Origin of the sequence: Phaeodactylibacter luteus (genome assembly GCF_007993045.1) — a bacterium.
Classification (GTDB): Bacteria; Bacteroidota; Bacteroidia; order Chitinophagales; family Saprospiraceae; genus Phaeodactylibacter; species Phaeodactylibacter luteus.
This window is the reverse complement of record NZ_VOOR01000005.1, coordinates 115344-173014: the sequence shown is the minus strand read 5'-3', so window position 1 is coordinate 173014 and position 57671 is coordinate 115344. Positions and strand designations below refer to the sequence as shown.

Annotated in this window: 36 protein-coding genes (2 of these 36 cut by a window edge); 18 read left to right on the top strand and 18 right to left on the bottom strand. The window is 55.0% G+C overall.

Going from position 1 to position 57671, the window contains the following annotated elements:
- A protein-coding gene (locus tag FRY97_RS03875; RefSeq protein WP_170254490.1) for an agmatine deiminase family protein crosses the window boundary here: on the top strand, positions 1–1190 show its final stretch. The gene continues 1216 nt to the left of window position 1, outside the view; only the last 1190 of its 2406 coding nucleotides appear in the window; its start codon lies beyond the left edge, outside the window; it ends in the stop codon at positions 1188–1190.
- 222 nt (positions 1191–1412) lie between these two features.
- On the opposite strand, the gene FRY97_RS03870 is transcribed toward FRY97_RS03875, so the two are convergent.
- Both FRY97_RS03870 and FRY97_RS03865 read right to left on the bottom strand, forming a co-directional pair.
- The gene (locus FRY97_RS03870) at positions 1413–2261 is read right to left on the bottom strand and encodes an Omp28 family outer membrane lipoprotein (RefSeq protein ID WP_147166114.1); all 849 of its coding nucleotides are present in this window, start codon (positions 2259–2261) and stop codon (positions 1413–1415) included.
- A gap of 18 nt (positions 2262–2279) precedes the next feature.
- On the bottom strand, positions 2280–3974 hold the full coding sequence (locus FRY97_RS03865; protein WP_147166113.1) for a DUF6029 family protein: 1695 nt from the start codon (positions 3972–3974) through the stop codon (positions 2280–2282).
- 278 nt (positions 3975–4252) lie between these two features.
- On the opposite strand from FRY97_RS03865, the gene FRY97_RS03860 reads away from it, so the two are divergent.
- Positions 4253–4756 (top strand): TlpA family protein disulfide reductase, encoded by a 504-nt coding sequence (locus FRY97_RS03860; RefSeq protein WP_147166112.1) that lies wholly within the window; start codon positions 4253–4255, stop codon positions 4754–4756.
- A gap of 458 nt (positions 4757–5214) precedes the next feature.
- On the opposite strand, the gene trmB is transcribed toward FRY97_RS03860, so the two are convergent.
- From trmB to FRY97_RS03840, 4 genes are all read right to left on the bottom strand, one after another.
- Complete coding sequence (trmB, locus tag FRY97_RS03855; protein ID WP_147166111.1) at positions 5215–5919, bottom strand: tRNA (guanosine(46)-N7)-methyltransferase TrmB; 705 nt, start codon at positions 5917–5919, stop codon at positions 5215–5217.
- 87 nt (positions 5920–6006) lie between these two features.
- The gene (locus tag FRY97_RS03850; protein ID WP_147166110.1) at positions 6007–6813 is read right to left on the bottom strand and encodes an alpha/beta hydrolase; all 807 of its coding nucleotides are present in this window, start codon (positions 6811–6813) and stop codon (positions 6007–6009) included.
- A gap of 436 nt (positions 6814–7249) precedes the next feature.
- Positions 7250–8791: a hydroxymethylglutaryl-CoA synthase family protein gene (locus tag FRY97_RS03845; protein ID WP_147166109.1), complete on the bottom strand. Its 1542-nt coding sequence runs from the start codon at positions 8789–8791 to the stop codon at positions 7250–7252.
- 268 nt (positions 8792–9059) lie between these two features.
- A complete protein-coding gene (locus tag FRY97_RS03840) occupies positions 9060–9302 on the bottom strand; it encodes a 4a-hydroxytetrahydrobiopterin dehydratase (RefSeq protein WP_147166108.1) in 243 nt (80 codons plus the stop codon).
- A 211-nt stretch (positions 9303–9513) separates the two neighbouring features.
- On the opposite strand from FRY97_RS03840, the gene FRY97_RS03835 reads away from it, so the two are divergent.
- The 8 genes from FRY97_RS03835 to FRY97_RS03800 all read left to right on the top strand — a co-directional run bounded on the left by FRY97_RS03835 (position 9514) and on the right by FRY97_RS03800 (position 17181).
- Positions 9514–10698 (top strand): NAD(P)/FAD-dependent oxidoreductase, encoded by a 1185-nt coding sequence (locus FRY97_RS03835; protein ID WP_147166107.1) that lies wholly within the window; start codon positions 9514–9516, stop codon positions 10696–10698.
- A gap of 9 nt (positions 10699–10707) precedes the next feature.
- Positions 10708–10929 carry a 4Fe-4S binding protein gene (locus FRY97_RS03830; RefSeq protein WP_147166106.1) on the top strand — a complete coding sequence of 74 codons (222 nt, stop codon included), beginning with the start codon at positions 10708–10710 and terminating at the stop codon, positions 10927–10929.
- Between the two features lie 27 nt (positions 10930–10956).
- Complete coding sequence (locus FRY97_RS03825) at positions 10957–11871, top strand: methyltransferase domain-containing protein (protein WP_147166105.1); 915 nt, start codon at positions 10957–10959, stop codon at positions 11869–11871.
- Between the two features lie 9 nt (positions 11872–11880).
- Positions 11881–12720 (top strand): methyltransferase domain-containing protein, encoded by an 840-nt coding sequence (locus FRY97_RS03820; RefSeq protein ID WP_147166104.1) that lies wholly within the window; start codon positions 11881–11883, stop codon positions 12718–12720.
- Positions 12717–13619 (top strand): homogentisate phytyltransferase, encoded by a 903-nt coding sequence (locus FRY97_RS03815; protein ID WP_147166103.1) that lies wholly within the window; start codon positions 12717–12719, stop codon positions 13617–13619. The genes FRY97_RS03820 and FRY97_RS03815 overlap by 4 nt, the downstream gene beginning before the upstream one ends.
- Positions 13620–13787: 168 nt before the next feature.
- Entirely contained in the window at positions 13788–14405 is a 618-nt protein-coding gene (locus tag FRY97_RS03810; RefSeq protein ID WP_147166102.1) for a coiled-coil domain-containing protein, read from the top strand.
- A 703-nt stretch (positions 14406–15108) separates the two neighbouring features.
- The gene (locus FRY97_RS03805) at positions 15109–16452 is read left to right on the top strand and encodes a sensor histidine kinase (protein WP_147166101.1); all 1344 of its coding nucleotides are present in this window, start codon (positions 15109–15111) and stop codon (positions 16450–16452) included.
- A gap of 30 nt (positions 16453–16482) precedes the next feature.
- Complete coding sequence (locus FRY97_RS03800; protein ID WP_147166100.1) at positions 16483–17181, top strand: response regulator transcription factor; 699 nt, start codon at positions 16483–16485, stop codon at positions 17179–17181.
- A gap of 320 nt (positions 17182–17501) precedes the next feature.
- Here the strand turns inward: FRY97_RS03800 and FRY97_RS03795 are convergent, their stop codons facing one another.
- Positions 17502–18971 (bottom strand): hypothetical protein, encoded by a 1470-nt coding sequence (locus FRY97_RS03795; protein WP_147166099.1) that lies wholly within the window; start codon positions 18969–18971, stop codon positions 17502–17504.
- A gap of 7 nt (positions 18972–18978) precedes the next feature.
- Positions 18979–19527: an RNA polymerase sigma factor gene (locus tag FRY97_RS03790; protein WP_147166098.1), complete on the bottom strand. Its 549-nt coding sequence runs from the start codon at positions 19525–19527 to the stop codon at positions 18979–18981.
- A 392-nt stretch (positions 19528–19919) separates the two neighbouring features.
- On the opposite strand from FRY97_RS03790, the gene FRY97_RS03785 reads away from it, so the two are divergent.
- On the top strand, positions 19920–22523 hold the full coding sequence (locus FRY97_RS03785) for a DNA gyrase/topoisomerase IV subunit A (protein ID WP_147166097.1): 2604 nt from the start codon (positions 19920–19922) through the stop codon (positions 22521–22523).
- Positions 22524–22738: 215 nt separating this feature from the next.
- Here the strand turns inward: FRY97_RS03785 and FRY97_RS03780 are convergent, their stop codons facing one another.
- A complete protein-coding gene (locus FRY97_RS03780) occupies positions 22739–22924 on the bottom strand; it encodes a hypothetical protein (protein ID WP_147166096.1) in 186 nt (61 codons plus the stop codon).
- Between the two features lie 286 nt (positions 22925–23210).
- Between FRY97_RS03780 and FRY97_RS23105 the strand changes: the two genes are divergently transcribed.
- From FRY97_RS23105 to htpG, 3 genes are all read left to right on the top strand, one after another.
- Positions 23211–26456 (top strand): glycosyltransferase family 117 protein, encoded by a 3246-nt coding sequence (locus FRY97_RS23105; protein ID WP_246141537.1) that lies wholly within the window; start codon positions 23211–23213, stop codon positions 26454–26456.
- A complete protein-coding gene (gene rpiB / locus FRY97_RS03770) occupies positions 26446–26889 on the top strand; it encodes a ribose 5-phosphate isomerase B (RefSeq protein ID WP_147166095.1) in 444 nt (147 codons plus the stop codon). The genes FRY97_RS23105 and rpiB overlap by 11 nt, the downstream gene beginning before the upstream one ends.
- Before the next feature lie 1215 nt (positions 26890–28104).
- Positions 28105–29970 carry a molecular chaperone HtpG gene (gene htpG / locus FRY97_RS03765; RefSeq protein WP_147166094.1) on the top strand — a complete coding sequence of 622 codons (1866 nt, stop codon included), beginning with the start codon at positions 28105–28107 and terminating at the stop codon, positions 29968–29970.
- A gap of 783 nt (positions 29971–30753) precedes the next feature.
- Here the strand turns inward: htpG and FRY97_RS03755 are convergent.
- The 3 genes from FRY97_RS03755 to FRY97_RS03745 form a co-directional block, all read right to left on the bottom strand.
- A complete protein-coding gene (locus FRY97_RS03755) occupies positions 30754–33693 on the bottom strand; it encodes a CHAT domain-containing tetratricopeptide repeat protein (RefSeq protein ID WP_147166092.1) in 2940 nt (979 codons plus the stop codon).
- A 266-nt stretch (positions 33694–33959) separates the two neighbouring features.
- Positions 33960–34868 (bottom strand): nucleotidyltransferase family protein, encoded by a 909-nt coding sequence (locus tag FRY97_RS03750; RefSeq protein ID WP_147166091.1) that lies wholly within the window; start codon positions 34866–34868, stop codon positions 33960–33962.
- A gap of 219 nt (positions 34869–35087) precedes the next feature.
- Positions 35088–35759 (bottom strand): hypothetical protein, encoded by a 672-nt coding sequence (locus FRY97_RS03745; protein ID WP_147166090.1) that lies wholly within the window; start codon positions 35757–35759, stop codon positions 35088–35090.
- Positions 35760–36661: 902 nt separating this feature from the next.
- Between FRY97_RS03745 and FRY97_RS03740 the strand changes: the two genes are divergently transcribed.
- The gene (locus FRY97_RS03740; protein WP_147166089.1) at positions 36662–37309 is read left to right on the top strand and encodes an alpha/beta hydrolase; all 648 of its coding nucleotides are present in this window, start codon (positions 36662–36664) and stop codon (positions 37307–37309) included.
- A gap of 52 nt (positions 37310–37361) precedes the next feature.
- Here FRY97_RS03740 and FRY97_RS03735 read toward each other — a convergent pair whose 3' ends face one another.
- Complete coding sequence (locus FRY97_RS03735; protein WP_147166088.1) at positions 37362–39113, bottom strand: BamA/TamA family outer membrane protein; 1752 nt, start codon at positions 39111–39113, stop codon at positions 37362–37364.
- Positions 39114–39339: 226 nt separating this feature from the next.
- Here FRY97_RS03735 and FRY97_RS03730 point away from each other — a divergent pair, with 226 nt between their 5' ends.
- Positions 39340–40971: a S41 family peptidase gene (locus FRY97_RS03730; protein ID WP_147166087.1), complete on the top strand. Its 1632-nt coding sequence runs from the start codon at positions 39340–39342 to the stop codon at positions 40969–40971.
- A 78-nt stretch (positions 40972–41049) separates the two neighbouring features.
- Here FRY97_RS03730 and clpB read toward each other — a convergent pair whose 3' ends face one another.
- Positions 41050–43656, bottom strand: a complete 2607-nt coding sequence (gene clpB / locus FRY97_RS03725; RefSeq protein ID WP_147166086.1) for an ATP-dependent chaperone ClpB — start codon at positions 43654–43656, stop codon at positions 41050–41052.
- A 191-nt stretch (positions 43657–43847) separates the two neighbouring features.
- On the opposite strand from clpB, the gene FRY97_RS23100 reads away from it, so the two are divergent.
- Positions 43848–49028 carry a PKD domain-containing protein gene (locus FRY97_RS23100; RefSeq protein WP_147166085.1) on the top strand — a complete coding sequence of 1727 codons (5181 nt, stop codon included), beginning with the start codon at positions 43848–43850 and terminating at the stop codon, positions 49026–49028.
- 25 nt (positions 49029–49053) lie between these two features.
- Here the strand turns inward: FRY97_RS23100 and FRY97_RS03715 are convergent, their stop codons facing one another.
- Positions 49054–49554: a DUF1761 domain-containing protein gene (locus tag FRY97_RS03715; RefSeq protein WP_147166084.1), complete on the bottom strand. Its 501-nt coding sequence runs from the start codon at positions 49552–49554 to the stop codon at positions 49054–49056.
- A 390-nt stretch (positions 49555–49944) separates the two neighbouring features.
- Positions 49945–50496, bottom strand: coding sequence for a fasciclin domain-containing protein (locus tag FRY97_RS03710; protein ID WP_147166083.1), 552 nt, complete (start codon positions 50494–50496; stop codon positions 49945–49947).
- 197 nt (positions 50497–50693) lie between these two features.
- On the opposite strand from FRY97_RS03710, the gene FRY97_RS03705 reads away from it, so the two are divergent.
- Entirely contained in the window at positions 50694–51050 is a 357-nt protein-coding gene (locus FRY97_RS03705) for a nuclear transport factor 2 family protein (protein WP_147166082.1), read from the top strand.
- A gap of 88 nt (positions 51051–51138) precedes the next feature.
- Here FRY97_RS03705 and FRY97_RS03700 read toward each other — a convergent pair whose 3' ends face one another.
- Together FRY97_RS03700 and FRY97_RS03695 are read right to left on the bottom strand one after the other, a co-directional pair.
- A complete protein-coding gene (locus tag FRY97_RS03700; protein ID WP_246141539.1) occupies positions 51139–56112 on the bottom strand; it encodes a DNA repair ATPase in 4974 nt (1657 codons plus the stop codon).
- A 25-nt stretch (positions 56113–56137) separates the two neighbouring features.
- On the bottom strand, positions 56138–57671 hold the 3' portion of the coding sequence (locus FRY97_RS03695; RefSeq protein WP_147166081.1) for a flotillin family protein. 587 nt of this gene lie beyond the right edge of the window; the window shows 1534 of its 2121 coding nt (coding positions 588–2121); the start codon falls outside the window, past its right edge; the stop codon is at positions 56138–56140.

The following is a 57671-nucleotide window of genomic DNA, read 5'->3' as shown; positions in this document are numbered from 1 at the left end:
ACACTTTGCAAAGTGTTTGGGCGGGGGCCATCCCTCCTTTCCCAGAAAATACGGTATTGGAGTATTACCTTTCCGCTGAGGCGCAAAATGGGAAAACGCAAGTACGCCCCATGCCTGCCCCGGAAGGCTATTTCCGTTTCAGGGTAAATGCGCTACAGCCGGCTTTCAGCCCGGGCTCGGCTATCCTTTGCCCAGGGCAGAGCATAACATTCGACAACCTTACGGCTGGATCATACGACAGTTTGCGCTGGGAGTTCCCTGGCGGGCAGCCGGCGCAGTCTACAGCAGAAAGCCCAACTATTTTTTACAACAGCAGCGGCACTTTTCCAGTCAGGCTGATTGCATACAAAGGGGCTGTGGCCGATACCCTCGACCGGAGCGCAGCGGTGGAAGTCAGAGACCTACAGCTGCCTTACACGGAGGGGTTCAGCAGTGGCCTGCCCGCTACATGGGAAGTGGACAACCCGAATGCTGATGCAGCAGTATGGGAGGTGGCCCCTCTTCAAGGTTGCGACCCTGGTGCGATGCGCCTCAATAACTTCTTGGTAGACACTCGGGGCACTTCCGATTTCCTGCGCGCCAGCTTCGACCTTGCGGGCATGAACAGCCCTGCCCTAAAATTTGATTTGGCTTACGCCCAAAAAACCTCGGCTTTTGAAGATGGGCTACGGGTCAATGTGGTGGATTGCGAGGGCAACCGGGTCACCGTATTTGAGCAATTTGGTGCAGCGCTGGCTACTGCCGAGCCTCAGATCAGCCCGTTCGCACCGGCAGACTGTAGCGAATGGCGCACCGAACAGGTCGATTTGAGCAGTTTTGCCGGGCAAGGGCTGGCCGTAGAGTTTGAAAATGTAGGCGGCTATGGCAACAATCTCTACCTCGACCTGATACAGATTGTAGACCAATCCCCCAGCCGCACGGCTGAGCACGGGCAGCAGTTCAGTGCCCGGCTGTTCCCCAATCCGGCTCGCGGGCAGGCGCAGGTGCGCTTGGAGAACGGGCCTGTGCCTGCCCGGCTAGAGTGGGTGCTCCTCAATAAGCTGGGGCAGCAAGCCAAACGGGGGGAATGGCTGATGGATGGGCCATTTGCACAATTTGCCCTTCCATTGCAAGGGCTGCCGGCTGGCATGTACACTTTGCAACTGCGCGCTGGAGCCGAGGCTACGGCGCTGAAGCTGAGTGTGCGCTAGTGCCTTAAGCCATAAATCTCTGATACTTAAGTTGAAGTTATTTTCCGGCTAATCAAGGCGAAGGTTCGCGACTTTAGCCCGAGCTAAAGGAGCGGTTCTTTAACGAAGAGTAGGCGGAAAAGAACGAAACTTGGGGTGGCAAGGGTTTATGGCTTGAGGCACTAGGCTAAAAGTGCAACCATCTCCAATTAGAGCAGAGCTAGCCCTACAATATCAAGCTATTCATAGTGGCTCCTCCGCTGCTTGCAGGACGGCCTTCGTTTCTCCACCGAGATGTACAAAGGCTACAACATGGCAATTGGCAGCATCCCACTTTTCTAGCAGCTCAACCGAATAAGACTTCTGCACAAATGCCCCCGCAGACAAATCCTCTTGCAGCAGATTGCCAGCTGGGGTAGTCATCATGGTGCGCAGTACATGCTTATGCACATAGTTAGGGTCTGGCTCGGAGCTCTCCGGCGTCAGCTGCAAATCGACCACATCATTTTCGGTCAACATCACAGTGAGAAAGACCGACTCCTCCGCATTGAGGTCATCTGCCATTTCAAGGGTGATGCAAACGTCGAGCGTACGAGTTGCAGCATCATAAGTGTTATTGATATCAATCAGTGCCCGGGGCGCTTCCTGTAGCTCCTGCTCAATAGCCCCTGCCCAGCCATTGCGGGGCAATTGCAGGTTGAACCCGCCGGGGAACTTCTTGCGGTTCACCACTGCAGTAGGGTAGCCCAAAGGCTCGCCCAAAAAGCTGAGGATGGCCTCCCCTTCTACGGTGCGCAGGGTATCAACGCTCTCGGGATAAGGGGGCGCGAAAGAGCCTGCATGAATGGAGACCGCGACCAACTGCTCGCCGTACTGGCCTTTGAGGTCTTCCAATGCCGCACTGCCCGCCGGGCAGTTGACACAGCGCACACCCGTAAACTCTTCTACCAGCACCTGCCGGCTCTGCCCGGTGATGGCTTGCGGTGCTTCACAGACATTCTCAGACTCCATGACCGGGTTGATGACCGGGCTGATTTCTTCACACCCCCAAAACAAAAGGGCGGACACAGAAAGGGTAAGTAACAATCTCATATTGGGCGCTTATCAGGTTTAAAAACTGGAATTAAGTGTAAAACGCACCCCGCTGAATGCGGGTTCGAGGCGGCAAATGCCACCCGTGCACACCACCCCTTCTACCTGCTTGATATAGCTAAGGGAAAAGCGGTTGGAGCCGTGGGTGTAATAAACATCGAAGCGTGGGTAGTGCAGAGCAGCCTTCTCTCCGCTATCGTCTACCGGGGAGTTTTTGCCCGGCCCCACGTTGTACATATCTGATATGGTAAACGTCCAGTGAGGCGCCATGCTGAACTCCACAAGGCCAAAGAGCCAGTTGCCATAATCATGGCGCTGCCCTTTGCTGTCTTTTCCGGTAAGCATAGCCTGCCCTTCAAAACGGATAGACTTCCGGCGGGAGAACTTGTACAGCACATCGAAGAAGGGCGTAAGGGTCTCTACGATAGGTGCATCCGGTTTAAACTCGAAGACTTCCTGGTTGTAGCGCTGTACCTGAAGCCCGGCCAGGAACTGCCAAGTGCGCTTGTATTTGTAGGTGAGCTCGGTGTAAAGCTCGCGGTAGAGGAGGTTGTTGTCTAGATCTGTGATATTAGAGAAGTTGACATTCACGCCTACTTTGCGCTTGTAGTTGTAGCGCACATCTGCCTGTACTGCCATTTCCCCTAAAAACTGAGTAGCCGCGTTGTAGCGTGCTGTGAGGCGGTAAGTATTGACCCGGGCCATGGGCGGCAGGAAGTTGACCAGCCCACGGTTGAGCTGTTCCTGTGGGCGTACCCGGAAATCGAAATTCTCTGTGCGCTTGCCTTCCAGTGTTACCCCAAGCCCACTCTGTGCGTAGCTCAGGCTGGAGTACACTACGGTGCCACTGCCTTTATACAGCTTTTCGCCTACCACCACAGAAGAGTCGGACAGCTCAAACTCCCCAAAAGGGTCCGTTAGGTTGTCGGGCGTTTTGTAAGCCCCTTCAAGGTACCAGGTCCATGGCCCGGCAGAAAGGGTATTGTAGGCAGAAAAAGCATACGTATTGTAAGTCGGCACAAAAGCATCCTCCTTCGTGTAAGTGTTGATCGTAGCCACCACTGCATTCATCGACTGATCATCAAGGGTGCGGTTGACGACCCCAACGCCGGGGGCCATGGCCCAATTGCGCCCTTCCTGCCCTAAGCTGAGGTAGCCGTCTATCGCCCCTCCTTTTATGACCGGCTCATAAATATCAAACTGCTGCTTCTGCCGGCCAGTAAAAGCCTTGACCTGCCAGTTTTCGCCTATATCGTAAGCCAGGCGGGCACCGAAAAGCGCATTGTCTATTAACAGCGGGCGCTGCTCAAAAGCCCGGAAAATAATGCCGCTGCCCACTTGGTCATAAAGGTAGCCGACAGAAATATCCAGCTTATCAATTTTTTTGTGGACAAACCACCGCCCAATCCCTTCGTCTGTAAAAGAGCCCGTGGGGTTGAGCAGGTTGGAATTGTTGAACAGGTCGAAACGGAGCCCGAAATCAAAACCCCAATTGCTGTAAGAGAGGTTGAGCCAGGCATCTGCCCCGTACAGCTGCCGGTCGTACTGCGGGGTATTGGCCGCCCCGATCAGGCTGTCCCGCATGAAAAAGTTGCCATTGGCTTCCAGATTGCCGGATAAAATGCCGCCATCCTGGCTGAAAAGGGTAGAGAGCGGCGATAGCGACAGTAGGAGCGCTAACACCCGGAGCGAGCTATTTTGCAATAGGTTCATCTTATTTAAAGTTCCGTTAAGGTCTGACAAAAAGGCACCATGCCTTTTCAAAAACCTGTTAATTGGTAGCCTGGCTTTGACGTCCAAAATGGGGGTTTAGCGCCAGGTGCCACAATAATCCTGCGAATTCGCTGGAAAATAAAATTTTATGCAAATATAGTCAGGCAAAAAACAAAGCTGGGCATAGATTGCCCTGGCCTACAACTGCCTGCTTTGCTTACCTTTGCAAAACCGCCGGGGCCTCCCGGCCTCACCACGTCAAATTCATCTTAATACCTATGAAAAAATCGATCCTATTCTCCCTCGCCCTAGCGCTTTCGTTCGCCGTACAGCTCGGCGCCCAATCCACCAAAACACTGCCTTCTGTCGAAGTCAAAACCCTCGACGGGCAATCGATTGACATCAAAACCTACGCCGACAACGGTAAAATCACCATCCTCAGCTTTTGGGCTACCTGGTGCTCTCCCTGCAAAAAAGAACTTGACGCCATCGCTGACCTCTACCCAGATTGGCAGAAGGACTACGATGTTGAACTTGTTGCCGTGACCATAGACACCCAACGGGCCCTGGCCAAGGTGAAGCCCATGGTAGAATCCAAAGGCTGGACCTACGCCATCCTCTCAGACCCCAATCAGCAGCTGCGCAATGCACTGAACTTCCAGACCATCCCTCAGACCTTCGTCCTCGACCAGAGCGGCAATATTGTGTACAACCACAACGGCTATGTGCCCGGAGATGAGTACGAACTGGAAGATACCATCAAGAAACTGGCAGGGAAGTAGGCCGTGCTCAACCCTTCAGCCGCGCAGCCCAAATCATCGTTTTTGGGGCTTGCCCCCTGCCCAATGAGATGGGCCTGCCCCCTCCGTAAGGATAGGGGCCTCCCCCTGCCTAGCGGCAGGGGGCGCTATGCTACGGGGCTCGCTGTCCGCTCGGCCCTATCGGGCTTGACACCCCTGCGCAGCGCTAGTGGCTTAAGACATAAATCTCTGATACTTAAGTTGAAGTTGTTTTCCGGCTAATCAAGGCGAAGGTTCGCGACTTTAGCCCGAGCTAAAGGAGCGGTTCTTTAACGAAGAGTAGGCGGAAAAGAACGAAACTTGGGGTGGCAAGGATTTATGGCTTGAGGCACTAGGCCAATGCCTTTACAAGGCCGACAAAGCCTGAGGCTTTTATGCCCAGCTCAGCAGGGTAAGCACAGCACACATATCCCTGTGCGCCTCCGCTTGCGCCCTGTGCACTATTGCGCGCCCTGCCTCAGCTTAAACCGTACGTACTTGATCGTCTTGCCCTCCCGGAGGTGCATGCGCTCGTAGTAGGTTTTCAGCTCCAGCTCCTCCATCGGCAGCTCTTTGGAGTAGATGTCGTCGTCTTGGTATACAATCTCTGCGCCTTCGTACTCGCCCAGCACTTCCAACGTGAACTCATAAAGATTGGGCTCGTCCGTTTTCAGGTGGATAAGCCCATCTGGGCGCAGGAGTTTTTTATAAGTATCCAAAAACCGGGGGGCTGTCAGCCTGCGGTTGGCTTTGCTCTCGCGCAGGAAAGGATCGGGGAAGGTGATCCAAATCTCGCTGACCTCCCCAGGCTCAAAAAATAAGCTCAGCTGCTCAATGCGTGTACGAAGGAAGGCTACATTCTCCAGGTTCTCCTCCAATGCGGCCCCAGCACCTTTCCAGATCCGGGCCCCTTTGACATCTACCCCGATGAAATTGCGGTTGGGGCTCATGCGCCCCATGCCCAAGGTATACTCTCCCCTCCCACAAGCCAGCTCCAGCACGATAGGGTTGTCGTTATGAAAATGCTTTTCGCTCCAGCGCCCCTTCATTTCAACAGGCTCCCCATTGATGCCCGTCAGCTGAGGGGCCATAGGGTTGAAGTTTTCGTATACATTGGGGTAGGACAGTAGTTCTGCAAATTTCTGCAGCTTATTTCTTTTGCTCATAAGGTGGTGCGCACTCCTGCAATTTTGGGCCAGGCGGTTGAACGCCCGTGAAGTTTAACGCAAAGGTAAATGTCCAAAGGCATTAAATCAAAAAAGCGCGTCCAGCACCAGCTGATATTCTGCAAACTGTGGCAAATTGCGGTGCCCTCCGCCCTCGATGAGAAAAAAATCCGAGGGCGCTCTCAGCAAGGGCTGTAACCGCCGGGCCAGATACAGGGGTGTCAGTTTGTCCCGAGAGCCCGCAATGATGTAGACCGGGCAGCGGGCAGTGGGCAGCCATTCAGCATTGGGGAAACGATGCCGGAACACCCCCTTGGGCAAGGGCAGGAAGACTTGTGACTCGAACACATGCGGCATTTCATCAAATGGCGTCTCAAGGATGAGCGAGCGGCAGCGGTCCTGTGCAGCCAGCCAGGAAGCAGGCCCCGTGCCCAAAGACCTGCCATAGATGGTGATGCTATCCGCAGGGTACCTCCCCTTTAGCCAGCTCAGCCATTCAGCGGCATCCTGGTAGAGCGCCCATTCCGAGGGCCGGCCGCCACTTTTTCCATATCCCCGGTAATCAGGCATGAGCACATCGTACCCCCGGCTGGTGAAAACGGTATGCTCTGCCCCCCACCGGCTAAGGCTGCCCCGGTTGCCATGAAAGTAAAGCACTGCCCCGCGGGCAGGCTGCCTGGCCATAAAGTGCAGCCCGTGCAGCCCTGTGCCATCAGCAGCAGGCAACTGTACTTCCCGGAATGCCCCGGAAAAAGAAAATTGGTAATCCAATGGCAGCTCCTCCCGCTGAAAGATGATGGCCTCCTGCCCGGCCCAGATGGCCCCTAAGAGCAGCAGGTAGCCCCCCAGAAAGGCCAGGCCGATGATTGAAATGCTTTTCAAAAAAATATCCATATCCTGCCTTGAAAAGGCCAGCCGGGCCAAAAGCCCGGCAGCCCCCCTAAAGATAAGGCTTTTAGCATTGGGGGTAACCCAAAATGTCGCTAGTGTTTAGCCTTGTCGGCTTTGGGATAGAGCCGGCCTAGCGCTGCGCAGGGGTGTCAAGCCCGATAGGGCCGAGCGGACAGCGAGCCCCGGAGCATAGCGGCACCTGCCGCCAGGCAGGGGCAGGCCCCAAAAAAAGCGACAATCTGGTTTGCGCCCTTAGTGCTAGCCTGGAGCAGCTCTATTTTGGAGATCAAGCGTTTATGCCCGCCTGCTGTAACAGCATAGCCGGCAGGCTTCTGGCGAAGCCGCTGCACTTGAACTCAGTGGGCTAAATGAAAAAATAGGGGGGAAGCCAGGCTCATCAAGCGTTGATCGGCAAAAGGGACCGGCTCCAAACATACACTTAGCGTACAGCCGTAGCCGGCTCGGCTACGCGCTTCTGCCAGGCGTACTCCCGCAGCCCTTCCCGCACACCTTTCTCCCGGATAACATTTTTGAGGAAAAAGCTGCCCTGCGGGGGCGCTACACTCTCCTGCTGTTGCCCACGGTGCAGGCGTTCGTACTGCTCAGATGAGATGAGCGTGCGGCCTTGCAAACGCTCCGACAGTTTAAACCGACGGGCAACTTCTTCCCATCCGGTCTCTACTGTTGCAGTAAATACTTTGGACTTGGAGCCGCTGCCATAGGCAAAAAAGCCAAACGCTTCCCCTGAGAGTTTATTCCCCTCTTGCAGGTCTGCCTCCAGGGTGCTCATTAAGGCTAGAAAGACGGAGGAAGTATAGAGGTTGCCAACCAAGGAGGATGCGCGTTCTCCTTTCTCGATCTTTTCGGCTACGAAGTTGCGGTAACGCGCTGTCTTGGTCACACTGCGCAAGTAGCCCGAACGGGCTTTTTGGTAAGCTTCGCCCGACTCGAAATCAGCAGCCTGTGGCATATCTGCGCCCACCTCGGCCACTGTCCGCTCCCAATCGCCCCGCTTTTGGCTTTCGCTGACAAAGACCTCGGAGAACATGCGCCGCGCCTGATAGGCATACGGCAAGTGAAAGACCAGCCGGTGCCAGTCGTCAATCACAGGCTCTTGAGCAGCCTGCCCCGATTTCGCACAATAATCGGCCAGCGCTTCTGTGATACGCTGCTGATAACAGTCATTGGAGTAAGGGCCGTCAAAAACGGGAGTGTCCCGGTGTACCTGTACCGCTTCATCCCAATGAGACAGCAGCCCGCCCTCAGCACTATGCTCCAGCTTGCTGAGCACCCGATCGGCATCCGACTCCGGCAGCCCAGCGAGGCGCAACACCTCCGCAACGATCTCTGTTTTGGAGTACGCCCGTACGGGCTTGAAAAAATCGTGTGCCGGCCGGGTAGCGACGCCCCAAGTCTCGTGAAAACTCAACAGGCGGGGGTTGTGCCGGACCAGCATAGCCACTGCACCGGCCCCTTGAGTATATTCCCCTCCAGAGCCCAGCTCATACCGGGCAACATCTGAGCCCACAACTATCCCGATGCGGGAAGGGTCTGCACTTGCCCAATCCAACGTATTCTGAAGGGCATCTACCGAACCAATGCAAGCGAAAGTCAGATCTACCGCATCACAATGCAGTAGGCAATCCGGCCCATGCTCCTCCGCAAAATACTGCGTCAGCATATCGAGCACATAAGTAGCCATAGGCTTAGCCCCGTCGAGAGCGCTTTCTGTCCCCATATAAATGCGGCCAATCTGTGAAGGCAACAGGCCGTTACGGCGGATGAGGGCTAGCACAGCGTTGGCAGCCATCGTCGCGACATCTTCGTGAGCATCTGCCACAGACATAGCTTCCAGGCCAAGCCCTTTGTTCAATTTAGGGTACTCTAAGCCGCGGGCATCTGCTAAGCTTGAAATGGGCAGGTAAAGCTGCGGGATGTAAGCCGCCATATCATCAATACCTATTTTTACGGGCGTCTGCATAATTCCCTGGTTTTGTTAATGCCCAGTGCGCGCAGCATGGGCAGAGCATGAGTAAATGAGCAACAGCAGTTCGCATACTGCTTTGCAAAAGGCTTTATAGGTCAGGGTATTGGGCAATAAGCGGGCGTATCCGGCAAGTCCGGGCCCGTACAGCTACTGAGTCTTGGTATTAACGATTTGGGAAGCCCGGTTCAAAGCCTGGGCACTTTTGTTTTTATAACGAAAGACAACAAAGAAAGGCCATTTAGGTTTAAACCCCTTGGGCCTGCTAACGGTAGCGGGCGTAGATGGCATCAATGGCCTTTGCCAGCTCCCGGTCTTTATCGGTCACTACATCGCCTGCATCGTGGGTGCTCAAGGCAAAATCTACCGTATTATAGACGTTGTGCCAATCAGGATGGTGCTGTAGGCGCTCTGCCGCGAAAGCCACTTCTGTCATAAAGCTGAATGCCTGAGTAAAACGCTCAAACTTGAAGGTTGCTCTTAAGCGGTTGTCGGATTCCGTCCACATCTTTTTCTTCTTTTTTATCATAAAAAGGCTGGAAAGGCCATGTATCTGCCTGAAGAGCAATATTTAGGGCAAAATGTTCAACAGTTGCCGTACCTTCTGGTTAAATTGTGGCGGGCGCCCTGCCTAAAAGCACGGTGTTTTTCCTCATTACCCCCATACAGCACCTGCGTGCCCCGAGCATGGCGCTGACGGGACAACCCACAATCCTCCCATGCCTCACCAATTCTCCTACGACCTTGTTGTTATCGGCTCTGGCCCCGCAGGGGCTACCACGGCCCGTATTGCAGCACAGCTTGGCTGTACGGTCCTCCTTGTAGACAAAAGGCAAGAGCTCGGTGCCCCGATACAGTGTTCTGGGGCGGTCAGCAGGCATGCGCTCGAAGAAGTGGGCCTGCCAATTGCCGATGAGTACATACAAGAGCCCATCTATGGGTTTGCCATATACAATCAGGATGGGCAGCGCACCACTATTGATTATCGGCGGCTCAAGCCTGGGGAGTACGGGCCTGGGGCTGGGCAGAAGCCTTTGGGCTACGTGGTAGACCGCCGCCGTTTTGACCGCTACCTGATGACGCTGGCTGAACGGGCTGGGGCAGAGGTATGGCTAAAAACAGAGGGGCTCGGCTATGAGAAAGACGGCGAGGGGGGCTGCCTGGTGCGGCTGAGGCGATACAATCAGGATATTCAGGTCAAGGCAAAAGCTTTGGTGGGCGCCGATGGGCTGCAATCACAGGTGGGCCGTTGGGCTGGGCTGCGTACCCACATCAAGCTCAATGAGCTGGCCAGCTGCTTACAATTCGTAGTGGACGGGGTGCCTTCGGAAGGGCTCCTTGAGATCATCACCGGCCATCAGTGGGCACCTGGCGGTTATGCCTGGGTCTTCCCCAAAGGTCATGGGTACGCAGAGATAGGGCTTGGCGTAGCCCGTACCATGACGGAAAGCCATCAGAATGCTCAATGGTTCCTCGGCCAATTTATGAAAAGCTCTTTTTTCCAGGAGCGGTTTGCAGATGCCCGCATCCTTGAAGTGCAAGGCGGAGGCGTGCCGCTCGCTGCGCCTTTGCGCAAACAATATGCCGACTACCTCATCTTGGTAGGCGATGCCGCCCGGCACGTCAACCCCATAACTGGCGGGGGGATACACACAGCCCTGAGCGGTGGCAAAATTCCGGCTACCTTCCTTTGCCAGCTCATCCAAAGCGGGCAGCCGGCTCATGAGCAGGCCCTAAAAGGCTATCAGGATGCCTGGCTAGAGCAGCTGGGGCATAAGATGTGGAAGCTGTACGAAGAAAAATCAAGCATCTTCAGAGAGGCCGATATCCCCTTACGCGATGAGCGCTTGTACCGCACCATGTCCGATTATTTCAGCCCCAATTCAGAATACAAGAAAATTTAACCTCAGACCATGCCCAAACCAGCACCTGTTATATTCGATATTGGTTGGAACGCCTGCATCAACTGTGGCGCCTGCGTAGCCGTATGCCCTCAAGAAGCAGGCTTCATTAGCCCTTTTGATACCATTGCTACTGACCGCCCCTGCGATATCGCCTGCATGATCTGCGAAGACATCTGCCCGGTCACGACCATTACTCACCGGCCCGCTGAGCCTGCTGCACAGCCTGCCTGATCCCTTTACCTCTTTAAACCTGACCCTATGCAATTGGTGCAGCACAAAAAAGAAGCTTACTGGTTTTACCGGTTCCTATCCATTTTTTATGATAAGCTGGTCAACCCTCTTTTCTGGACCGTCCCTATGCGGCGGCAATCTCTTGCTATTGGCAAGCTCGACGAGCCAGGCATAACCGTAATTGATGTGGGCTCCGGCACAGGTTTTACCACAGAAGGGATTGTGGAGCATGTACCTCCGCAGCGGGTGACCTGCCTTGACCAGAGCCCGCATCAGATGGCACATGCCAAAGCGAAGCCGGCCCTACAGGGCTGCACCTTCCTGCTGGGCGATGCAGAGCACCTGCCTTTCCCTGATCACAGCTTCGACCGCTACGTCTCGGCTGGCAGTATCGAATACTGGCCAGACCCGGCCCAGGGCATACGAGAAGCCTTCCGGGTAGTAAAGCCTGGGGGATGGGCCCTTATGATTGGACCTTTAGAACCGGTACACCCGGCGGGGCGGATACTCGCACGGCTTTGGATGCTTTTCCCCCCGGAAGCTGACTACTGGAAGTGGTTCCGCGAAGCGGGCTTCACAGACTTGGAAGCCTGCTACGTCAAGCCCAACTGGGCAAAAGGCAAGGGCAGGTATGGCATCGCCCTGGCAGGCCGAAAACCAGAAGGGGCCACAGCCGCTGCCCCTAAGCCACAGCCAAAAGCCGAAAACACGGAAAAGCCAGGGCTGCTCCGCAGCTTCTTGCTTGGCGCGCGTGTCATTTTGGGCTCTTTGGCCGGCTTTTTCTTCATCCCCGCCGCACTCATCGGGCAGCTCCGCCTTTCTATAAGCGGGCAGGGGCACTTGCCCCCGGAGGAAAGGGAGCACCTCAATACCTATCAGAAGCGGGCATTGCTCTTCATTGCAGGGGCTGTAGCCTTAGCTGTCTTTCTCCTTATCCGATAAATCGCCCTTATGCCTACGCTCAACGAAAAAATACAGCACTTCTACGACCGCTCCACCCCCTTGTGGCTCGATACTTGGGGGGAGCACATGCACCACGGCTACTACCCACCGGGCAAGCCACCGGGCCATCATCAGGAGGCACAAGTGGCCTTGGTCGATGCCCTGCTGCAGTGGGGGGAGGCTAGGCCGGCCTCTTCTATACTAGATGCAGGCTGTGGTGTAGGGGGGAGCGCAAGGCTGCTGGCTCATAAGCTGGGCGCTGAACGGGTATTGGCCTGTACGCTCAGCCCTGTTCAAGCAGAAAAGGGCAAAGCTTACAATGCTGCGGCAGGCTTGGAAAACGTGGTGGAGATCAGGGCGCAGGATATGATGACACTACAGCCTGAAGACGGGCCTTTCGACCTGATCTGGTCGCTTGAAAGCGCAGAGCACATTGGAGATAAAGCCGCTTTGTTCCAGCTCTTCCACAGCCTGCTCCGCCCGGGCGGGCAGCTCATCATGGCTACCTGGTGCCACCGGGAGAGGCCGCCAGAGCTAGACAGGAAGGACGAGCACATCCTTTCCCGCATAAGCAAGCTGTACCACCTGCCGCCCCTGCCTGCACTGAGCGAGCTGACGAAAGGGGCTGAGCGGGCAGGCTTTTCACAGGTTGGATCTGCCGACTGGAGCGATCAGGTGGCCCCATTCTGGAAAGCAGTCATCCGTTCTGCCCTCACGGGGCGCAGCTTCGCCGGGCTGCTAAAGGCTGGGCTGCCGACCATACAAGGCGCCCTGGCCATGCGCTATATGACACAAGGCTACCGGCGCTCGCTGATCCGGTTTGGGCTTATAAAAGGCATACGGCCATGAATAACGCCCTGGCACAGTTCATCCGGTTTTCCCGCCCGCATACCATCATCGGCACCACACTTAGCGTGACGGCTTTGTTTGTGCTCTCGTGCGGATATAATGAGCAGCCCCTTCATGCCTATGCCGGTATTTGGGCCTTCGCGCTGCTGACCTGCTTATGCGCCAATATCTATATTGTGGGGCTCAATCAGCTCACCGATATCGAGATTGACAAAATCAATAAGCCCTACCTGCCCTTGGCCTCAGGCGCTTTTTCCATGAAAACAGGCCGTCATCTGGTGGCCACAAGCCTCTTGCTTGCGGTTGCCCTTCCGCTTTTCGGAGGCCGCTACCTCGCTTGGACGGTCTGGCTGAGCCTGGCCTTGGGCACTGCTTACTCCCTTCCGCCTTTCCGCCTAAAGCGCTTCCCTTTTTGGGCCGCCTTTTGTATCATCGCGGTAAGAGGGCTGATCGTCAACTTGCTTTTATTCCTACATTTCAACAATTTGATGGGCGGCACTCCCGTTCTCCCTCCACTCGTAAAGTGGCTGACCGCAGCTATTTTTGTTTTTGGCCTGATTATTGCTTGGTTCAAAGATATGCCGGATACAAGCGGCGATGAGGCGCATGCCATCAGGACGCTTTCCATAGCCCTGGGGGTACGGACAGTTTTCTTGACCGGTACGGCTATCCTGGCCGCCCTGTTCGGGCTACTGGCCGCGCTGCCAATGCTCGGCCTTATAGCGGCCAAAGGGGTGCTCTTCAGCCTTGGGCACCTCCTGTTTACTGCTTTTCTGCTGTATGCAGCCTACAGGGCCAACCTCGAAGATGGGAAGAGCATAGCCCGTTTCTATCAGCAGATATGGCTACTGTTCTTTGGCGAGTATCTATTGTTTGCGCTGGCTGCCGTACCCGCTTGATAGGCCATAGGAGCTGCAGGTGCTAAAGAAAACTTAAATTCAGCTCATGGCTATGGATTTGCCGGGCGGAGCGGCTCTTTTCATCGCAATTCTTCCAAATGATTTAAAAAATCCATAATTTGTTCATACCTCCGGGCATGAAGCCCGGGCCCACAAACAAAACATCGTATGAGATTACTGACTTTAGTAGCACTGCTGGGCATACTAGCGGCGCCCATGGCTTCTCAAGCGCAGGAACTGTCAAAAGAAGACGCTAAAATCTGGAAAAACAAAGCTAAAGAATACAAGCGCAACCCTGCGGCCCTAAAAGCGCTTGCCGATGATGTAGACCGCTATCGAGAGGAGGCAGCAACGTATTCTGCGCAGGTAAATGAAATGGAGGCTGAGCGCGCCAATCAGCGGCAACAAATCGCACAGCTAGAACGCGACAATATCCGGTTGCAGGATGAGCTCGGGGAGCTGCGCCGCGCCCTTGCGGATATGAACAACCAACCGCAGCAGCCTGCCATGGGCGACGATATGTCCGGGCTGGTTTTCCGCGTACAAATTGGAGCCTACCAAGCCCTCAATGTGCCTGCCAACCTCGATGGCGATAACGACAATATGGACCTTGAAGTCGTAGACGGGCTACAGAAAATCATCATCGGCCACTTCCCTGATGTAGAAAGTGCCGAAGCGCTACGGTCCTATATGCAAAAAATTGGCGTGAAGGATGCTTGGGTTGTCGCCTATCAGGATGGCGCCCGCGTGCCTATGAACCAAGTGGTGCCGGGCTACGGCCAATAGCCTCTTTGGGTATAGGGCTGAGCACTTGCTTGGAGCTTTCTTCTTGTTTCCAATCAATGCTTGACGAACATGGCTTCCTCTCTACATGCTCATTTGGCCCGCTACACTCAAATGTAGCGGCTGCGCCTGAGCCCTGCCGGCCAGGCGGGTATCAAACACTTGATTTTCAAGACGAAAATACGCTAAACAAGCGTTGAGCGGGTACTGAATCCTTTGGTGTTCAGTACCCGCTTTGCGGTGTCCGCAGCTAGCCCCTTGAAGGCCTATGCCTTTATGGGCAGAAAACTGCTCTTGGGCTGTACTTGGCCAGCTAAGAAGGCCAGGCTGACCACCGGGCATCTGATTTGACTTGCGTCAAACTCCGCCCGCTCATGGAAGGCCAAAAATACAAACTGCCTGAACAGAGCACCCGCCCGGCACCAATCAATGGTGTGCAAGCCAATAGGCCATTAGCTTCATGATGGCAACGGCGGACTAGCGCTGCGGAGGGGTGGCAAGCCCGATAGGGCCGAGCGGACAGCGAGCCCCGCAGCATAGCGGCACCTGCCCACAGGCAGGGGCAGGCCCAAAAGAGCGACAACTTGTGCTGCGCCCTGTTAATGAGCTGTTAAGCATTTCATTAAGTGCAGGAAAGCCGGTACTTTTCAGTTCTATAGCTTTACTTGTGCTGTAGGCAGCCCAATTCCCACATGGCCCGATAACTATGAAAAACGCAGTCATTTTCCGGGTGCTTGTCCTTGGCGCCATCGCAATTGCGGGCATTATTGGCATGCAGGCCTATTGGGTCGTCAATACCTGGAACATCAATGAGGAAGAGTTCAGCCAGAAGGCTAGCCTGGCGCTGTACCGGGTTGCCTGCGATCTAGTCGATATGACAGGCGGGGAGCTGCCCGCGCGCAATGTGGTCAACCAAAGGGCTACCAACTACTACGTTGTCAATATCGAAAGCGAAATTGACGACGAGCACTTGGAGTACTTCCTGCAAAAGGAATTCGAAAAACTGGCCCTCTATGCCGATTTCGAGTATGCCGTATTCGACTGTGCCACCAATGAGATGGTCTATGGCAACTACTGTAGCTTCAAGCCAGAACAGCCAGACCTGGCTGCGCTCGGCGACCTGCCCCGGGACGATAAATTCACTTATTACTTCAGCGTGAAGTTCCCCAACCGCTCCGGTTATCTCTTGGGCAAGATGCAGCTTTCCATCTTCTTTTCGGCCATCCTCTTGGTCGTCCTTCTGTTTTTCGCGTACTCCATGCACATCATTTTACGGCAAAAACGGCTTTCGGAACTGCAAAAGGACTTCATCAACAACATGACCCACGAGTTCAAGACGCCTATCTCCACCATTAAAATCTCTGCTGATGTGTTCCAAGGTGCCCCAGAAGTACAACAAAACCCGAGGCTGCTGCGCTACGCCAACATTATCAGAGAACAGAACCAACGGCTGAACAGCCAAGTGGAGAAAGTATTGCAGCTGGCTAAAGCCGAACAAGGCAACTTTGACCTCAAGCTTGAGCCTTTGCCGCTACGCGAAACGCTTTCTCAAATCGCAGACAGCACGGCTGTGAGGGTAGAAAAACGTGGCGGGCAACTGCACCGCCGCATTGACGTGGACGAGGCGGTTATTGAAACCGACCGCCTGCACTTTACCAACATCTTGCACAACCTGCTGGATAACGCCATTAAATATGGGCAGGACTCCCCCGACATCACCCTTTATGCCAAGGCCAGCCACGGAAAGGTACATATACAAATTCAGGACAAAGGTGTTGGCATAAGCAAGGATCAGCTTTCCAGGGTGTTCAGCAAATTTTACCGGGTGCCCACGGGCAACCTCCACAAAGTAAAAGGCTTTGGGCTGGGGCTGTTCTATGTCAAGCGGATCTGCGATGCACAAGGCTGGCAGATACAGCTGCACTCGCAGCCCGGGCAAGGGACTACCGCCGAGCTCATTATCCCCATCGCCAAGCAGGGGATCACCGGGTGGTGGCAGCAGCTTTGGGGCACTCGGGCAGGCCGCCTTGCCAAACCTGCCGATTCCTGACTTTTTTTGACCGCCCAACTCTACACGACCATGAAAGCCAAAATTCTTTATGTGGAGGACGATGAGAGCCTCAGTTTCGTAACCCGCGACAACCTGGAGCTGCAGGGGTACAATATCGTTCATTGTGCTACAGGGCGGGAAGCGCTAGAACTGTCCAACAACGGGCTGCAGCCGGACCTTTATATCCTGGACGTAATGCTCCCCGATGTGGATGGCTTTGAGATCGCCCGGCGGATCAGGCGCAGAGACCAGCAAACGCCTATCCTGTTCCTGACCGCAAAATCCTTAAAAGAAGACCGGCTCAAAGGGCTGAGGCTGGGCGCAGACGATTACATCACCAAGCCTTTTAGCATTGAAGAGCTGATCTTGAAAGTGGAAATCTTCCTGCGCCGGAGCGCCATCTCTATACCCGAAAATACCGAACTGTACCGTATAGGCTTGTTTGAACTGGACTACAAAAACCTTTCGCTGGAAACTCCGGAGGGGGGCAGGCAGCTCACCCAAAAAGAAGCAGACCTGCTTCTGCTCTTCGCCAAAAAAACCGATCAGGTCATCAGGCGGTCTGACATCTTACGTGAGCTGTGGGGGGAAGACGACTACTTCATGGGCAGGAGCTTGGATGTCTTCATTTCCCGCTTGCGCAAATACCTTAAGCCTGATAAGGACCTTAAGCTGGAGAACATACATGGGGTGGGGTTTCGGCTGCGGACCGGTACCGAAGACAGCTAACCGTTGAAGGTGCGCAAACCAGGTTGCCGTTTTCCTTTGGGGGCCTGCCCCTGCCATCGGGCAGGTGCCGCTATGCTACGGGGCTCGCTATCCGCTCGGCCCCTCGCCCTACAGGCGTCGGGTCTGGCCTTCGGCCACCCCTTCGCAGCGCTAGGCCAATGCCCGGCTAAAGCTCGAAAACATAAACGCCTGTGCCATCTTCCCCCCCTTGAATGAGGCCCGTTGGTGCTCAGCCCAAAATGGCTGGCACTTCCAAGCATGCCCAGCTTCCGCTTCGGAAATCAGGCAGGAAAAGCAGTTCAAGGCCTGTGCCTTTGAGGTCATTTTAGGCGCACCCTCGTACCGAAGAAGAGAGAAAGGCTGTTAATCTGATCGCTATTGGGGCCAATGCCCTCCTGCCCATTGAGGTAATAGAAGGCGTGCTGATAAAACGGCTGGGCAAAGAGGCTCCACCGCTCGCCGATCAAGCGCTCTGCACCAAGGCCGATATTAGCTGTCAAGTAAGCATTATCACTAAAGCTGCCCCCTTCAAACCAGCCCAGCCCGTTCCTGCGGATGCGGTCAATTTGTGCCTCTTGCCCAGAGTTGCCGTCCGTAAATTGAGGGGTCATAGGCCGGAAACTATACTGCGGAGCATCTGCCGTATAGTAATTGGACTGGAACGCCACGTGCAATGCGCTCCCGCCCATTGCATAAAAGCGCCAGTGGCCCCGTTCGATAACATCATAACGGGCCCTGATGGGCAGGGTAATCATGTTGAGCTCCGTAGTCTGCAGCTCGTCCCCTCTCAGCCCTGAGAGCAGACTGCCCTGCACATAGACCACACCTACCGGATAAGAGCGAGCAGCATAGATAGCTCCACTGCCAATTTCGAACCGCCCAAAATCCAAATCTAGGGAGAGGCCTCCGCCATAGCCAAGAGCCGCCCGGTTGAGGTTTTCGGTTAAGCGCTTCTCCTCGCTAGCAGGCACTAAGATGGTATTGTACTCTGCACTGCTGAACATCCCGACTGCCAATACGGGTTTGCCGGAAGGCTGCTGCTCTTCCTGCTCAGGCAGCCCAAAACAGTTGTACGCCAACACCCCTGCCTGCCGGCTTTCTATCGGCCCGAATGGAGGCAGAGGAGCGGGCCCCATTTCTGGTTCCGCAATACCAACATCATCCAATGTATGGGCGGCAGCCCCGCTATTCAGATTGGGCGTAAGGGTTTGGACAGTTGGCAACGGCACTTTAAACAGCGCTTTCCGGCCATCGGCAACAGGCAGCGCTGAAGAAGGCACCAAAGCCGGACCGCTCAAACGTTCAGCGGCGCCCGGAGCCCCGGTATCCGTATGGTCAACTGCTGCGCTTTCCAATTGGGCCTTCGCCAAAGCAGTGGCAGCATGCGCAGCTGTGGCCTCTACATTTTCAGAGATAGGCAGCTGTGCCAGAGCAGGCCGCTGAGAGGCCGTAGGGAGATAAGGCCACAAAGAAGTGAAAAGCAGCAAAAACAGCAACAGCTCAATGCTCTTATACCGCAAAACATACTGTGGCCAGGTAAACCACTGATTGAGCAGCCCGTCCATGCGCTGCCATTGCTCAGCCGGGCGCCCCGCCTCGAAAGTGTTCAGCTTAGAAAAGACGGCCTCGTCAAAGTCCCGATCGTTTATGCCTGCCGGACCGGCTTCCACTTCGCCCAAGCTGCCTTCAAACGCCTCGAAGCGGCTCCAGGCATCAGTAGGGCGTTCCGGCCTGATGCGGCCAAGCCGGTCTTTGATGATGTCGTCAAATGTGTTTTCGTTCTTATCCATAACGGCTTTACAGTCGTTCACTCAAAATGGCCTTAAGCTTTATTCTGGCCTTGACCAGGTTCGAGCGCGAGGTGCTTTCGGTAATATCCAGCAAATCAGCTATCTCTTTATGAGAATAGCCTTCTATCACGTAAAGGTTGAACACCGCCCGGTAAGAGGGCGTCAGTTCCTGTATTGCAGCTAGTATTTCCTGCTCTGTGCATTGGCTGACGGCATCTGCATCATTAGAGCTGACGCCATAAGCCTCCTCAAGGTCTTCCGTCCTGCGGCGGATACTCTTCCGGTAATAGTCGATGGCCGTATTGACCATGATGCGCCGGATCCATGCAGAAAGGGAAGTGCCCGGCTGATACTTGGCAATGTGCCGGAAAACCTTGATGAACCCTTCGTGCAGGATATCGAGCGCTTCTTCCTCATCGGTAGCATAACGCAGGCACACGCCCAGCATGCGGCTGTAGAACTCTTCGTACAGCGCTTTCTGAGCCCAGCGTTCCCGGCGGGCACAGGCCTGAATCAAGCCTCTCTCATTTTGGTCTAAGGGCAAAGCAATTTCCATATGCGTTCAGTTAGCCCAAATTAGCCCAATTCCTTTATAATTACAACCGGGCGCCCCGATATGCAGTGATTCTGGCAGAAACAGATGTGGTGTGGGGGCACGGAATACAGGCGTAAATAAATGCTGCCCTCACTGCTTGTAGCTTTTATAACGCTAACGCTGCCTGAAATGCTGCCCCGGGCCAGGCCAGAATCGCCAAAACCTCCACCAAACGCTATGTTTTAAAGTATTTGTTTCAAAACTTGCTGTAAATTTGTAGTTTTGACCGCGGTTTGCCCCGGGCATTCCCCGGCAAACACGCGCTAACCTTTTTTCGCAACAGCCTTCTGGCACAGGCAGCGGCCCGCTCAGGGCGCCCAGCGCCAGCAAATACGATTTGCACCCCAAGAAGTATGAGTACAACGGCACCACAGTCTAACGAGGACGGCAAGATCATCTCCCTTACCGGTATGTACGAGGATTATTTCCTCGATTATGCCTCCTACGTCATCCTGGAACGGGCAGTTCCGGGCGTAATGGACGGGCTCAAGCCTGTACAGCGCCGCATCCTGCACGCTATGCGAGAAATGCACGACGGCCGCTACCATAAAGTAGCTAATATCATCGGACAGACGATGCAGTACCACCCCCACGGCGATGCTGCCATCGGGGATGCCCTCGTCAACTTGGGGCAAAAAGACCTGCTCATCGATCCTCAGGGCAACTGGGGCGATGTGCGCACAGGAGACAGCGCGGCCGCCCCTCGTTACATCGAAGCCCGCCTGACCAAATTCGCACAAGAGGTAGCTTTCAACCCGCAGACTACCGAATGGCAGCTCAGCTACGATGGCCGCAAACGGGAGCCTATCGCCCTGCCTATGAAATTCCCCCTCCTGCTGGCACAGGGGGCAGACGGCATCGCAGTGGGCTTGTCTACCAAAATCATGCCCCACAACTTCATCGAACTGATCAAAGCGTCCATCAAAATCTTGCAGGGGAAAAGCGTCAAGATTTACCCGGACTTCCAAACGGGCGGCATGGTCGATGTCTCCGATTACAACGGTGGCAAAAGGGGCGGCCGCATCAAGGTGCGGGCCAAAATCGAAACCGTAGACAAAAGTACGCTGGCCATACGGGAGCTGCCCTACGCCACCACTACGCAGTCTCTCATCGACAGCATCCTCAAGGCAAACGAAAAGGGGAAAATCAAAATCAAAAAGGTCGTTGACAATACCGCCGAACACGTGGAAGTGCTCGTAGAGCTGGGCGCAGGCGTCTCCCCTGACCTGACCATAGACGCCCTCTACGCATTTACCAACTGCGAAGTCTCCATCTCGCCCAATGCCTGCGTCATCATTGATGATAAGCCGCATTTCCTCACAGTAGAGGAAATCCTGGACATCTGCACCCAACAAACCAAAAATCTGCTGCAGCTGGAGCTCGAAATCCGTAAAGCAGAACTGCTGGAAAAGCTCCACTTTGCCAGCCTGGAGAAAATATTCATCGAAAACCGCATCTACCGCGATATCGAACAATGTGAAACTTGGGAGGCTGTCTTGGAAGCAGTAGACACCGGCTTGCGCAAGTACGTGCGCGTCCCCGGCGAAACGCCCGGAAAGAACGACTCCCGCCTCGAGCTCCTCAGGGATATCTCCGAAGAAGACCTCACCCGCCTTACTGAAATCCGGATCAAGCGGATTTCTAAGTACAATACCTTCAAGGCTGAGGAGCAGATCAATAAGCTGCAGGAAGAGCTAAAAGAAGTACAGCACCACCTGGACCACCTCGTCGACTATGCCATCGCCTACTATGACAACCTGCTGCAAAAGTATGGCAAAGGAAAAGAGCGGAAAACCAAAATCATGACCTTCGATGCCATACAGGCTGCCGAAGTAGTCGCCAATAATGCCAAGCTGTACGTCAACCGCAAAGAGGGTTTTATCGGTACCGGGCTGAAGAAGGACGAGTTTGTCTGTGACTGCTCCGACATCGACGACATCATCGTCTTCCGCAAAGATGGCAAGTTCCAGGTGTCCCGCATTGCAGACAAAGTCTTCGTGGGCAAGGACATCATCCACGTAGACGTCTGGAAAAAAGGGGACGACCGTACGACTTACAATATGATGTACCTGGATGGACAGACCGGGCGCAGCTTTGCCAAACGTTTCAACGTCACCTCTATTACCCGTGACCGGGAATACGACCTGACCACTGGGGAGAACGGCTCGAAGCTCCTTTATTTCTCCGCCAACTCCAACGGGGAAGCAGAGGTGGTGACCGTACAGCTTACACAGGGCAGCCGGGCACGGATTAAAGTATTCGACTATGATTTTGGGGAGCTCGACATCAAAGGGAGGAGCTCAAAGGGGAATACCGTGACCAAGCACCTGGTCCGAAAGGTCAGCCTGAAGGAAGTCGGCAAATCGACCCTAGGTGCCATAAAAGTGTGGATGGACCCCGTCAGCGGGCGGTTGAACACCGATGAAAGGGGCAGCCTGCTTGGCGAATTTGATACCGGCGACCACCTCTTTGCTATTTACAAAGAAGGCAGCTATGAAGTAGCTGAGCTTGACCTGAACAAGAAGTTCGACCCTTCTGAGATCGTTGAAATCGGCAAGTTCAACCCAGAAGCGGTTATCAGCGCCGTTTACTTTGAAGGCGAACGGGGCTGGTCTGTCGCGAAAAGGTTTCAGGTAGAAACAAGCAGCACCAATCAGCGGTTCCCTTTTATCACTGAGCACAAAAAGAGCAAGCTCCTATTTGCCAGCACCCATCCGCAAGCGGGCATCTCCTACCAGATCAAGGAGGGCAGCCAAAAGGTTGACCAAAAGCTCAGCCTGCCCGACTTTATTGATGTGAAAGGCTGGCGTGCCATGGGCAACAAGGTGGCTGACCAAAAGCTGCTCACCGTGAAGCCGATAGCTGCCGAGCCGGCTGCGGGCTCAGCCGAGAAGCTAAAGCCGGGCGATAGCATCGACTTTGATACAGAAGGCAATGGCCAGACTAAAATGTTCTAAAGAGCGCAAGTAAGAGCGTGTTGGGATTTTGGTAATCGGTCTGTCCCGCTAGACAGCGGGACACTTTTTCGCTTATACTTCGCCCCGAAAATCCTTCCCGCTTTTGTGCATCAAAAGCGGGACTTGGCTAAACTCCGGTTTTCGGGTCTCGGCCAATCAAAAAATTGCTAGTTTTCGACTAGAAGACCACAACCCCAACACGCTCTAACAAATGCTTAATCCATCTCCTCGTAGTCAATATCTTCAGCATAGTCGTCATTCCCGCGTTGCGGCCTGGCGCTTTGGCTGTGCCGTATTTTGCTCTCCGGCTCTTGTTTGCTGCCGCCCAGCGTATGGCCATCTTTGAAGAAATACTTGTACAATACGTATACGATGAGCCCAGTCAGGAATATTTTTACCATAGCTTGTCAGTTTCGGCTTGTGTACAGCATTAGGCTTGGCAGCCAATAGGCGCTGGGCTCCAGCCAGGCGTAAAAAGTGGGCCAGAATCTGAACCTGCGCCTCATGCAAGTTTATAAAAGCTAAAGAAAAATCGACGCCCCTGCAAGTATAGGGAATAAGCATCAGTTATTTGCGGACAGACTTTGGACGCGAGTTGCGAGCCCTGCGCTACTGGCGTAAAATTTTTTACTTTTGCAAATCATTTCTAAGCGGTGCCTTGCACTGCAATAAAAACCAAAATGCTCAATGGGATCGACTAACCGACTAAACACCCTGGCAGGCTGGCTGGTATTTGCCATCGCGTTCACGGTCTACTTCTTTTCGGCAGAACGCACTGGCAGCCTGTGGGACTGCGGTGAATTCATACTCGGCGCATACAAACTGCAGGTGGTCCATCCGCCCGGTGCGCCCTTCTTTATACTCGTAGGCCGCCTGTTCACCTGGTTTGCAGAGCTGCTCTCGGACAATCCTGAAGATATTGCCTTTGCCGTCAACCTAATGTCCGGGCTGTGCACCGCGCTGGCAGCGGCCTTCGTAGCCTGGTCTACCATCATCTTAGGCAAAATGGCCCTCGTGGGGCGGGAAGGCACCCCAGATAGCGGGCAACAGATCGCCCTTGCAGGCGCAGGTGTGGCTGCCGGGCTTGCCACCGCCTTTGCCACCTCTATCTGGTTTTCGGCGGTAGAAGGCGAAGTCTATGCGATGTCCACCTTTTTCACCACGCTCACGCTGTGGTCTATGATGAAGTGGTACAGCCTCCCCGACAGTCAGTCCGCAGACCGTTGGCTGCTGTTCACCGTTTATGCGGCGGGGCTTTCCATGGGCGTCCACTTGCTCAGTTTGCTGACTTTCCCAGCGCTGGCGCTTTTTTACTACTACAAGAAGTACGATAAAGTCACTTGGAAAGGCATTGCCATTGCAGCTGCCGTAGGGGTAGCGATAATCGTTGCGGTACAAAATTTTGTCATCGTTGGCATTCCGGGCTTATGGTCCACCTTTGAGCTGATGATGGTCAATGGGCTGGGGCTGCCGTTCCATAGCGGCATTATCCCGACGGTACTGCTGGTCAGCGCTGTGATTGTGCTATTGCTCATGTATGTGCATGGCAAAATCACCTCCCCGGTGCCGATGTACGTATTGGCAGGGGTATTCCTGCTGGTAGGGCTTTACGCTGAAAGCACCGTTGGCGGTGGCCGGCTGGTGCGCATGCTGGGCCGGGCAGCGGTGATCGCCGGGCTTGGGTTTTATATGAATACCATCTTGGCCCGCTTCCGCCGCGAAGCACAGCTGTTTGCAGTAGGTGCAGCCTTGGTCATCATCAGCTTTTCTTCTATCGGCCTCGTGGTCATCCGGGCCAATGCAGGCCCGCCGGTCAATATGAACGCGCCAACGGATGCCATGCGGCTGCTGCCTTACCTCAACCGCGAGCAGTACGGTGAGCGGGCACTGCTCAATGGCCCACACTTCGATGCCCGCCCAATGAAGACCGAGACCGAAGACCGCTATGGGCGGCTGGGCGACAAGTACGATATCGTAGACCAAAAAATTTCTTACATCTACCGCGATGCGGACAAGATGCTCTTCCCCCGTATGGGCGACTACAGTCAGGGCCGGCCTGGGCTGTACAAGCAGTGGGTAGGGCTAGACCCTAACAAACCGCTGCCTGCCGGGCGCCCCAACCAAGGCGACAACATCAGCTTCCTGGTCAATTATCAGCTGGGGTGGATGTACTGGCGATACTTCATGTGGAATTTTGCCGGGCGCCAAAATGCAGAACAGGGCTTTTATCCTTGGGACAAGTCTTCTGGGCACTGGATTTCAGGCATTAAAGCCATTGACGAAGCCCGGCTTTATGATCAGGACAACCTGACGGAGGCCATGGCTAACGACAAGGGGCGCAACACTTATTATATGTTGCCGCTGCTGTTTGGCATCTTGGGGCTATTCTTCCACTTCCGCAAACGGCCTGAGGAAGCCATAGGGCTGATGGCCTTGTTCATCATCACAGGTATTGGCATCATCATTTACTCCAATCAGCCCCCCAACGAGCCTAGGGAAAGGGATTATGTCTTGGTTGGTTCGTTCTTCACCTTTGCCATCTGGATCGGGCTCGGCGTGCTGGCCCTGTTCGAGCTGCTGCGCGAGCGCGCCAAAATGGGCGGGCCAGTTGCCGCTGCAATTGCTGCTGCAGTTGTGCTTACTGCTCCGGCTCTTATGGGCTTCCAAAATTTTGATGACCACAGCCGGCGCCATCATACCGGTGCCCGTGACTATGCAAACAACTTCCTGCAGAGCGTGGAAGAGAACGCCATCATCTTTACTTACGGCGACAACGATACCTACCCGCTTTGGTACGCACAGGAAGTAGAAGGCATCCGGAAAGACGTACGGGTGGTCAACCTCAGCCTAATTGCCGTAGACTGGTACATCGACTTGCTGCGCCGGAAGGTCAACGACTCTCCAGCCATCAAGATGAGCGTGCCTAGCGAGGCGATCCGCGGCAGCAAGCGCAATCAGGTTTTCTACTTCAACCGTACCGGGCAGGACCGCCCGGCTACCCTGCAGCAGTTTATTCAGGGCATCGGGCAAGACCGCCCTATCACCTTGCCTTTTGCTTCTGGTGCCCGGGAAGTGGAAAGCTATTATGACACCAAGCAGGTGTACATCCCCGTTGATCAGCAGCAAGTATTAGACAGTGGCGTAGTGGGTATCGAGGACAGTGCCAAGATCGTGCAGGCTATCCCGCTCAAGCTGCAGTCGAAAGAGTACTTGATCAAAGATGAACTGGCCATCCTCGATATCATCGCCTCCAACTTGTGGGAGCGCCCTATCTATTTCGCGGTGACTTGCCGGCAGGAGAAGCTCTTTGGCCTAGACGATTATATGCAGTTGGAAGGCCTGGCGCTGCGCATCACGCCTGTGAAGTCCAAGAGCGAGCCGCAGTATGGCATCATCGGCAGCGGGGGCGTTGATGGCGATAAGGTCTATGAAAATGTCATGAACAAATTTCAGTGGGGCAACTTCGATAGGTATGATCTCTTCGTAGACCGCAGCTATGCACCGAGCGTGCAGAGCCATCAGCTGAGCATCCGCCGGGCTGCCCTACAACTGGTACAGGACGGTGAGAAGGAAAAGGCGATGGAGCTTATCGACAAGTACTTCGAAGCCTTCCCTGATATGAACTTCCCTTACGATTACCGGGCCTACTATATGATTGGCGTATACCTACAGGCAGGAGACTTTGAGCGGGCTAAGCCACACCTCGAAACCTTGGCCAACCGTACGGAAGACGAGCTGAATTTCTACAATTCTGTGGACATGGACGTCCTGGAAAGCAGCTTCGAGACGCAGTACATGCTGGCCATGCGCACTATGGAAGACATCCTGCGCGCTGCCAGGGCCAACGACGAGGCGTTCGCCAAAGAGCTGGAAGCTCGTTTTGCGCCATTCCAGATTCAAGGCCCCGAAAACATCATGCCAAATGGACAATAACAAAACGGCTGCGATTGGCTGCGACCACGCAGGGTACCCCTACAAGGCCCGACTGAAAGAGGTGCTGAGCGAAAAAGGCTGGGCGGTCAAAGATTTTGGCACAGACTCCCCGGAGTCCGTCGATTATCCCGACTTCGTACACCCCGTCGCCAATATGGTAGAAAGCGGGGAAGCTCAGCTCGGTATCGTCATCTGCGGCAGCGGCAACGGTGTTGCCATCACGGCCAATAAGCATCAGGGCATACGGGCGGCGCTCTGCTGGAATACAGCGCTCGCAGAGCTGGCAAGGCAACACAACAACGCCAATGTGCTTGCTATACCCGCACGGTTTATCTCTGAGGAGGAGGCTGCTGCAATTGCCCTCGCTTTTCTCGGTGCATCCTTTGAAGGCGGCCGGCACGCCCGCCGAGTGGGGAAAATAGCCTGTAGCTGAGGTTCAGCAACACAAGCGCACCTTTAGCTTCTCTTTTCAAAAGCCCCTGCCATTGAACCGGCAGGGGCTTTTGAGCGTGAACCAAAATGTCGCAGGCGTTTATACTTTTGGGGCTCTAGCCTGGCATTGGCCTAGCGCTGCGAAGGGGCGGCAGGCCTGATAAGGCCGAGCGAAGAGCGAGCCCCGTAGCATAGCGGCACCTGCCCTCACGGCAGGGGCAGGCCCCAAAAAAAACGACAATCTGGTTTGCGCCCAGGGCTTTTGACTGATCTGCACACATCAGATCAGAAAGCAATCAGGTATTTTGCTGCAGGAGATGCCCTGAATGCAGGGCTGGCCCAAGCCTGAACAAGCACTATTTGGCTGTTGCCCAAGCAAATCCCCCCCAGAGATCAATCTTTACAACGGTGCACGGGCGGCGGCAGTGCCTAGTACCTCAAACCAGAGCGGAAAGCGTTAGACGGAAAGTAGGGCGATAGCCCCAAAAGGGCAAGGCAGGGCAAAAAAAAGAAAGGACAGAGGATCCCCCCCATCCAATCTTTATGATGAGGACTGGCCCTAACCCCCCAGAAAGAGCCAGCCTCACTTCTTGAGTGCGCACAAGATGCGCATCATAATAACTTGAAAGGTCCTATTGCGCGAGCAACGGGCCAACTACCCCCCAGTACTGACCGCGCTGCTCACAACAATAGACCTTTACCGGGGCAGGGCCCCAGCATCGGCTTTTATCCAAAACCCGCTGCAACATTAGCAGAAAGTTTTGTTGTTGAGCCACAGCTACGCCCATACAGGCGCGGCTGCGTCAAAGAATGTCATTTGAAGTTGGTGTGTAGATAGAGAACACCCATTATCAGGTGTCTTTGCCTTTTGGTAAGCTCTTTTGGAAATTCAGATTCAACTTGAAAGTTGCAAATCTGCTGCAATCTAGGACATTCCTGAAAAAAGGTCAAGGATTATGCCTGCAGATTCTTGAAAATCTCCTCCAAGTAGGGTTACAACGCGCTACACACTATGCTTCTGCCGGGTTCATTTACCCAGCGTTTGTTATTTAAAAGGCAGCATACCGTTGCCCTTTATAGTTGTTTTTAGCCTCTTGTCCTTCCTTATACGGCAGCTTTGCTGGCGAGGTTACGTCAAATTGTCAGTTTTTTTTCAGCTGGCACACACTTTGCAGGCTTCAGGCTGTAAATGCTTCACAACCAAAAAATAAAGACTATGCATAAGGGCAGCATTTCCGTACAGACGGAGAATATTTTCCCGATCATTAAGAAGTTTCTTTACTCTGACCACGAAATATTCCTGCGCGAGCTGGTCTCCAATGCCGTCGATGCTACCACTAAGCTGAAGACCCTTTCCGGCAAAGGGCTAATCAAAGGCGATATTGGGGAGACGGCCATTGAAATCCTCCTTGATGAAGAGGCCAAAACACTGACCATCCGCGACAGGGGCATTGGCATGACAGCTGATGAAGTGGAAAAGTACCTGAACCAGGTCGCTTTTTCCAGCGCAACGGAGTTTGTTGAGAAATACAAAGACGATGCCTCTATCATTGGGCACTTCGGGCTTGGATTTTACTCAGCCTTTATGGTAGCTTCCAAGGTAGAAGTACGCACCCTTTCCTACCAAGATGGCGCCAAAGGCGTGACTTGGGCCTGCGAAGGCAACCCAGAATATACGCTGGAAGATAACGACAAAGACTTCAGAGGCACCGATGTCATCCTCCACATCAACGAGGAGAGCAAAGAGTTCTTGGGAAACAGCCGTATTGAACAGCTGCTCGATAAATATTGCAAATTCCTGCCCGTGCCCATCCAATTCGGCACCCGTACAGAGACCATCACAGAAGGAGAGGGCGATGAGGCTACCGAGAAGGAAATCGAGGTAGACAATATCATCAACAACCCGGACCCGGCTTGGCGCAAAGCCCCCGCAGACCTCACCGATGAGGATTACAAAGCGTTCTACAATGAGCTCTACCCTTTCAGCACGCCCCCGCTGTTTTGGATCCACCTCAACATTGACTACCCCTTCAACCTCACGGGCATTTTGTACTTCCCAAAGCTGGGCAACTCTTTTGAAGTCCAGAAAAACAAGATACAGCTCTACAGCAATCAGGTTTATGTAACCGATGATGTAAAAGAGATTGTGCCAGAATTCCTGACCCTCCTCCACGGGGTCATCGACTCGCCCGACATCCCGCTGAACGTTTCCCGAAGCTATCTGCAAAGCGATGGCAACGTCAAGAAAATCACAGGCTATATCACCAAAAAAGTAGCCGACAAGCTGGCCGAGCTCTACAAAAAGGACGAGGAAGGCTTCATCAGCAAATGGGACGACTTGGGCGTTTTTGTCAAGTACGGTATGATCTCGGACGATAAATTCTACGACCGGTCTGTCAAGTTTGCCCTTGTTAAGAACATAGACGGCAAATACTTCCCTATTGAGCAGTACAAAGAAGAAGTAAAGGCACAGCAAACCGACAAGTACGACAAAGTGGTGATGCTGTATACGCATGCTCCGGAGCAGCACGATAGCTTTATCGCAGCCGCCAAAGCGAAAGGGTACGACATCTTGGTGCTAGACCATGTCATCGACAACCACTTCATGCAGCACATGGAGCACAAGCTGGGAGGCATCACTTTTGTACGGGTAGACTCTGACACCGTGGACAATCTCGTGCAAAAAGACGAGCAGGCAGAGTCTGTCCTCAGTGAAGAGCAGCAGGAATCGGTGAAAGGGCTCTTTGAGGCCATAGTGACCTCAACTGGCAGCACGGTTATGCTCAAGCCGCTTTCTCCCGAAGACCAGCCGGTGACCATCACCCGCCCGGAGTTTATGCGCCGTATGAAGGAGATGCAGGGCTTACAGGGAATGAGCTTCGGAGACTTCCCCGATAGCGTGAATGTAGTCGTGAACACCAACCACCCACTAGTGGCCAACAAACTGGTAGAGGAGCCCGATGCAGACAAACAAAAGGAAGTGGCAGACTATCTGTACAAACTGGCAATGCTCAATCAGCAGATGCTGAAAGGGGCTGAGCTTACTGCCTTTATCAACAAAAGCCTCAATTTCCTCAAGTAGGCGGGCAGGGCTGTTTTGCTACTGCTTTGCTCTGGCAGCCCCGCTTGTTAAAGCCAACAGGTGGGGCTGCTTAATTGGAAAAATGCCCTTTCTAGCTAAGCGTGTGCGGGCGCAAACCAGATTGCCGTTTTTTTGGAGCCTGCCCCTGCCGCAAGGATGGGGGCCTGCCCCTGCCCGATGGCAGGTGCCGCTATGCTCCGGGGCTCGCTGTCCGCTCGGCCCCTCGCCCTGCAGGCGTCGGGTCTGGCCTTCGGCCACCCCTTCGCAGCGCTAGGCCAATGCCAGGCTAGTGCCTTAAGTCATAAATCTCTGATACTTAAGTTGAAATTATTTTCCGGCTAATCAAGGCGAAGGTCCGCGACTTTAGCCCGAGCTAAAGGAGCGGTTCTTTAACGAAGAGTAGGCGGAAAATAACGAAACTTGGGGTGGCAAGGATTTATGACTTGAGGCACTAGAGCCCCAAAACCATAAAACCCTGCGGCACTTTGGCCTACGCCCGAGCGTGTTTGGAGCAGACGCCGCCAAAATTTGCCTGCCCGCTGTGCAAGACCTTGACAGACAAGAGCGCAAGTTGGCCTTGCATGGCATTAAATTGGATAAGAACGGGCCCCCAACAAGCTTTTGTATGGGTTTGTGCTGCATCCTATTCCGTACTTACGCCATAGGCAAGCCCCCTCGCCCCACTTTTTCTAACCAACGGCCCCACTATCAGTGACAGGGGCACCTCTAAAGCCAAGAGCCCCTGCCCCGGCACTAAAACGCACTTACGCTTAAGACAAGCCACTATCGTATAGGCGACATATCCCCCATAGGAAGGAAGCCAGCCCAAAAGAAAGGGTGAGCCGCCATACCTTGCCCGCGGGCTTCCTCCAAATAGCTTAACGTGGCAGCGTGCAGCGCCTCGTCTTTACCGGCCCCAGCCCATAAACGCTCATAAAAACCTGCTGTAATTTCCGCACTTGCCCCCTCGTCCACCTGCCATAAGGTAGTGATGATGCTCTGTGCCCCAGCGTATGCGAAAGCCCGGGCCAAGCTGATCATGCCTTCGCCCAGTATCAGCCGGCCTCGCCCGGTCTCGCATGCCGACAGGAAAACCAGCCTGGCTTTCAGCGGAAGCGGGTAAATGTCCCGGGCGTACAAGCGGGCGGGCTCCCCTGCAAAGAGCAGGCAAGAAAAATCCCCAGACTCGTTATCGGCCAGCCCATGAGTGGAAAAGTGCAATATAGGGAAGCCCGGAGCCTGATCTAGGATGGCCCGCACCGTCGCTCGGCCCCCTTCTATAGCCTTCACCGGCCAGTTTTCACGTATGGCATCCAGCTCCAGCCTGCTTTGCGCCAGATATCCCCATGGCCCCACTGCTGTAGCCGGGTCACTGAAGGGGGCAACCGCCAGCACCTCTAGCGGCAGCGCTTCCATATCTTTTTCGCTCATGGTATGCAGCAAAGTCGCAGAGTAGGCATAACTGATGCAGTGCTGCTGAACGAGATAATCGTAAGCCCGCATGAGGCCTACCCTAGGTGGCGGCTGTTGCAACAAAGCGCCAAATGGCACATTATGCAGAGCCCCGCCCGGCACAATCGTTACCTTTTTACCTACCTGCTCAGCTATCGGAGCCCAAAGCCGCTCGTAAAGGGCTTGGGCCGAACGGGTATACGCCTCAAGGGCAGCTACCTCCCGGCTCATGTTGCGGGCGGATTCTGGCAACGTATAATAGCCGTAGATGCCTGCTTCTACCATTTCCAGTACCTGCTCTTCTAGCCCATCCCGCTCCAGCACTTCTGCTGAAACGCTGCCCGGCTGTACCAAGAACAGATAAATAGCGGAATCTCCAACTACATATTCCACAAGGGACTCCCCGGGCTCCAACCTAGATTGCACCTCATCTAAGCTGGGCACAGACAGCTCAAAGCGGGCTTTGAAAAAATCAGGGTAACGGCTGGACAAGCCGTCTTTCAACTGCTTGTACGCCATAGCCGCCTGCAAGTGGGCTGCTTTCAATTGTTGTACAGCAGCAGCCGTAGGAGGGATCCCGCTCTCCGCCTGATTACGGATTTGGCTTTCCAGAAAAGCCAGTTCCTGAGCCAGCTCCTCTTCCTTCCTGACAAGGCTATCCGGTATGCCCGCATAACTCAGGGTGTTCGCTTCGCGCAATGCCTGATAAAGGACCATAGCTTTGCTGCGCTCGGCTCTTTCAAAAGCCAGAGGCGTATTGCCCGACCGCACTGCAGCGCCCACTGCGTAGCTGTAGAAGCGCTGCGCGCGCTCCCGGAGTGCCAACTGATCTTGCTGGTAAGATGCGGAGAGCGCCATTTGCTCATAAGCCAGCAGGGCTTCTTCGATGGCAGCCTGCCACCGGGGCCCACCGGCATTGGCCAATACACGGGCATAGCGGTCCAACACTTCACAAAGCCTGGGCATATCTAGCGCCTGGCCCAATGATTCTGGGCCTTGGTACTGCAGGCATTTTTTGGCCTGCTCCAGGTACTCCAGCTTTTGGGAAGTGCTGCTGACGGTCTCTGATAAATGCCCGTAAAGGTCTGCCACCGTAGGATGGAAAGGGCTGGCCTGCTCCAATTGCTGCTTCAGGGCACGTTGAAGCACCGCTTTAGCTTCGCCCTTTCGGCCTTCTTTGAGCTCTACCATGCCCAGGTGCATCAGGAAAAGATTGTACTGCGGGTGGCTGGGCTGTGCGCCTGACAAGGCTTGGCCGAGATAGGCGCGGGCATTCTCATAATCCCCCATGCTGTAAAAGGCTGCACCTATATTGAAGAGGGTGACCGCTAGTTCGGGGTCGCCGGGAGGATACAGCAGTTGCTCAGCCGCGTAAGCTTTTTCAAAAAAGGCAACAGCCTCCTCATAAGCCTTCCTGCGCTCAGCGATCACGCCCAGATTGGTGTATACATAGCCCTTATAATCAGCAATGCCCGGGAGGCTGGTCAGCTGTTCTGCTTTGGCTAAGTACGCCTCTGCTTCAGAGAGCTGATACTGGTACAGGTGGGCCAGCCCGAGGTTGACGTAAGCCGCAAAAACTTCAAAAGCCGAATCCCCCAAAGTGCGCGCACGTATCTCTAGGGTCTGCTCCTGCTCTTCGACCGCCTGCCGGTACCGGCCAGTATAGGTAAACACCAAGCCCCGGTTGTTGTGCAAATTGGCACGGGCAGCCCCTTGGTAGCTGCCGAAAAGCTGTTCTGCCTCCGCGAAAGCGGAAAGGGCAGCATCGTACGCTCCCTGCTGCATATGTACCTGCCCAAGGTTGGTGTAGATCTGCGCCCAGCGCAGTTCTGCGCCTGCCCCCGGACGGTAATGCCCCACTGCATCTTTCAAAAGGGGCAAAGCCTCGGCCCAAGCGCCTCTGTAAATGGCCTCAATGCCCAGCATAGAAGAAATCAGCCCCTTAGCGTACCAGCCGCATTCCGGCTGCAGGGCTTTAGCCTCTTCCAACAATGGGGCGGCACTGACCGACCGGCTATAAAGATGGGCAGTCCCCACCAAAACGAGGGCCCGCGCGTATAAATCTGGATAAGCGGGATGTCCAGGCCCTGTTTCCTCCATGATGGCCTCCCCGATCGCAACCGCTTGCGCAATGCGGCGGTTCTCCAGTTCTGCGATGCCTTTCTTCAGGCAATCCTCCGGGGGTTCACTGCAGGGGCTGCGCTGTGCAGCAGCTTTTGGGGAAAAGCTCAGGGCTAAAAAAAGTAGCAGCAGGTGGCAATAGTTGTGCATAGTGTCTTGTGTTATACGAGCGCTTGTTTGGATAATGATATAGCATCTCGAAGGGTTACCCTTTAAAGACTCAAGTTACATGGTTAAAATTATGCACAGCCGTGAAAATATTTTTCTGCGATACAAGGGTACTTTTTGGCGCGCAGGCACACTAACAAGGTATACGAGGATAATCGTAACGCTTTTTGCCGGGGCTGCCCCCTTTTAGGGAGCACCCCGGTTTTTAGTAGGCTTGATGCGTTGGGCCAGCGTAGTGTAAGCCCCTCTTATTGCGCAGGGCCAAATAGCTGCTCTGGGTAATGCCCGGCCTCGGTAAGGCTTTGGAAAGCAGCCTGCACCATCGGCTTGTCCTCCTGATAAGTAACCCCGTACCACCGCTCGGCATTGGGGATGACCGAAAGCTCGATATCCCCACGGTTGATGAGGTCATTGACCACTAGGGGGATATAAAACTCTGCCTTCGGGCTGTCAGCATGATCTGCTACAAACTGTACGAACCGCTTGCGGGTTTCCTCAAATATATTGGGATGGAAGCCCCAAAAGTTCATAGAGACCAGTGCATCAGGCTGCAAGTGGTGGCGGCTGCCATCCTCCTCGTAAGTGATCCCCTCGGGGGAGCGGGTGATTTTGTGCCGTTCTACCACATCGGTGAGGTGCCCTTCACTACTCACCTCACAGACGCCCCGGTTGACGTGCCCAGCATCAGAAAGCGTTTTATCCAGTTGATAACCAATCATGCTGTAATGGCTTGGCGTACAGTCGTTCTTTAAGAATTCAGCCATAGACTTGAAACTGGAAATACCGTAGTAGTCATCGGCATTGATGACCGCAAAAGGCTCCTGTATTTTGTCGTGGGCCACGAGTACGGCGTGGGCAGTGCCCCAGGGCTTTTCCCTTTCTGGCAGCTCAGCAATGCCCGTTACCGGCGTATTAATGGCTTGAAAAGCATAGTCGATTGCTATCTGTCCAGCAAACTGATTGCCGAAGCGCTCCCGGAAAGCCCCTTCAATGTCTTTGCGGATGACAAAAACGACCTTTCCGAAACCGGCACGTATGGCATCATAAATGGAATATTCGATGATGACCTCTCCGTTCGGGCCCAGCCCATCAAGCTGCTTGAGCCCACCGTAACGGCTGCCCATACCGGCCGCCAAGATTAAAAGCGTTGGTTTCATGGTGGATTTTTGCCCAAAGGTACAATTTTAGCCTAAGAGCTTGCTCGGAACGGTTGCGCCACGAAAATCAAGAATTTGAGCCCGGCTGCTGTGCCAGCATGCCCGGCAGCGTACTAGCGAAGCCCCTACATTTGGGTTTAGCAGGTTAAATGAAGAAGGCGTGAAGAAGCCATGCTCTGCGCTTATGCTGGCCCAAACCTCATGTTTGCCGGCTGCCCTCTAGGCACCTTTTGCAGCTCTTGCCCGCCTGACGAAGGCCTCTACCTTTTGGCTTACCCGCCAGCGGTGGATCAGCAAGCCGCCGATGAGGGATAGGCAGCCTAATGCAAAAACCCCATTGCGCGACAGCTCTACATCTTTTGCATAAACCTCGTAAAAAGGGCGGACCAGCAGTACCTCGAACGCAATGACCAGGGCGGCGACCAAGAAAGCCGCTATGCTCAGGGCTTTTGCATGCTGTACAAACCGGGGCTCTTTCCGGCGCAGGCACTTCTTCAGAAATGCTGCCGCGTCTGTATGGAAAGGATTGATCCGGACCAGCTCCTTTAGGGTATGATCGCAGGCGTCGTACTGCAAGCACCGGTAATGGGAAGCCGCCTTCCGGAAAAGCAGCCGTTCAAGAACATCTTCGCCCTTGTACAAGCGGACGTTCTGAGCAATGACTTCCCCTATGGCCACCTCCACCATCAGAAGGTGTTTTTGGTGGTAGCCTACTTCAAACAAGCCATTGACATAAGCCATCAACAGCTCGAAGTACTCCTCAAAATCAAGGCCGCGTATCTGGCCTTCCTGCCCTTCATAAAAATGGATGATACGCCGGTGGTTGGACTCCTCAATTTCCTTGAAGTCTCTGAAAATACGGGAATGGTATGTCGGTTGGATTGGCGGCATCCGGCAGTTATCCTTCTTTAGGCGGGCTGAAGAGCGCAGCGTGCCGGGCTGGCAGCTACCTCGGAACTCGCGGTTTGTAAGTACAGTAAGTATAATCCGCCACAGACAAAATTGTTTACATCAACCGCCTATGAAGATATGCTTTGTGCAGGGCCGGCCGCGGCTTTAGAGCACTTCCCCCTATACCGAGGCCCAAACTGATTGCCGTACAAAAACTTTGCGGGGAAGGGCTCACCTGCTACTGACGGGCCAAAGAAGGCGGAGCACCCTTGCTGAATCACGCCCAATAGGCAGTAGATAGCAAATGTAAGGCCCCAACAAAAAGACCGCCGGAGTACAACCTGCCTTCAACCGGTGATTCTTCAATGCCGAAAGTCTAGCGAAAAAGCCCCATCTTAGAAATTTAAAGTCAAGAATACACTGCCTCGGCAGGCACTGCTTGCAGCGGCAGCATAAATGCAGAAAGCCCAGTTTAGCGCTCGTTCCTATTCCAAATAAACCGGCCTAGCGCTGCGGAGGGGTGTGACAGCCCGATAGGGCCGAGCGGACAGCGAGCCCCGGAGCATAGCGGCGCCTGCCCTCAGGCAGGGGCAGGCCCCTAAAAAAACGACTATCTGGCTTGCGCCCTGTAGACTAAGGTGTGAACGCAGGCTGTAGCCGAGCCTAGTGGTCTGTCAAGGCTAAAACTAGGGGTTGCCTGCGGCGACTTTTGAGGCTACTCTTCGTTGGACAACCCCTTACGTAGCGCTGCTATGCGCGGGAACATCCGCCTTGATTAGCCTCAAAATTCGCTCCCACTCAACCCATAAATTAACACTTGACAGACCACTAGCGGGCAAAATCCACTATGCTGTGTATGCTGGCCCGTTGTACACAATTTGGAAACAAACACATTGGAACCAATGAAAATAAGCCTCTTAATAGTAGGGATAGTTTTCTGCTCGACAGGCGCTGGGTGTGAAGCTGGCCAGGACGGCCGATTTGTTTTCTTTCTTCACAACCGATTTTTAGAAACGCATGAATTAGAGGAGCACCATCCTGCATTCGGGCGAACCGAATACAAGGAGATTTTGTGGGAATTTGAAAAAAGTGGGTTTTGGGTGATCAGTGAAAAAAGAAATGGGAATGTAAATGTGCGCGATTATGCTCAGGGGGTAGTCAATCAGATCGACAGCTTGATCTCCACAGGAGTGGCCCCAAGTAAAATAACGGTTATAGGCACATCAAAGGGGGGGTATATCGCTCAATACGTTTCAACATTGGCCAATAATCCTGAGTTGAATTTTGTGTTTATTGCCAGTTTTCAGGATGATGACATCCAAAATATCCCCGAAATCAACTATTGTGGAAATATCTTGAATATTTATGAGCGGTCTGACCCTTATGGCGTTTCCGCTCTTAAAAGAAAAGAGGAATCAGCTTGTAAGATTGAGCACTTCAAAGAGGTTGAGCTAAATACAGAGATGGGGCACGGATTTTTGTTCAAACCGTTGAAAGCATGGATTGGGCCCACCATAAGATGGGCGAATGGGGATTATGGGCTGAAATGAGCAACTGCCAACGGCAAAAACAGGGGTGGAAAGCCTGCGCAGCCACAGCACCTCAATTGAACCGGCTGACATAGCCAAAGTGGACTTTCGGCGCGCTGAAGTCGATCGGGTTGCCCAACTGCCGGCCATAGGCCAGGCTAAGCCCGAACAAGCCCACGCCCGTTTCAAAGGTAAGCCCCGCCCCAAAGCCATAGGGCCAGTCTGTAATTTGCCGTACAGGCGTGGCGTCGTCCACCCATGCCATATCACCAAAAAGGTAGAGGAAGGAGTTTTGCCCGATGAGCAGGCGGTATTCGAGCGTGCCCAGGCCGTAGCGGGTAGCAAAGATGGACTCCTCATCAAACCCGCGCAGTATCCTGTTGCCGCCAATACGGAACTGCTCATTGAAGTAGACTGGGCTGGGCGAGAGGATAGCGCCCCCCCTCAGCCCTGCCTTCAACGTACTGCGGGCAAATAAGGGCAGGTACCCCTCCAGGTTGGCGCTGAGCTTGTATTGGAAGGTGCGCAGCTCAAGGGTATCGTACAAAGACTCAAACCCCAGCTCCACCACCCGGTTGTTGCGGCTGATGCGGCGGGTGCCCGCCCCTGCCCGGAGCTGTGCCAGCCATCCTTTGCGGGGGTTGAAGCGGTAGTCGAGCTGCTGCATGGCATATTCCAGCCCAAAGTAGGCATTGCGCACATCCAGATTTTCGGGCAATTGCCCTGTGGCTTCCAGCCGGGCTTCGTTTACCGTTAGCAGGGTAGAAGAACGGTTGTTCCAGAATGCTTTCAGGTAGTTGCCCCCTTCTAGAAGGTATTGCAGCCCGAGGTCAGACTCGAGGTCGAGGTAGGAGGTGTCCCGTTTGTAGAGCTGGAAACTGAGGTCGGTGCCAAAGGGCAGCCCCAAGAGGTAAGGGTAGGTGAACTCGAGCTCAAGCTCTTGTGTCTCTGGGCGCAGTTGTTCGAAAGCCGCATAGATGCGCTCGCCTTTGCCGAATTGGTTTTGCAGCTCCCCGTTGAAGGTGCCGGTGATGAGCACGCTCCGTCCATTGGCTTGCTGCCCGTTGGCATTTTGTGGCAGCACCCCCAAGACAAAGTCGAAACGGCTGGCCCGCTTCTTGCGCAGCTCCAACCGTATGCTCGCCTCTTGCCCGACAATGGTAACGGTGGGGTCGGCGCGCAAGTCGATGAAGGGCAGCTCTTGTATGCGGTTGCGGATGCGCAAGATCTGAGCCTTGTCATAAGGAGCGCCCGGGCTCAGCCCAAGGTAGCGCTGCAAAAAAGCCTGGCTGATTTTGGCATCGCCTTCCAACTGTATTTTCTTGATCAGCACGAGTGGGCCACGGGCGGCAAAGAGCTGTGCCGAGACCTGCCCGTTTGTAATGCGGATGCTATCGAGCCAGACGCGGGCAAAAGGGAAGCCGTTGTCCTCGGCGTATTTCAGTAGCGCATCCTGCAAGCTTTGCACCTCCGCTATTCGGAAAGGGCGCCCCCGGTAGAGCTTTTCGCGGAAGCCAGCAGCAGAAAGCATGGCCTCCGGGATATTGCCATTGGAGAGCTCTGCCAATTCATAAGCCGGGCCAAGGTGTAGTATTGTGGCCAGGGTACTGTCGGCCCAAAATTGTTGGCCTGCCCCAGCTTCCAGATAGCCCTCGAGCCGCAGGGAGTCGACCCAGGCTATGACCTGAGCCTCCCCTGCTGCACGGGAGCTGGCCTGATGGTACAGCAGCCGTCGGCCTTCCGTATCGACCGCTTCCACGGCCACTTGCCCGCGGGCAGTGGAGCAGAGCAGCAGCAGTAGGAAAATGGCAGTTTTCTTAAACATTTATTAAAGTTAGAGGGGAGGATAACAAAATTGGCTTCATTTTTGCTTTTTGTTTTGTGCCCTCCCTTTCTTTGTTTTCCCTGGATGTGGGCAAAGTACCATTTAGGCGCGCCAAAGGCATCTTTTACATACAAAGTGGTGTCCTTTAAGATAGAAACGGCTATTTGCTGCGTTATTGCATGGAAAGCACGGGGCAACCCAAAAAGATAGAAAAAGAGCTTGAGCTATGAGGAAAATTTTTAAAATAGCCCTGATCGCAGGGGTAGTAGTCATCGGGATGTCGGCGTCGATGTCGCCCCGGAACAAGTATTTTGAAATCCTAAAGAACCTGGAAATCTTCTCCAACCTCTACAAAGAGATCAATACCTATTATGTAGATGATGTGGACCCCGGGCAGCTGATGCGCACGGGGATAGACGCAATGATGGGGTCTCTTGACCCCTTTACCAACTACATTTCAGAGAACGAAATTGAGCGCTACCGCTTTATGACAGAAGGGCGCTACAACGGTATTGGTGCCATCAGCGAGCAGATCGATGGCTTTGTGACCATCACGGAGCTGTACGAAGGGCAGGCAGCCGATCAGGCGGGGCTTAGGCCAGGCGATAAAATCCTTGCCGTGGACGGTAAGGATGCAGTGGGCAAGACCCCCGAGGAGATCAACAGTGTGCTGAGGGGGTTCCCCGGTACAGAGGTAGCCCTTACCATTAGCCGCCCTGGGCAGGACAGTGAGTTTGATGTTTCCCTGCTGCGTACCGAAGTACAGGTGCCCAATGTGCCTTACTCCGGCATGATCAGCGAGGGCATAGGCTATATCGCCCTGACTACCTTCACCCGGGAAGCTGGGAAAAACGTAGGAGAGGCTCTGCAGCAGCTCAAAGCTGAAAACCCTAACCTCAAGGGGCTGGTGTTCGACCTGCGCGGCAACGGCGGCGGCTTGCTTTCCGAAGCCGTCAATGTCTCTAATGTGTTCATCCCACGTGGAGAGCTCGTAGTGACGACAAAGGGGAAAGTGCGCGAATGGGACCGCAGCTTCAACACCATGGGAGCCCCTATAGATGAGGAAATCCCTTTGGTGGTGCTCATCAACAAAAATTCAGCTTCGGCCTCTGAAATCGTGAGCGGCGTCATGCAGGATTACGACCGTGGCGTGCTGATCGGGCAGCGGAGCTACGGCAAGGGCTTGGTGCAGAATACCCGCGAGATTGGCTACAATTCGAAGGTCAAACTGACTACTGCCAAGTACTACATCCCAAGCGGGCGCTGCATCCAAAGCGTAGAGTACGAAGACGGGGAGCCTGTAGATATCGCCGATGATAAGCGTACGCCCTTCAAAACCCGCAACGGGCGTAGGGTACTCGATGGGGGGGGCGTAAAGCCGGATATCGTGATCGATTTGTTTACGGATGAAGCGATTGTGAACAGCCTGCTGGAGCAGCACCTTATCTTCGACTTTGTGACCGACTACTGCCTAGGCCTCGATAGCATAGGCGCTGTGGAGGGGTATCAGTTCGAGGAATTCGGCCGTTTTGTATCCTTCCTTGAGGAGCAGGCTTTCGAATATGATACGGAAAGCGAAAAGCTGCTGAAAAAATTCCAGGATGCTGCCGCGCGTGAAGGCTATGAGCTGGGCGATCATTTGGCCGAGCTGCAGGCCGAAATCAACAAAAGCCAACAGAGCATACTGGAGCGCAACCGGGAAACCATCGAGGACCTGATTGAAAAGGAGATTGCAAGCCGTTTTTACTATCAGCGGGGCAAGATACAGATGGGGCTGCGCAACGATCAGGAAATTGCGGAGGCTATTGCGCTGTTAGGCGATACGAGCCGCTACCGGAGCGTATTGGCTGGGCAATAGCCGAGCTTGCCTTCCGGCATACCAAAACGGGCTACAGCACTGTTGCTGTAGCCCGTTTTGGTGTTTAAGGGGATGCGGTCAGGGCTGCTTGCCAAACTTCAGCTGCCCCTCCTCTGCGTCCACTACGATGGTATCGCCAGCGGCATAATCATCGGACAAGATCTGCTTGGACAGTTCATTGATGATGGACTTCTGGAGCACCCTTTTCATGGGCCGTGCCCCAAACTGCGGGTCGTACCCCATTTCGGCCAGCAAGTCTTCTGCGGCTTCGGTGAGGAGGAGGCTCAGCCCTTGTTCAGCCAGCATATTGCGGACCTTACGGAGCAGCAGCCCCAATATCTCCTTGATTTCCTCCCGAGTCAAGGGCAGGAACATGATGCGCTCGTCAATGCGGTTAAGGAATTCGGGGCGGAGGTTCTCCTCCAAGAGCTCGAAGACTTCTTCTTTGGTAGCGTCGAGCACTTCCGGCTGTTTATCCTCTGGCAGCTCTACAAGGTCTTCAAAATTTTCCAAGATCACCTCCGCGCCCATATTGGAAGTCATAATGATGATGGTATTGCGGAAGTTGGCGATGCGCCCCTTGTTGTCGGTAAGGCGGCCATCGTCGAGCACTTGCAGCAGGATATTGAAAGTATCTGGATGAGCCTTTTCAATCTCATCAAGGAGCACGATAGAATAAGGCCGGCGGCGGACGGCTTCCGTCAGTTGGCCTCCTTCGTCATAGCCCACATAGCCCGGAGGGGCGCCTACCAGCCGGGAGACGGCGTGGCGCTCCTGATACTCGCTCATATCGATGCGGGTAATGGCTTTTTCGTCATTGAAGAGGACTTCTGCCAAGGCTTTGGCTAGCTCTGTTTTGCCCACGCCAGTGGGGCCCAGGAAAATAAAAGACCCAATGGGGCGGTCGGCATCCTGCAGGCCTGCCCGGCTGCGGCGCACAGCATCCGCTACTGCCCGCACGGCTTCGTCCTGCCCGATAAGGCGTTGGTGGAGCTCATCCTCCAAGCGCAGGAGCTTATCTTTTTCGCTCTGCAGCATCTTGGTGACAGGGATGCCCGTCCAGCGGGAAACGATATCGGCTATGTCATCGCCGGTCACCTGATCATTGGTGAACCGTTTTTCAGCGGAGAGGGCATTGAGCTGTTCCTCGGCTGCCTTGAGCTTAGCTTCTTCCTCCTGCAGCTGCCCGTACCGGATTTTAGCCACGAGCTCAAAGTCACTGTTGCGCTCTGCCCTAGCAGCTTCGGTTTCCAGCTCTTCAATGGTCTTGCGGATGTGCTGAATGGTGTCCACAATCTCCTTTTCGTTCTTCCAGCTGGCCCGGATGGCATCCCGCTTTTCCCGGGCATTGGCGATCTGCTCGTTGATCAGGCCCACTTTGGCATCGTTGCCCTCCCTTTTCAGCGCTTCCCGCTCAATTTCCAATTGCCGCACCCGGCGGTCCCATTCGTCTACCAGTTCCGGCACAGAATCGAGCTCAAGGCGCAGCTTGGCCGCTGCCTCGTCGATGAGGTCAATGGCTTTATCCGGCAGATGGCGGTCAGCGATGTAGCGGTGGGAGAGCTCTGCCGCTGCAATGAGGGCGCTGTCGAGGATTTCTATTTTGTGGTACACTTCATACCGCTCTTGCAGCCCCCGCAATATGGATATGGTATCTTCCACGCTGGGCTCTTCGATCAGTACGGTCTGGAAGCGGCGCACCAAGGCTTTATCTTTTTCGAAATACTTCTGGTATTCATCTAGGGTCGTGGCCCCAATAGTGCGGAGCTCCCCTCTGGCCAGGGCGGGCTTTAGGATGTTGGCAGCGTCCATCGCCCCATTGCCTCCACCTGCGCCGATCAGGGTGTGTATTTCGTCTACGAAAAGGATGACCTCCCCATTAGAGCCGGCGACTTCTTTGATGACCGCCTTGAGCCGCTCTTCGAACTCCCCTTTGTATTTGGCTCCGGCAATCAGCGCAGCGATGTCCAAGGCAAGGATTTTTTTCTCCCTCAGGTTCTCGGGGACATCCCCCTGTACGATGCGCCAAGCGATGCCTTCCACTATAGCGGTTTTGCCAACCCCTGCTTCTCCAATGACGATAGGGTTGTTCTTTTTGCGCCGGCTGAGGATGTGTAGTACCCGCCGGATTTCCTCGTCCCTTCCGATGATGGGGTCAAGCTGCCCGTTCTCCGCCCGCTCGTTGAGGTTGATGGCAAACTTTTGCAAAGCCTGGTAAGCCCCATCCGCACTTTGGTCCGTGACCTTTCTGCCCTTGCGCAGTTCGGCTATGGCTGTGCGGAGCCCTTCTTCTGTTGCGCCCAGCTGTTGCAGGAGCTGGGCGGTTTTATCATCACCTAAAGCGATGCCTAGGAGCATAAGCTCAATGGAAATGTACTCATCCCCAAATTCAGCAAGCAGGTTTTTGGCAGTGCTCAGTGCTTTGTTGGCACTTTTGGTCAGGTATTGCTTTTCTGCGCCCTGCACTTTGGGGATGCTCCGGATGTCCTTTTCCAGCCCCTGCCGAAGTGCGGTCAGGCTAACGTTGCACTGCCCAAGGAGGAAGGTGGCAACATCTTCTTCTACTTCGAGTATGCCCCGGATGAGGTGCGCGGTGTCTACTTGTTGCTGGTTGAGGGTGCCGGCCATCTGTTGGGCTTTCTGGATGGCTTCCTGGGATTTTGTGGTGAAATTGTCGTAAGTCATGCAGCCGTTTTGTTTTCGGTTCTCAAAATAAGCCCGCTAGAGCAAATGGGCAACTTTGAACAGACGAATGCCTTCTAGCCTACGGCCAGTGCGCAGCCTTGCTTTGGGCACGAGCCGTAAAGAGAGCACTCGCTCTACTTTCGCTTGTTATCTTTGTGGCGCGCTACCTGCGCCGACCCAAACCAGCTATTATGCACAAGATCAAACACAGCGGCCTGCTCTTTTTAGCCGTATGCACTGTACTGCATGCACAAGCACAATATTCTTGGGATTGCCATGCCAGCTATTGCCCGGGGGAGGTGGTTTCCCTCTCGGCGGAGGAAGGGCTGTGCCCGCCCTTCAATTGGCAGGCTTTAGCAGGGGCTATTGTGATCAATGGAGGCGGCCCGCAAGATGATTATGCAGAGGTAGAGCTGTCCGGCAGCCCTGAGGCAGGCGTTCAGCTCATAGCTACCGAATGCGGGACAGGAGAGGAAGTTGTTCAGTCTGGCAGCTTCAATGTGCTCCAAGGCTACTTGTTTGAAGGAGCAGCCACTCCGGTCACGTCATGCCCGGGCACCTCAGCTGTATATGGACTGAGTATCGTCGCACCTGGCGTAGGCGTGGAGTGGTCAGCGAGCAGTGGAGGGGCACTCTCGCCTGCATCCTCAGCGGAAGGTGAGATCAGGGTGAGCTGGGCAGATACAGCATCTGGGCTGCAATGGCTGGCTGCTGAGGCTGCGCATTTCTCTGGCGGCTGCAGCCTGTCAGATACGCTTTGGTTCAGTTTACCGCCCCGCTTGTCTTTGGCGGGCCCAAGTCAGGGCTGCACTGGGGAGGCCGCCGTGTTTGAAGCAAACCAGGCAGCCGTATGGGAAGTACGAACAGCCACCGGAGAGATCGTGCTCTCTGGCAGCGGAGAAGTGTTCACCCTGCCGGGTACGCTGCCTTCGGGGCATTATCAGGTCGGGGCTGAAGCAGCGGGCGGCGAAGGGCTCTGCAGCCCGCCCCAGGTACTTGATTTTGTACTGCACCCCAATGGCAGCGGGCTATTGGGCATTGCTGGCGACAGCGTGATATGCCCCGGGCCGCACTACCTGTATCAAGCTTTGCTGGCAGATACCGCCTTGGCTGTTTATTGGGAAGTGGCCGATGGGCAGGATACATTCTACCGTTCCGGCCGGCGTTTATTGCATGCCTTTGGCCCAGAGCCGCCCTATCAGGTGAGGGCTTTGGTAAAGGGAGGGGCTGTATGCGCAGGTGCTCAGCACAGCTTGGGGGTGTCGCCTTTGCCTGTGCTTCAGCTTCAGGGGCCAGCCAATGCCTGCAACCGGCAGATCGTGGCTTATGAGGTAGCAGATGGCGGCAATACGGCCTGCAATTGGCAGGTGGAGCCGGCCGAGGCTGCCACTATCCTCAGTGGGCAGGGCACGGCTTCTGTCATCTTGCAATGGCATCATATCGGCTTCGCAACGCTACAGGTAGAGCGGTGTGGCCAGGAGGCCGCCCTGCAGGTGGCTGTCAACCCCTTGCCAGTACCTGCTGTTGTGCCGCCCCCTGCCGTTTGCCCCGGCGAGCAAACCACTGTTTCAACCGCTTTACCTTACGATGGCTACACTTGGTCGGATATGGGCGGGGCTGTTTTGTCCACAGGGTTTGCCCCCTCCCTCCCGGCGGGCGCTTATCAGGTGGCTGTCACCGATTTCAACGGCTGTGCCGCAGACACCACTTTCCGCATAGCGGAGTTGCCAGTTCCGTTGGCAGCTATTTCTGCGGAGGTGCCCGATACCTTTTGCCAGTCCCCCATTCAGGTGCCGCTTTGGGCCCCCTCTGCTGAGCCCGGCTATACTTATACCTGGCTGTTCGACGGTCAGCCTATCAGCGGGGCTTCTGGCCCGTCCATTGTAGCCACTTCCCCCGGGGGATATCAGGTGATGCTCGCCAATGGAGCAGGCTGCAATGCGCAATCTGACCTTATAAGCATTGTTGGTGAATGCTTCACCCCCACCCCACCTTGTCGGGGTGAAGCAGCCCTTGTGACACCCTATGGCAGCTGCTCGGTGCGGCACTACGAGGTGGAGCCCAATGGCGATTACGTAGCAGGCAGTGGGCAATGGCTGATAGAAGGGCCTGGGGGCACCACACTTTTTTCCGGTTTGGGAGCCGAACGAGCATACCCTGCGCCCGGTTTCGCCCAAGTGGCTTTCACAGGGCAGTTTTTGTCTGGGGCAGATACCTTTGCCTGCCGCCTCTCGCTGGTAGATACCGTATGGCTTAAGCCGGACTTTGTGTCAGACACAGTTTGTGCAGGAGCTCCAACAGCCCTTAGGCAGCGGGTACAGTGGCTGGGCGAAGAGGCTTCAGCATCCCTGACATGGTCTACCGGGGATGGAGGCATCTTTACAGAAACAGGCCAACTCAGCCATACCTATCCGGAGCAGGGGGAATACTTGGCGAGCTTGTCTGTGCAGCACCCTTCTGGATGCCGGGATACTGTTGTGCAAGCGGTCAGGGTAGCCGGAGGGGATAGCTTATCCTTCGAAGTGCCGGAAGCCCGTTGCACGGGCGGGCTGTCGCAGTTTCAGGCCAACGGAGAAGAGGGCACCCGTTTTTTCTGGGATTTTGGCAGCCCGGGCGGCGGGGTTAGCCACTTTGATAGGGGCAGTGTGGTTTTCCATCAGTTTGGCGACCCCGGTACCTATACAGTGGCTTTATCGGGGCGGAACCGCCTAGGTTGCCTCTCGTTTTTTGCTCAAGACGTGAACGTGCAGCCCAACACCTTGTCCGGGCAGATTACCTATTCAGACACCCTGGGCTGCTACGGAGATACGCTACAGCTGATGGCCCCGCCGGGCGGTGAGCAGGCCTTCTGGGCTTTGGGCTTGCCCGGCGATACCCTACAGGTTACAGAGACAGGGCTGTACCAGGTGACGGTTGCCGATGAGGCGGGTTGTCAGTACACGCCCCCTATCGTGCCGGTGGTATTGGGGCAAGCTTTGCGCGGGCCAGTACAAGGCTTTCTCAAAGGGGAGGATGGACAGTGGCTCCCGCCTGTTGCCGATAGCCTGTCCGTCTGCTATGGCCAGCCCTTTGAGCTGCGCGGGCCGGTAGGCGCAGGTTGGGCGTACGAATGGGCAGACGGCGCTGCCGGCCCTGTCCGGACATTTGGAGCCACAGATTTGGCACCCGGCTGGCATACATTCAGCCTTCAGGTGAGCGATAGCCTTGGGCAATGCCTTCAGGAGGAGCAAATACAAGTACGGGTATGGCCTGCGCCTGAGGTCACCGTAGCGGCCAATCAGCCAGAGCCTCTTTGTGCCTTGAGCGGGGTGCAGCTCGACATCGTAGGCCCCAACCCTGCATGGTCTTACGAATGGGCCCTCCCCGGAATAGGCACCACGTCGGTTGCCGCAGCCACTCCTGGCATCTATCAGGTTACGGTAACGGATGAGAGAGGCTGCCAAAGCGTATCTGTGCCAATAGCCGTACGAGCCAGGCCGCCTGTCCTCTCCTTGCCATCTGGCTGTTATGGGGGGTGCGCACCTGACACGTTCGCTATCTCCCCCATTAGCGGGCTTGCCTCCTATCAGTGGCTGCAAAATGGCTTGCCAATGGGGGCTGCCACCCCCCTGCCTGTGCCGCTGATTGCGGAGCAAAGTGGACAGTACAGCCTAGAGGTCACCGATACATCGGGCTGCAGCAATCAGTCCGCTCCGCTCTATCTAAATCTGGCCCCCGCTCAGGGGGCAGTGCTGGGCCAAGTCTTTTTGGATATAAACAACAATGGCATAGCAGATGCCGCGGATACGGTGCTGGCAGACGTGCCCCTCGTCCACCTGCCCGGGGGCACAGCGTACTCGGCTGCCGATGGCAGCTACCAGATTGGCGGGCTGCCAGAAGGGCCCCTGTCTATACAAATAGATACACTCGCCCTGCCCGAGGGCATCTCTGCTGCGGTGGTACAGATAGACACCATACTAGCCGGCTGTGCGGACAGCCTTGCCCTCAACTGGCTGCTCCAACTGGACTGCATGCCCGATACCTTGCATACTGCCCTGAGCGGTTGCTCGCCTTTCATGTTTGAGGGAGCAGCCTATACTGCGGATACTGTTTTGACGAGCGTATATGGGGCCCTGCCTGGCTGTGACACGCTACAACTGATCCATATTACCGTGGCGGAGCCAAGCGCTTTTGTGCTCGAACAGCCGGTATGCGCCAACGATAGCCTTACCTTTATGGGGCAAGTATTATCCCCCGGGGATACCGCCGTTTTTACTCTGACGAACGCAGCAGGCTGCGATTCCCTGCTCACGATAATCGCTGCCCCGGTAGCGCTGCCCCAAGGCTCGCTGACGTTGCAAGCCTGCGAAGGGGATAGTGTAGCTTATGGCTCCCAATGGTTTCAGGCTGGTGCCGATACGGTTTTGGCACTGCCTTCCCCAGCGGGCTGCGATTCCTTGGTCGAATTGAAAGTAGAGGCTTTGCCCGTTACCTTTGGGAGCCTGTCCATCACTGCCTGCAGGGGAGAGACCCCCTCTTTCGGGGGCGTGCCAGTGCCATTGGGCGAAAGCCGGGAGTTCATCCTAGCCAATGCAGCAGGCTGCGATTCCCTGCTCACGGTGTCCGCAGCGTTGGCATCCGATTGGTCTGTGGAAGAGGACTGGGTAAGCCCAGCCTGTCCAGGACAGCCGGATGGGGATTGGGGCATAACCTTGGCTGGCAGCCCTGAACCGCCATTGTCGTATGAGCTAAATGGCACTGAAATCCCACCTTCAGATACCCTGAGCGGTTTATTTGCAGGCGAATACCTGTTGGTGGTCATGGATGGTACAGGGTGCCGCGACAGCCTTTGGGGGCAAGTGCCCGAGGAGCCGGAGCTCAATGCCCATTTGTCCCTAGATCCGGATACTTGCGGCACAGCGCTGGCGAGCTTACAGGTAGGCCGCTACGCGGGCCCGGGGTTTGCGGTAGCCTGGAGTACAGGGGATACGTCTTTGGCCATACGGCTATCAGAGCCCGGCCTATACCGTGCATCGGTGACGGATGCCTGCCAAGAGGAGCACTTCAATGCAGTGTGGGATGGACAGGCGCCCGCTTCCGCTGCAGCAGTGTACCTGCCCAACGCATTTTCGCCAAATAGCGATGGGGCCAATGATGCGTTTGGCGCGCTTTCCCCCCCAAGCCTGAGGTGGTCCACTTTCGAGCTTCAAGTCTATGACCGTTGGGGAGGGCTGGTTTTTCAGGCTAGCCAGCCAGATAGACCATGGGACGGCCACTACCGAGGGCAGCCGCTCCCCGGAGGGGCCTACCTTTACACGCTAAAGGGGGTATTGGAAGTTTGCGGGCAGCCACGGGCGGTATCCCGGCAGGGCGAGGTAGTCTTGGTGCGCTAAACACCGCCCGGGCTGTGCCCGATGGTCATTGCCAGGCAGAGATGATCCCGCCCATCAGCGCGAGCGTCAGCGTCCAATAACCAGCATGAATGCCGATATAGGCCCACCCTTTTCGCTCAAAAAGCGAGACAATGCCTATAATGGGCAGGGCAAAGGTAATGCCGGTGAGGGTGCCGTGGAGCGCGCCATGCTTAAACGTACGGTAGTTGTCGCCAAACTGCGACATAAAGTCTTCTAAATAAACCATAGTCGCCGAGCCAGCCTCCCCAAAACCCGGCTCGCTCATTAGGGCAGAAAACACGTGCGCCTGATGGATGACCAAAAAGTTGATGGTCAGGGAAGCAAAAAAGCCTAAGACATAGGTCAGCCCAAAAATGACGGCCATATTGCCAGATTGGACCTGAGCTTCCGTAACCCCGCTAGCCCGCATCCATGCTGCGCCAAACACTTTGGGGTGGTACCAGATTGCACCGGCTACCAAAGGGACAAGTGCGCTTGCCGCTAATGCCATTACGTTGATTTCCATGATGTTTGATGTTTGTTTAGACCTTCAATTTAGGGAAATCGATGCAATAATCGCGACAATTTTCCTGCGTACTCAGACGACGATCGAGGAACCGCTGTATGAGGCTGCAAATCAGGGCTGCGCCCTTTTGAATAGGCACAAGCGAGATGGCAGTTTTGGGGCCTCCCCCTGCCTGACGGCAAGGGGCGCTATGCTGCGGGGCTCGCTATCCGCTCGGCCCTATCGGGCTTCCCACCCCTTCGCAGCGCTAGGCCGGTCCCCGGCTAAATGCTAAAAACATGCATGCCCCTCTGCCGAATGGCAAAAACCTGAGGGCCGGCCTTGGCACACCAAAGCGGGCAGCACGGCTTTGCCCGTACTGCCCGCCCAGCCTTCTAAAACGCTTTTGACTTACTTGGGAAGGACTACAGCGTCGATGGTGTGGATGACGCCATTAGACTGATTGACATCATAGGTGATGATATTGGCCGTATTGCCGTTTTCATCTTGCAGCACCACATTCATAGGGCCATTCATCATGGCGGTCAGGGAGCCGCCGGCTACCGTAGTGAGCTTGGCCATTCCGCCTTTGCTCTTTTTGATGAGCGCAATGATGTCGGCAGCGCTGTAGCGGCCTGCTACCACGTGGTAGGTCAGCACACCTTGAAGGGCGGCCTTGTTTTCTGGCTTCAGCAGCGTTGCTACCGTTCCTTCAGGCAGATTTTCGAAAGCATCATTGGTAGGGGCGAACACGGTGAAGGGGCCCTCAGACTGCAGTGTGCTGACGAGCTCAGCCGCTTTGACCGCTGCCACAAGGGTAGTGTGGTCCTTGGAGTTGATGGCATTCTCAACGATGTTTTTGCTAGGGTACATCGCCTCTCCTCCTACCATTACGGTCTTTTGGGCGTACGTTAATGAGGTGCACAGCAGTGCCAGGGCGAAAAAGAACATTTTCGTCTTCATGTTGAATTGGTTTGGTTGATTTTTGATGATATACGGAGCTGGCAGAAGATTAGATTTTTATTCCGCTGTTTTCTTGAAAATATTTTCACCCCAGCTTTGAGGTTTGGGCCGGCCTGAGATAAAAACAGGCCCACCGCAAACATAAAGCCCCTTCCCGTGTTTGAATATCGAAGTTTAAACATCAAAAATCAGCCATTATGACTTACAAAGAAAAAGCACAGGACATTTACAACTTGCTCGGCCAAGGCAAGCTCATGGATGCATTTGAAAAATACTATGCTGAAGGGGTGATCATGGAAGAGCCCACCGGCAAGCGTGTGGGCAAAGCTGCCTGCCGGGAGTACGAGGAGCAGTTCCTCAACAAGGTACAGGAGTTCCACGACCTACAGGTACACAGCCTGACCTCTGATGAGGAGAATGGCATCACCACAGTAGAGAACATGATGGAGGTGACCTTCAAAGATGGCAACCGCGTACAAATGGAGCAGGTAGCCGTACAGAAATGGGAAGGCGATCAGATTGTACACGAGCGTTTCTATTATAACGCAGGCTAGCCTATCATCAATTAGGCGCAAGCCTCCTTTTAGCCAAAACCCCGGGCAGTGCCAACTGTGCATTGCCCGGGGTATCTTTTGGTGCTTGTCAGCGCCTTTTCAGCGCATCCGCTATGCCAGAAAGCCCTTCGTTGAAGGCGTTGAGCTGTTCGAGCACCTGCACCATCCGGTCTTGCCCATCGGCACCATGGAAGAGCTGATTTTTGCGGAAAGCAGCCTTGATCTCCTCCCATCGCTGCTGCTCCTTACTGCTCAGCAGCCCCATGAGCTCCTTCAGCTTCAGGTAGTTGGCCTCTGCATCTGCTGTGAGGGTCTGCACTTCCCCCTCATAATGGCTGAGCAGCAGGGCCTGCAGCTCGTCCTCGTTCATGACCGGTGCTATTTTCTCTGCCAGTTTGTTCATATTTCGGTAGGAGCCCTGCAGGCGGAATGCAGGCTCTGTGCGGTACGCGTCTTTCATGCCCGCTGCCCGGATGTACTCCTGATTGACCAAGAGGACGGTATCCCTGGCTTTCAGCAGCAGCTGCATGGCTTTGCGGAAGTCAGCGAGCTCTTGGGCACTGTAGCTGCCCTCCCACTCAGGGGGGCTTTCTGCCGGGCTTTCGAGGCTGTCTACCAAAGTATAGACGTCTTTCATGCTGCGCCCTGCTAGCACCGAAAGGGCAGGATTGGAAGTCAGCGCATTCTCGATATAGCTGAGCTGGAAAGCAGCGGCGGCCCCCCCGATAATGTCGCCCAGGTTGTAAATATCAGCCCGGTTGGCTAGCATATCCGGCACCTTGAAGCGAGCGCCGCTTTCGGTATAAGGGTTGCCAGCCATGACCACTGCTACTCTCTTCCCTCTGAGGTCGTAGGTTTTGGCTTTGCCTTTGTGCACGCCCTCTATCCTGCGCTGCGCATCACATAGGGAGATGAACTTTTGCAAGAACTCGGGGTGGCAGTGCTGAATATCATCGAGGTAGAGCATGATGTTATCGCCCATTTCGAAGGCGAGGTTCAGCTTTTCGAGCTCTTTGGCAGCGGCCATACTGTTGGCATCTTCAGGAGCGAGGGAAGTGACCTCGTGCCCGATAGCCGGCCCATTGATTTTCATAAAGACCAGCCCGAGCCGGTTGGCGAGGTACTCCATGAGGGTCGTTTTGCCATAGCCAGGAGGGGACAGCAAGAGCAGCATGCCCATGCGGTCGGTGCGCGACTGCTCTCCGGCCGTGCCGATCTGCTTGGCGAGGTTGTCCCCAAAGAGGGGCAGGTAGACCTGATCGATCAGCCGGTTGCGGACGAAGGAGCTCATGACTTTTGGGCGGAAGGTATCGAGCTGTAGCTGTGCCCGCACTTTGGCAGCGAGCTCCCGCTTGAGGGCGGCATACGCCTGAAATTTTGGCACAGTTTCCCCACAGAATTGTTGTAGGCGGCTATTGAAGGCGTGGAAATCCAGCCGGTAGGGCAGGTTTTCCAGCAGAGGGTGGCTGCCCCTAAGCTCGTTCAGGCTGGCTACAGAGGCGGTGTTGGCCACATTTTCCTGATCAAAATCGTTGGCGAAGAACAAAGCCGCCGTTTCATCCAGGTAAGGGGCCCAGGCATCAGGCTCATTGAGGGTTGCTACGAAGGCCTGCACCCATTTGCGCAGCAGGAGGTACTGCTCCCTATGCCTTCCGGAGAGGTTTTCGGCTGCAGCCTGAAAGCGCTGTAATGCTTTTTGGGCAGAAAGGTAGCCCACCAATTGCTGGTAAAGTGAGGCGGCTTCTGCGCTACAGATGAACCTGCTACCTGCGGTACGCTCCCGGAAGAGGTAGGCGGCGGCTTGTGGAGCAGCAAGCTCTGGGAAAAGGCCCATTTGGGCATTGAACTGCCTCAGCTCTCCCTCCAGGCTATCCTGCAGGTAATCGAACTCATGGGTAGCGGGAAAGCACCGCAGGATTTCCCCTGCACTGCTCAGTTGTTGCTGATAGAGCTCTTGGGCTTCTTCTCCGGCGAAGGCTGTCCACCACATTTTGGCGCAAGCCCTGACGACAGGCGGGTACTGCAGCAAGCCCATATCACGGCTCATGCGCAGCAGGGCGCTGAGCAGGTAGGCCGCGTCTTCGTCATGCACCCCACGGGTATACCCTTCCTGGTAACGTTGGCTGGCCGCCTGTTGCACCAAAGGCAGGAGGGCTTCCCGCTCGGCAGGCCAGCCGGGGTGCTGCTGCCAAAGCTGATAGGCCAGGTACTCTGCCCGGTAGACGTGCTCATTTTCGGAAATGAGCGCCTGCCCCCAGGCATCCTTTGTCTGCAAAAACTGTGGGTCTTCCACCGCTTCGTAGAAGTTGGTGCCTGTGAGGTGGTAGTACATGCCGCCATCCTGTTGGACAATGGCCAGCTCCAGGGGCTGAGCGTTCACAGAAAACCGGTGGCGGCCGAGCTGTATAAGGCTGCCCCCTTCGGCGAACAGGTCTTGTTTGTCGCGCAGGGTGCGCAGCGCTTCCTCCCGCAGCGTTTTCAGGCGGGCTTGCACTGCAGCCGCTTTGTTCGCGTCGCCCAGGGCTTGCAATTGCGCAACGGTATCCCTGACCTTCTCCACCATGAGATCGGCAGAGAAAAAGCTGTGAATGCCCGAAGCTTTCTGAAATGCAGCGGCCCTTTTTTGTATGCCATCCAGCATGCGCTCAGCAGCGCGGGCCAGTGCAGCGGTGCGGTTGTTCCGGGCTTCTACCAAGCTGCTGCGCCGGGCTTCAAAAGCACTGTATATCTCTTCCCGCTTGGCGCTCAACTCTTCAATAAACCCTTCAAGCTCTGCAAACTTGCTCTCTATCTCCTCGAGCTGTACCATGATGCGGGACAAATACTCGTCGCACTTTTCGGGGGAATCAGAGAGGCTTAGGTAATTGGCGGTGCTCTGGCCGAGGAGTTTGAGCTGTGCCCCGAAGGCAGCCTGTGCTTCGGTTGACTGCAGGGCCTGCTCCCGTTTGCGCACAGCAGCCTGTTGCTGATTGAGGCGGGCAAAGAGGGCAGAGATGGCATCAATAATACGGGTAGACTGTGTGGGGTCTTCTATCTTCAAGTTGCCTACCATCTCGATCAGCAGCTCTAGGGCATGGCTGATCTCCTGAATAGCCTCTTGTACTTCTCCTGCCTGTGCCGCCGTGCTGACATCGGGTATGGCAGCGGCCTGCGCTGCAATCCGGCTCTCGTAGCTGGCAAGGGCACCGGGCTCCAAAAGGAAGCTGACACACTGCTCTGCAATCCGCGCATTAGCCTCTGCAACCTCCTTTTCCAACTGCTCTATGAGAGGCACATCTGCATAACGCAGCGCTTTTAGCCCGATGGCTTCCCCTCTAAGGGCGCGCAGCTCAGACAGGCTTTCCACAAACTCGTCAATGTGGGTGTAGGAGCTGCGCCGTATGGCTGCAAAAAGGGCGTTGGCTCTTTCCTGTACCGTTTCCGTTGCAACCTTGGTACGACGGCGGGCCTGCAGCTCCTTCTCAAACTCGTCAATGGCAGTATGAGCAGTGCCCTGTATGGCTTTGAGGGGCTCGCTGAGGCGGAAAGCTTCGGCTTCTCCAATCCAATAGTAGGAATCGAGCAGCTCGGTAGTGCGCTTGACCAGCTCTTCGTACAAATTGGCATAGCTGTCTTCCCGAGCAGTAAGGGTGAGCACCTCTTGGCAGGCAGCCATGGCTTGCACAATCTCCTTGTTGCCTACTTTATACAGGTAGCTGCCGCTGCTTGGGTTTGGGGGGGCTTCCCCTGAAGTAAAAGGCGTTTGCCAAATCTGTACGACATGGTGCTTGGTAGGCTCCTCTTCTGCCTTGAAATAGGCCAGTTCTCCATTGGGGAAGAGGGTAAAGCCTGAGCAGGGTATGGGCGTGGCCACTTCTTGGCTGATGATGTTGTACTGCAGCAACAGGCAGCTGCCCGAGAGGGGGCTGTAGAACACAAATAGGAAGTCTTCTCCATTAGGCGAGGATATCCGCTTTTTGAACCGGAGGTTGGCGGGCGGGTGGTCAAACACCTTGTACGCCCCGGTCTGCAGGTAATACCCGTTGGCAAAGATAAGCCCCTGATTGTCGGGCAGGAGGATGCCAGACTGACTGAGGGCGTCGATGCGCTCGGCCCGCTGCATTTTTTCATTGTAGATAAAGTACCGCGCCTCTTCCTGGTAGGGCTTGATGCGGAGCGCGATGAGGTGGCCGAGGTCTGCATAAGCAAACTCGGCATCGTCCAGGGTTTGGTCTTTGTAGGCCACGGACTCTTGGAAAATGCCGCGCCCATCGTTGGTATTGTCCTCCACCTTGATGGTCAGGTCGCCCCCAGTCGTTTCTACGAATACACGGTCGAGGATAGAGACATGCGGGTGGCGGCCGTGCCGTTGATCATCACGGGAAGCCATTTTCCAACTGAACTCGTACTGCTCCGGGAAGGAGACCTCGTGGTCAGAGCGGTTGTCGATGTACCGGAAGCTGTCATTGGCTATTAGCCATTTGAAGGCTTTGAAGTCGGTGCTTCCAGGCTTGAGGTGGAAGACCATGTAGAGGTATTGCCCGCGCAGGGCGAAGCGAGCGAAGTAGGCCTCTTTGTAATAGCGGTATAGATTGTGGAAATCCGTGGTGAACTGTTCGTCGGACAATGGCTGCAGGCCGCTTTCCCGGAATTGGTTGTCTGTGAAGGTAAAGCCGCTGAAGACATCTTGAAGGGCGATGCCGGCGCGCAGCCCAACCTGCACATTATACCCAAATAGGCAATAATTGCCCACTGCGACGATGTCCCTGGCCAGGCAATAGTTGCTGGTATGAATACGGTCGTTGGCGATCAGAGCCGTATCGACAGCACCGAATACAGCTTTGCGGGCTTCGTTGAGCTGACTCAGCCGGCTGCGCAAGCCGTCAGCCTGCTCTTGCAAGCGGTTGCGGATTATATCGTAGGTCGTGCCATCGGTCATAGCTTTGAGGTTGAGGTTGGGGTTGAGGTTGGGGTTGGGGTTGAGGTTGGGGTTGAGGTTGAGGTTGGGGTTGAGGTTGAGGTTGGGGTTGGGGTTGAGGTTGAGGTTGAGGTTGAGGTTGGGGCATAGCGAACGTGTACGCATCAACCTCAACCCACCCTAAGTTACCCTAGAGGAATTGCCCCGCACTAAGCGCCCCCAGCCCCAGTTCTTCCACTTTGGCCGTCAGGCGCTTGAGCAGGCTTTTCTCCTCTACATTGGCGGCCTGACTGCCCAGCTGTGCGAGGAGGGCAGCGAGGGTGAGGTCGCGCAGGTCGGCAGTTGAAAGGCCAGCCCGGCGTACGAGGCTGCCAATTTGGGACAGCAGCCCGTCTCCATTGCTGCCCCCCTGCAGCAAGCTTTGGCTCAACTGATTGAGGTGGGAGCTGCCATTGAGCAGCCCATCGATGCGCCGGCCCTGATTAACGGCATTGAGTATGCTGTTGACAAACTGCATTTCCCCTCCGACGATGTCGATATTGGCGTGCTTCATGGCTTCGCCCAAGACATTGGACTGAGCCTGGGCCACATCTTTAGCGACGGCTATATCTGCCAGGCGGATCGCCTTTTCGGCTTCGAGGCGGATTTTGAACTCCTCATGCTCGCGGCCTACACCATCGAGCTTTTTCATGGCATCTGCCTTTTGGGCGATACCGCGGGCTTCAGCCTCGAGCTTGAGCTCCAGCACACGGGCTTCGGCTTCCCCTTTCTGATCAGCCACTTCGGCTTCCATTTGCCCCTGCTTGCGCAAGGCTGCAGCCTTGGCTTCGATACCGATGGCCTCGGCTTGTGCTTTGCGCTCGAGCACTGCGGCCTCCAGCTTGCCTTCCAGCTCATTGGCTTTGGCTTTGGCCTCGATTACCTGTGCTTCAGACAAGCCGATGGTCGCTTCCTCTGCAGCGGTAGCTTCTGCCTTGATTTTCCGGGCTTCCGCTTCCTTCTCTGCCGCGTTCTTCTGCGCTTCGGCGTCGATGAGCAGTTTTTCGGCCTGTATCTCAGCAGCGAGCTTGGCCGCTTCCGCTGCTTTCTGCTGCTCGATGACGGTCGCTTCGCCTTTAGCCTGAGCTTCTATCACTTCTTTTTGCCGCAAGCGCTCTGCCTCGGCCAGCACGCGGGTGTCTTTGATGGCTTCCTCCTGCTCCACCACCTTTTTCTCCACCATGATGCGGTCGCGGATAACATCCTGAATGCTCTTTTTCTCCTCTTCCACCGCCCGCTGCTTTTCGATTTCTGCCAGGGTGACGATCTTCTCGCGCTCGGTACGCTCCAGGAGGCGGTCTTTTTCTACTCGTTCCAGCTCGATAGCCTCCGTGCGCTCCTTGTTTTTCTGAGCGACGATGACCTGCCGCATGCGGTTCTCCTCTGCGATCTGCAGCTCCTCCTCCGTTTTGATGCGGACCATTTCAGAGCGTAGGCGCTCCTCTTCGCTGATTTTAGCGATTTCGGCGTTTTCCCTTGCTTTGATATTCGCAATTTCCCGTTTTTGCCGTTCCTCCTTTTCGGCCAGCTGCCGCTCGTACTCTAGGATGGCTTCCCGAGCTTCCACATTCTGCTCAGTGATGGTTTTCTCCTCTTCGCGCCGGATATAGTTGGCCTTCACCTTCTGCTGAGCAGTCAGCTCCGTGATTTTCTTGATGCCTTCGGCGTCCAAGATATTGTTCTCT

Bases quoted from the DNA above. Each gene is read 5' to 3' on its own strand.
- FRY97_RS03815 (WP_147166103.1), top strand. From the start codon at position 12,717: ATGAATAACGCCCTGGCACAGTTCATCCGGTTTTCCCGCCCGCATACC.
- FRY97_RS03745 (WP_147166090.1), bottom strand. From the start codon at position 35,759: ATGCCGCCAATCCAACCGACATACCATTCCCGTATTTTCAGAGACTTC.
- FRY97_RS03710 (WP_147166083.1), bottom strand. From the start codon at position 50,496: ATGAAGACGAAAATGTTCTTTTTCGCCCTGGCACTGCTGTGCACCTCA.
- FRY97_RS03835 (WP_147166107.1), top strand. From the start codon at position 9,514: ATGCCTCACCAATTCTCCTACGACCTTGTTGTTATCGGCTCTGGCCCC.
- FRY97_RS03735 (WP_147166088.1), bottom strand. From the start codon at position 39,113: ATGTTTAAGAAAACTGCCATTTTCCTACTGCTGCTGCTCTGCTCCACT.
- FRY97_RS03820 (WP_147166104.1), top strand. From the start codon at position 11,881: ATGCCTACGCTCAACGAAAAAATACAGCACTTCTACGACCGCTCCACC.
- FRY97_RS03755 (WP_147166092.1), bottom strand. From the start codon at position 33,693: ATGCACAACTATTGCCACCTGCTGCTACTTTTTTTAGCCCTGAGCTTT.
- FRY97_RS03860 (WP_147166112.1), top strand. From the start codon at position 4,253: ATGAAAAAATCGATCCTATTCTCCCTCGCCCTAGCGCTTTCGTTCGCC.
- FRY97_RS03740 (WP_147166089.1), top strand. From the start codon at position 36,662: ATGAAAATAAGCCTCTTAATAGTAGGGATAGTTTTCTGCTCGACAGGC.
- FRY97_RS03830 (WP_147166106.1), top strand. From the start codon at position 10,708: ATGCCCAAACCAGCACCTGTTATATTCGATATTGGTTGGAACGCCTGC.
- rpiB (WP_147166095.1), top strand. From the start codon at position 26,446: ATGGACAATAACAAAACGGCTGCGATTGGCTGCGACCACGCAGGGTAC.
- clpB (WP_147166086.1), bottom strand. From the start codon at position 43,656: ATGACTTACGACAATTTCACCACAAAATCCCAGGAAGCCATCCAGAAA.
- FRY97_RS03865 (WP_147166113.1), bottom strand. From the start codon at position 3,974: ATGAACCTATTGCAAAATAGCTCGCTCCGGGTGTTAGCGCTCCTACTG.
- FRY97_RS03700 (WP_246141539.1), bottom strand. From the start codon at position 56,112: ATGCGTACACGTTCGCTATGCCCCAACCTCAACCTCAACCTCAACCTC.
- FRY97_RS03715 (WP_147166084.1), bottom strand. From the start codon at position 49,554: ATGGAAATCAACGTAATGGCATTAGCGGCAAGCGCACTTGTCCCTTTG.
- FRY97_RS03705 (WP_147166082.1), top strand. From the start codon at position 50,694: ATGACTTACAAAGAAAAAGCACAGGACATTTACAACTTGCTCGGCCAA.
- FRY97_RS03785 (WP_147166097.1), top strand. From the start codon at position 19,920: ATGAGTACAACGGCACCACAGTCTAACGAGGACGGCAAGATCATCTCC.
- FRY97_RS03800 (WP_147166100.1), top strand. From the start codon at position 16,483: ATGAAAGCCAAAATTCTTTATGTGGAGGACGATGAGAGCCTCAGTTTC.
- FRY97_RS03805 (WP_147166101.1), top strand. From the start codon at position 15,109: ATGAAAAACGCAGTCATTTTCCGGGTGCTTGTCCTTGGCGCCATCGCA.
- FRY97_RS03870 (WP_147166114.1), bottom strand. From the start codon at position 2,261: ATGAGATTGTTACTTACCCTTTCTGTGTCCGCCCTTTTGTTTTGGGGG.
- FRY97_RS03730 (WP_147166087.1), top strand. From the start codon at position 39,340: ATGAGGAAAATTTTTAAAATAGCCCTGATCGCAGGGGTAGTAGTCATC.
- trmB (WP_147166111.1), bottom strand. From the start codon at position 5,919: ATGAGCAAAAGAAATAAGCTGCAGAAATTTGCAGAACTACTGTCCTAC.
- FRY97_RS03825 (WP_147166105.1), top strand. From the start codon at position 10,957: ATGCAATTGGTGCAGCACAAAAAAGAAGCTTACTGGTTTTACCGGTTC.
- FRY97_RS03790 (WP_147166098.1), bottom strand. From the start codon at position 19,527: ATGGAAATTGCTTTGCCCTTAGACCAAAATGAGAGAGGCTTGATTCAG.
- FRY97_RS03750 (WP_147166091.1), bottom strand. From the start codon at position 34,868: ATGAAACCAACGCTTTTAATCTTGGCGGCCGGTATGGGCAGCCGTTAC.
- FRY97_RS03795 (WP_147166099.1), bottom strand. From the start codon at position 18,971: ATGGATAAGAACGAAAACACATTTGACGACATCATCAAAGACCGGCTT.
- FRY97_RS03850 (WP_147166110.1), bottom strand. From the start codon at position 6,813: ATGGATATTTTTTTGAAAAGCATTTCAATCATCGGCCTGGCCTTTCTG.
- FRY97_RS03840 (WP_147166108.1), bottom strand. From the start codon at position 9,302: ATGTGGACGGAATCCGACAACCGCTTAAGAGCAACCTTCAAGTTTGAG.
- htpG (WP_147166094.1), top strand. From the start codon at position 28,105: ATGCATAAGGGCAGCATTTCCGTACAGACGGAGAATATTTTCCCGATC.
- FRY97_RS03780 (WP_147166096.1), bottom strand. From the start codon at position 22,924: ATGGTAAAAATATTCCTGACTGGGCTCATCGTATACGTATTGTACAAG.
- FRY97_RS23105 (WP_246141537.1), top strand. From the start codon at position 23,211: ATGGGATCGACTAACCGACTAAACACCCTGGCAGGCTGGCTGGTATTT.
- FRY97_RS03845 (WP_147166109.1), bottom strand. From the start codon at position 8,791: ATGCAGACGCCCGTAAAAATAGGTATTGATGATATGGCGGCTTACATC.
- FRY97_RS03810 (WP_147166102.1), top strand. From the start codon at position 13,788: ATGAGATTACTGACTTTAGTAGCACTGCTGGGCATACTAGCGGCGCCC.
- FRY97_RS23100 (WP_147166085.1), top strand. From the start codon at position 43,848: ATGCACAAGATCAAACACAGCGGCCTGCTCTTTTTAGCCGTATGCACT.